Raw genomic sequence first — 57,671 nt, forward strand, 5'->3', positions numbered from 1 at the left:
GGTCCACCGAGGCCCGCAACGCACCCACCCGGGCTTCGAGGTCGGTGTACTGCATCGTCACGTCGTCGCGGGTGGTGCTCAGGCTGGTGACACGGCCGAGTGTGCGGATCTCGTCGACGACCTCGTCGAGCCGGTCGGCGGGCACCCGCACCGTGAGCACGCTGCTCGCCTCGGGTTGTTCGGTGAGCGAGTCGACGCGTCCACCGGCTTCCTCGACGACCGTCACGACCCGGCGGCCCGTCGCCACGGGATCGCCGGCATCCATCTCGAGGTAGCCGGTGACGACCTCCTTGCGGTCGGCCTCTTCGGGTTGCGACTCGCGGAGACCGCCGTCGACGATCGCCGGTGCCGAGATCGCAGGCGCGGACGCCGAGGAGCCCTCGCCTCCACCACCCTCGTCGCAGCCGGTGACGACCAGAGCGAACAGAGCCAACGAGACCGGCCACAGGCGTTTCACACTCGGCGATGTTAGCGAAAGTCGCGTGATCTGCTCGGCATTCGCAGATCCATGGCTTCGAGATGGTCGGCGAGGAGCGTGACCACGCCCTCGGCGTTCTGGAGCCGGCCGCGGACGAGCAGGGCGGGAGCCGTGTGGGCCACGGTCCGGTAGCGCGCCCACAGACCGACCGAGCACACCACGTTCACCATTCCGGTCTCGTCCTCGAGGTTGAGGAAGGTGACACCGGCGGCTGTTGCAGGTCGCTGCCGGTGTGTCACGGCCCCGCCGACGAGGATACGCGTCCCGTCGGGGACCTGCCACAACTCCGCGGCCGGGATCACCCCGAGTTCGTCGAGCCGCTCGCGCAGAAACTGCGTCGGATAGCTGTCGGGCGAGATTCCCGTGGCCCAGACGTCGGCGGCGGCGAGTTCGAGAGCGCTCATCCCCGGCAGGGCCGGAGTCGGCACCGTCCCGATCCCGGGGAGCCGCCCGGGGCGTTGTGCCGCGGCCGGGGCCGCACCCCAGAGGGCTTCGCAGCGGGTGACGCCGAACGAGGAGAAAGCTCCTGCGGTGGCCAGCGCCTCGACCTGCGTGGTGGTGAGACCGACGCGGGCGGCGAGGTCGGCGGGCGAGGTGTACGGGCCGTGGGCACTGCGTTCGGTCACGATGCGTTCGGCGAGGTCGTCGCCGATGTGCCGCACCGTGGCCAGGCCGAGCCGGACCTCCTTCCCTTCGTTCTCGAGGGTGGCGTGCGCGAGACTCGCCGCGATGTCGGGGCCGTGGACGACCACACCGTGACGGCGGGCATCGGCGACCAGCGATTGCGGCGAGTAGAAACCCATCGGCTGAGCACGCAGCAGGCCCGCACAGAACGCTGCGGGATGGTGCAGTTTGAACCATGCCGAATAGAACACCAGCGAGGCGAAGCTCTGCGAATGACTTTCGGGAAAACCGAAATTCGCGAAGGCGTAGAGCTTCTCGTAGATGCGGTCGGCGACGTCCCCCGTGATGCCGTGCAGGTCCCGCATGCCCTGATAGAGGCGTCCGCGCAGACGTTCCATCTTCTCCGTCGAGCGTTTCGATCCCATGGCGCGACGTAATCGATCGGCCTCCGCCGCGGTGAATCCCGCGGCGTCGACGGCCATCTGCATGAGCTGTTCCTGGAAGAGCGGAACGCCGAGGGTGCGTTCGAGGGCCTTCTCGAGGCACGGATGGTCGTAGGTGACGGGTTCGAGACCGTTGCGCCGCCGGATGTAGGGGTGCACCGAACCGCCCTGGATCGGGCCGGGCCGGATGATGGCCACCTCGATGACCAGATCGTAGAAGCAGCGCGGCTTCAACCGCGGCAGAGTGGCCATCTGCGCCCGCGACTCCACCTGGAAGACCCCCACCGAGTCGGCGCGGCACAACATCTCGTAGACCCCCGGCTCGGAGAGGTCGAGGTGCGCGAGATCGACTCGGATGCCTTCGTGTTCGTCGACGAGGTCGATCATGTAGTGCAGCGCGGAGAGCATGCCGAGGCCGAGCAGATCGAACTTCACGAGACCCGCTGCAGCACAGTCGTCCTTGTCCCACTGCAGAACGGTGCGTCCTTCCATTCGCGCCCATTCGACGGGGCACACGTCGGCGACGGGCCGGTCGCAGATCACCATGCCGCCCGAGTGGATGCCGAGATGCCGTGGGAGACCTTCGATCTGTTCGGCGAGATCGAGAACCGTCTCCGGGATCCGTTCGTCGGTCTCTACCCGCACCCCACCCCACCGGCCGATCAGCTTGCTCCACGCGTCCTGCTGTCCCTGCGAGTATCCGAGGGCACGGGCCATGTCGCGGACGGCGGAACGACCGCGGTAGGTGATGACGTTCGCGACCTGCGCCGCATTGATGCGGCCGTACTTGCGGTAGACGTACTGGATCGCCTCCTCGCGCCGGTCGGATTCGATGTCGAGGTCGATGTCGGGTGGGCCGTCGCGTTCGGGCGACAGGAAGCGTTCGAACAGCAGCTTGTTGCCGACGGGGTCGACGTTGGTGATGCCGATCGCGTAGCAGACCGCCGAGTTGGCGGCCGATCCTCGTCCCTGGCAGAGGATGTCGCTCCGCTTGCAGAAGTCGACGATGTCGTGGACGACGAGGAAGTATCCCGGGAATCCCAGCCGGCCGACGACGTCGAGTTCGTGTTCGATCTGCCGATAGGCGTCGGGGCGGCGCTCGACCGGACCGTAGCGGCGACGCGCCCCGTCGTAGGTGAGTTCGCGCAGCCAGGTGAACTCGGTGTGCCCGTCGGGAACATCGAAGGGCGGCAGTTTCGGGGCGACGAGACGCAGATCGAAGGCGCATTCACGACCGAGTTCGGCGGCATGGTGCACGACACCCGGAAAGGCCTCGAACAGCCGCGTCATCTCCTCCCCCGACCGCAGGTGCCCGCCTCCGGTCGGGGGGATCCGGCCGACGGCGTCGTCGAGGCTCTGCCGGTCGGAGATCGCCGCCACGGCCATCGCCAGACGTCGCCGATGGGGATGCGCGAAGTGCGCCGCCGTGCTCGCGATGCACGGAATGCCATGTCGCGCGGCAAGTTCGAAGAGGGCTGCGTTGCGTTCGTGGTCGTCGGGATATCCGTGACGGGTGAGTTCGACGGTCACGCGGTCGGCACCGAACCGGTCGACGAGATCGAGCAATGCTGCTTCGGCGGCGGGGATCCCGCCCGTGGTGAGCGCCTGTCGCAGGTGCCCCCGGCGACAACCGGTGAGGATCTGCCAGTGCCCACCGGCGGCGTCGGTGAGCGCGTCGTAGTCGTACCTCGGGTTGTTCTTCTCCCCTCCTGCGAGGTGGGCGTCGGCGATCTGCCGCGACAGGCGTCGATAGCCCTCCTGACCGCGGGCGAGGACGAGCAGGTGCGCATCGTCGAGGCCCAGCTCGGCTCCGAAGACGGTGCGGATGCCGAGTTCGCGTGCGGCTTCGGCGAATCGCACCGCTCCGTACAGTCCGTCGTGGTCGGTCACCGCGAGGGCCTCGAGTCCGAGTCGTGCCGCCTCCTCGGCGAGTTCCTCCGGCGTGGAGGCACCGTCGAGGAAGCTGAACGCGGAGTGGGCGTGCAGTTCGGCGTAGGGCACGACCGGTCCTTCCGGACGTCGGACCCGCGCCTCGTACTCGGTGCGGGTGCGCGACCACGCCGGGCTGTCGCTCCCGTCGCCGGGATGTTCGGCATCGCGGCGGGAAATGCCGGGTCGTCCCGAGAGCACACGTTCCATCTCCGACCAGGTCGGCGGACCGTTTCCCCATCCCACTCCGGCACCTCCTCGACCGATCCAGTATCGCACATGTGTTCGAACGAGACGTTCGAACACATGTGCAGTTCTCGTCGCGACACGCCGGGAGTCGGCGACGAGAACTGCACGATCGACTGCAACCAGGGGGTTGCATCATGGGCCAGCAAGTGCAACCCTGGAGTTGCATTCCCATCGGAGGAGACAGTCATGACCGACGAACTCGACCGCATCGAACGCGACATCACCATCGACGCCCCTGTGGACCGGGTATGGACACTCGTGGCCGAACCCGGCTGGTACATCAACGACAACGAGTGGACCGAGCACCGCATCGAACACGACGGAGATCTCACCACCGTGCACGATCCGGTCCACGGCGCCTTCGTCTTCCGCACCGTGACCCTCGACGAACCGCACTACGCCGCCTTCCGCTGGCTCGCCGACCACACCGATCCCGACGGCCCGTCCACCCTCGTCGAGTTCCGGCTCACCGCCCTCGACACCGGCACGACCGAATTACGCGTCACGGAAAGCGGATTCGACTCCCTGCCCGGCGACGCGAGCGAACGCCGCACCCGCTTCGAGGAGAACTCCCGCGGCTGGACGGCCGAACTGGAAATCGCCAAGCACCATCTCGAGAAGGACGGAAGCGTTGCCCGACGCTGAGTTCTCCGCCGATCTGCATCCCGTTTTCGCGGCCCTGGCCGACGACACCCGATGGCGCATCCTGCAGCGACTGGGCCGGTCTCCGGCGTCGGCGTCCGGACTCGCGGCCGAGTTCACGGTCTCCCGTCAGGCCATCGCCAAGCATCTGGCGGTGCTCGAACGGTGCGGTCTCGTGACCTCCGAGCGCGCCGGACGGGAGATCCGCTTCTCCGCCGTCGGATCGCGGCTGAGCGCGGTCGGGCGTGCGATCGACGCCGTGGGGACAGGCTGGGACCGTCGCCTGTCCGCGATCAAGAAGGCGGCCGAACGGCCTCAGTAACCCGCGTTCGGATCGACCCGGGCGATCAACTCCTCGCCCGCGACGAACCGGCGCACGTTCTCCTCGAGGGTCGGCGCGAACGTCTGCGTCAGCCGGCTGCGTGTATTGGCGATGTGCGGTGTGATCACGGCGTTGTCGAGATCCCACAGCGGATGACCCTCGGGCAACGGTTCGGGATCGGTCACGTCGAGAACCGCCCCGGCGATCGTACCGTCCCCGAGCGCCTTCACCAGCGCGTCGGTGTCGACGAGGTTGCCCCGCGCGACGTTCACGAGCCACGCCGACCCGGGCATCGCCGCGAGCGCGGCAGCGTCGACGAGATGATCGGTCTCGGCGGTCGCGGGTGCGGCGACGACGAAGTGATCGGCCATCGACCACACCTCCGGCGTGCGGTCGGCCGGCAGCGTGACCTTCGCGCCGTCGACGGGACGGCCCGAACGATTGACCGCGACGACGGACGCGCCGAGGGCGTGCAGGCGCGGGATCATCGCCCGGCCGATACCGCCGCATCCGACGATGGCCACGGTCGAGCCGTGGAGGGTCCGCACCCGCGGGTCGAGAACGTCCTTGGTCCACCGCTTCGCGGCAACCGAGGCGTGGAACTGCCGCAACCCCACGAGCAGCGCTCCCACCGCGTACTCGGCCACGTTGTCGGCGTACACACCGGACGCATTCGCCCACAGCCGCCGGTCGTCGATCACGCCCGCCCGGAAGAACGGTTCGATACCCGCGTAGGTGAGCTGCACCCAGCGGACTCGGTCGGGCAGATCCGGGAACTCCTCGGCGCTGCCGTCCCACACCAGGGCATCGGCCTCGTCCAGTTCGGAGAGGGTTCCACCGCCGGAGACGATCGCGGTGGCGAGGTGTTCGTCGTGGCCCGGTCCGAGATGAATACGCATGCCGCGACCCTAACCTCGAATCCCTCGCGGAGGGATGTCGAGAATCCGGAAGCGGCTCCGTCTCCTCCACGAACGCGGCCACAATGGGCCGTACCGCACGGAGGAGAACATCATGGCCAAGTACCTGCTGCTCAAGCATTACCGCGGCGCCCCGGCAGCGGTGAACGACGTACCCATGGATCAGTGGGAGCCGGACGAGGTGTCGGCCCACATCCGGTACATGCAGGATTTCGCCGCCCGTCTCGAGAGCACCGGCGAGTTCGTCGACGCGCAGGCGCTCTCCCCGGAGGGCACCTTCGTCCGTTACGACGGTGAGGGACGTCCCCCGGTCACCGACGGGCCGTTCCCGGAGACGAAGGATCTCATCGCCGGGTGGATGGTGATCGACGTCGACAGCTACGACCGGGCACTGGAGTTGGCCGCCGAACTGTCGGCCGCGCCGGGAGCCGGCGGGAAGCCGATCCACGAATGGCTCGAGGTGCGCCCGTTCATGTCCGAGCCGCCGACCGTCACGGAGTAGACGTGGACGAGGCTCTGCTGCGCACGCTCGTCCCCACCGTGATCGGCATCCTCGTCCGCCGCGGAGCGGATTTCGCAGCGGCCGAGGATGCCGTGCAGGACGCGCTCGTCGAAGCCCTGCGGGTGTGGCCGGAGGATCCGCCACGCGACCCGAAGGGCTGGCTGGTCGCGGTGGCGTGGCGCAGATTCCTCGACACCGTACGCGCCGACGCATCCCGCCGGCGCCGCGAGATCCTCGTCGACGCCGAGCCCCGGCCCGGTCCGGGCACACCGGTGGACGACACCCTCGCGTTGTACTTCCTGTGTGCCCACCCGTCGCTCACGCCCGGGTCGGCGGTCGCGCTGACCCTGCGGGCCGTCGGTGGGTTGACCACCCGGCAGATCGCGCAGGCCTATCTCGTCCCGGAAGCGACGATGGCCCAACGCATCAGCCGGGCCAAGCGCACGATCGCGGACGTCCGGCTGGATCGGCCGGGCGATGTCGCGACGGTGCTGCGGGTGCTCTATCTCGTGTTCAACGAGGGTTATTCAGGTGACGTCGACCTGGCCACCGAGGCCATCCGGCTCACGCGCCGGCTGGCAGCGGTGATCGACCACCCCGAGGTGTCGGATCTGCTCGCGTTGATGCTGCTCCACCACGCCCGGCGAGCGGCGCGCATCCGGCCGGACGGCAGTCTCGTCCCCCTCGCCGAACAGGACCGCAGCCTGTGGGACACGCGCATGATCGCGGAGGGCGTGGAGATCCTGCAGGCCGCACTCGCCCGCGACAGGCTCGGCGAGTTCCAGGCACAGGCCGCCGTCGCCGCCCTTCACGCCGACGCACGCACTGCGGAGGAGACCGACTGGGTGCAGATCGTCGAGTGGTACGACGAGCTCCTGCGGTTCACCGACAACCCGGTGGCCCGCCTCAACCGCGCCGTCGCGGTCGGTGAGGCGGACGGACCGCAGGCCGGTCTCGCGGCGCTGGCCGAACTCGACCCCGGCTTGCCTCGGTACACGGCGGCCGCGGCATATCTCCACGAACGCGCCGGCGACACGGCCACGGCGGCCCGGCTCTACACGGAGGCCGCACACCTGGCGACCAGCGTCCCCGAGCGGGACCATCTCGTGCGGCAGGCGGCGCGCCTGCACAGCGTTTCCTGAGGGTCGCTCAGGGTTCTCCCCCACCATGAAATCCGGTGCCACGCCGGATGTGCCGAGAGTGCGGGAGAACGAGCATGGATGTCGTGAAACTCCTGGTGCGTCTGCTCGCCATACCCTTCGTGCTCTTCCTCGCGTTCGTGGCGGTCATCGGTGGCCTGGCCGTCCACGCGTGGACCACGCGCGCGATCGACACCACCGGACGCGTCGACTTCGACACCGCCCTGCGCATCCCTCCCGTCGAGTCGGGCACCGTCGACGCCGACGGCACACGCGTGTTCGACCTGACCATGCAGCGCGGCACGACCGACCTCGGGCACGGCCCCGACACCCGGACGTGGGGAGTGAACGGCAGCTATCTCGGGCCCACCCTCCGCGCCGTGCGGGGTGAGAACGTGCGCGTGAACGTCACGAACGAACTCGACGAGACGAGCACGATGCACTGGCACGGCATGCACCTGCCCGCGGCGATGGACGGCGGACCGCACCAGCCGATCGAGCCGGGAACGACATGGTCGCCGTACTGGACCGTCGATCAGCCGGCCGCGACCCTCTGGTACCACCCGCACCTGCACGGTTCCACCGCCGCGCACGTGTACCGGGGTGTCGCGGGCATGTTCCTGATCGACGAACCCGGCACGTCGCCGCTCCCCCACGACTACGGGGTCGACGACATCCCCCTCATCGTCCAGGACCGGAAGTTCGAGGGCGATCAGCTCGACGACAGCAACGCGATCTTCGCCGACGTCGGGACGCTCGGCGACGAGATCCTCGTCAACGGCACACCGCGACCGTTCCTGGACGTCGGCACCGAGACGGTCCGGCTCCGGGTGCTCAACGCGTCGAACGCGCGCGTCTACAACTTCTCGTTCGACACCGGGATGCCGTTCCTCGTCGTCGGCAGCGACGGCGGTCTGCTCGAGGAACCGCAGGCCGTCCGCAGCCTCCAGCTGTCGCCGGGTGAGCGCGCCGAGATCGTCGTCCGGCCGGAAGCAGGTTCGAGCCACGTGCTGCGCAGCACCCCACCCGAGCTGAAGGCCGGCTTCTTCCAGGACCGCTTCTCCGGTGGTGACGATCGCCTGGACGTCCTCGAACTGCGGGCGGCACCCGTGCTCGGGTCGTCGGCCGCGATCCCGGAGAAGCTGACGACCCTCCCGGAGCTCGGGGAGCCGAGCAACACCCGCCGCATCGACCTGACGTCGTCGACGACCATCAACGATCGCGAGATGGACATGAGCCGGATCGACGAGGTGATCGTCGCCGGCACCACGGAACTGTGGGAGGTGACCAACGCCAGCGGCACGATCCACAACTTCCACATCCACGACGTGCAGTTCGAGATCCTCGGCATGACCGGGATGAGTCCCGACCATCCGTCCCTGGCGGGGCGCAAGGACACCGTCTTCATCCCGCCGGCGGCGACGGTGCGGCTGCTCGTTCCGTTCGGTAGCCACACCGATCCGGCGATGCCGTACATGTACCACTGTCACCTGCTCAAACACGAGGACGCCGGGATGATGGGGCAGTTCGTGGTGGTCGGCGCCGACGAGGTGCACGAGGTGACGCAGGTGGCCGGCACGGCCCACCATGCCCACGACGGCGGGTGAACCCGGTCACGTCCGGCAGGGCGGGGAATGGATCCCCGCCCACCCCTGTTGAGGAGTGTGGATCGGCGCGTCGCGTACGCCCCGGAGCCAATGAGAAACCGCCTTCGTGGAATACCGTCCGGCTGGAGCCACGTTGCGCACCGTGCCGTGAGGCATCCGGCGCGTCGGTCCACCTTCTTCCTCCCCTGATCTCGTGCCCGTTCCGGCCGAGCAGGGTAAAGCCCTCCCACTCCACGCCAGTACAGTTGCCGATCGTCACAATCGTCAGCGGAACCGGGAGTGGGCATGAGTCGCTGGGCCGAGATCGTCGTCACCAGGAGCCGATGGGTACTGGCGATCGTGCTGCTCGTCGTGCTCTTCGCCGGCGCCTGGGGCGTCGGGATCTTCGGCAAGCTGACCGGCACGGGCTACTACGACCCGAACAGCGAGGCCGTCGAGGTCGAGCAGATCATCTACGAGAACTTCGGGTCGCAGGCCGCGGACATCATCGCGCTCTACACCGCACCCGAGGGACGCACGGTCGACGACATCCGTCCCGACATCGAAAGAACCCTCGCCGAGTTCCAGGACGCCGTCCCCGCCGAGTCGATCCAGACCTACTGGACCGCTCCGCCGCCGATGAACCAACTGCTGCTGTCGACCGACCAACGCAGCGTGGCTGCCTCGATCACGCTCGGCGCGAACTCCGGGCTCACGGCCGCGAGCTTCCCCGAAGCCCTCGACCTGCTCGAGGTGCCCGGCGTGGAATCGCAGTTCGCCGGCAACACCGTGGTCGCGATCGAGTTCACCGACACCCTGGAGAGCGATCTCGTCCGGTCCGAGCTCATCGCGGTGCCCATCACGCTGGTGCTGCTGGTGTTCATCTTCGGCGGGGTGATCGCCGCCGCGGTCCCGGTCTTCGTGGGTGTGCTCGCGATCTTCTCGTCCCTCGCCACCCTGCGCCTGCTGTCGAATTTCACCGAGGTGTCGTCGTACGCGCTGAACATCACGTCGCTGATCGGTCTGGGCCTGGCGATCGACTACGGCCTGTTCATCGTCAGCCGCTACCGCGAGGAACTCGCGGCCGGTTCGGACGTCACCTCGGCGGTCAAGCGGACGATGTCCACCGCCGGTCACACCGTGATGTTCTCCGCTGCCCTGCTGATCTGCGCGTTCGCGGGCATGCTCGTCTTCCCGCAGACGGTGCTGCGGTCGCTCGGCCTCGGTGCCATGGCCGCCGTCCTCGGTGCCGCCGTCCTGTCGCTGACCGCGGTTCCCGCCCTGCTGACGATGCTCGGCCACCGCATCAACGCGTGGACCTGGGACCGTGAGACCTCCACCCGCGCCGAAGCGCGGGCACGTCGTTTCTGGGGTGGGGTCGTCCGCAAGGTCGTGCGCCGTCCCGCCCTGATCGCGGTGGTGATCACCGGCGGTCTCCTCGTACTCGCGTCGCCCCTGTTCGAAGCACGGTTCGGGGAGATCGAATACACCGCCCTGCCCGAGGACAGCCAGGCCCGCGCAGCCACCCAGACCTTGCTCGACGAGTTCCCGAGCACCGGCAACGGCGCCACGCTCGTCCTGCGTGGTGAGAACGGACAGGCCCCGGACAGCACTGCCGTGCGCACGGTGTCCACCGAGGTCGCCAAGGTCGACGGCATCTCGCAGACCGTCATCGTCGGGCAGGAGTCCGACGTGGTGGTCCTGCAAGGCCTCTACGCTCAGGGCGTGGACGGCACCGCACGGGCGAGCGAGATCACCGGCGAACTGCGCGCCCTGGACGTGCCGGACGGCACCGACCTGCTCGTCGGCGGCGGCCGGGCTCTCGTCGACGACGCCAACCAGGCCGTCTCGGATTCGCTCCCCTGGATGATCACGATCATGGTGCTCTCGACCCTGGTGCTGCTGTTCCTGGCATTCGGGTCGGTGGCACTGCCGATCAAGGCGGTGCTCATGGCGGCACTGAGTCTCGCCGCGACCTTCGGCGTGCTGACCTGGGTGTTCCAGCTGGGCCACGGTGCTTCGTGGCTGCACGTCGTTCCCGCGGCGATGGAGCCGACCTTCGTCGTCCTCATCCTCGCCGTGGTGTTCGGCCTGTCGACCGACTACGAGGTGTTCCTCATGTCGCGCATGATGGAGGCCCGCGCGGCCGGAGCGACGACGGTAGAAGCCGTCGAGTACGGCATTGCCCGCACCGGACGTGTCGTCACCGCCGCTGCACTGCTGCTGATCGTGGTCACCGGGGCCTTCACCATCTCCGGCCTGTCGATCATGCGGTTCCTCGGCGTCGGCATGATCGTCGCGCTGATCATCGACGCAACGATCGTGCGCATGCTGCTCGTGCCGTCACTGGTCAAGCTCATGGGCGAGGCCAACTGGTGGGCACCGGCGTGGATGAAGCGCGTGCACGCGAAGGTCGGACTGGGTCACTAGACCGCAGAGCGGCGGGATCACTGAACCGCAGAGCGGCCGGGTGGTCGGGGTGTCGCTACAGCGGCGTGATCGTCGTCGCGACGACGGGACGCGCCGGCTTGGCCGCGGCACCGCAGCTCGCCGGCCGGGCCGGTAGTTCCGAGGTCTCCACCCCGACCTGCCATGCCCGGCCGTCGCGATGACGCACGATCGGCTCGTCCCCGTCCTCGACCGTCACGGCGTCGATCGCGAACTCGTCGATCGCCTCGCGCACCGCGATCTCGGCGGCCTGCCCGGCCGCACCCCAGGTGCTGCGACCCCGCAGACCGGCCGCGTGGACCTTGCCCTTCCCGGCGTCGCGGACGGCGGCGAGACTGTCGTCCTCGTCGAGCCGCCCGTAGGTGTAACCGGTGGGCAGCATGATCATCGACGGCGCGAAACGGTGTCCGCCGGTGTGCGAGCACTCCCACACGTCCTGCCCGAACTCGGCGGTCAGAGCGGCCGCGATCGGGCGCCCCAGCACAGCGCAGCACCGGTCCCGCTTTCCGTGAGCGCACACCAGGGCGATCGGGTCCTGCACGGCCGTGCCGAAACCGGGGGCCGGACCTGCGACCACACGGGGGACGAAGTCGAGCAGCTCCGCCGGCTCGGTGATCTCGAGCCGCTCGCACCAGGTGTTCTCCGGTTCGGTGCGGGCCAGCAGGACGGTCCGGGTCTCCCGCACCACGTCGCGGCCGGGTCTCCGGATGAACAGGATCCGCACGTCCGCGACCTTCGCCCGGGCGGACAATTCGTCCGACAACTCGGCGCCGAGGGCGGTGCCGTCGAGCACGTCGCGGCCCCAGCCCGTCGGCACCTCGAGGCACACGTAGCCGGGCGCGGTGGCCGCCGTACCGGGCAGCGGCTCGTCGAGTGCGGACAGTGCGGAACAGGTGGGGGCGGAGATGGTGGTCACGCGGACATTGTGGCCCGGACACCCTCGTGACGGCCCGGCACCCCGCGGTGACCGGTCAGCCGCGGCGAAGAACCCGCTGTGCCGCACCGCCCCACATCCGCAGGAATCCCTGCGACAGGTACGCGAAACTGCCCAGCGCCAGCACCCACTTGGTGAGGCTGACGGTCGAGGCAGCCCGGACCGTCCGATCGTCGATCCGGGTGCGGTGATCCAGCAGGTACAGGCCGACGGCGTTCTCGACGTAGTCCCCCGCCGCGGCGACGACGGGCGCCGCCATCAGGATCCGACGCGTGCTCGGCAACAGCGGGCGGTGTTCGTCGAGCGATCGTGCACCGGCCCGCAATGCGATCGCGAAGGTCGCCGGATGGACCATGTCCCAGTAGTAGTGCTGCCGGTAGCGCTCGATCTCCTCAGGACCGAGATTGTCGAGGATCTTTCGGTACTTCGCGGCCGAGAAGGTGGTCTGGAGGGTGCCCACCGTCGGGGCCGTGGAGCCGAGAACCCGACCGATGTTCGCCTGGGACACGAGGAAGACTGCGGTAGCACCGATGAGGAAGCGGTCGGCCCGGGTGAGTGTCATGCTCGTGATGCTAGAGGCGGAGAATCCGCGACTCTACGGAAGGGAGACCCGTGCAGATCACCGGAGCAGTCCTGGAGGAGATCGGACGTCGACGGCGGTACGAGGAGTCCACCCCGCTCAGCGTGGACCTTCTCGAACTCGACCCACCGGGCCCGGGTGAGGCGCTGGTCGAGATCGAATGCGCCGGTGTGTGCCACTCCGATCTGTCCGTGGTCGACGGCAACCGGCCTCGTCCGGTTCCCATGCTGCTCGGGCACGAAGCGGCCGGACGCATCGTCGAACTCGGCGACGACACCACCGGATTCTCCGTCGGCGAGCGGGTCGTCATGACCTTCATGCCCCGCTGCGGTGAGTGCGAGGGCTGCGCGAGCAACGGCATCCGTCCCTGCATCCCGGGATCGGCCGCGAACGCGGCGGGAACCCTGCTGTCGGGCGCCCGGCGGCTGCACCGCGACGGGAACGACGTCCACCACCATCTGGGAGCATCGGCCTTCGCGACCCACGCCGTCGTCGACACGCGGTCGCTCGTCGGTGTCGGCGACGACGTCCCCGCCGAGGTCGCCGCGCTGATGGGTTGCGCCGTGCTGACCGGTGGCGGTGCGGTCGTCAATACTGCTCGTCCTCAGGCCGGGGACACGCTGGTCGTCATCGGTCTCGGCGGAGTGGGGATGGCCGCGCTGCTCGTGGCGCTGGCCCACGACGACGTCACCGTGATCGCCGTCGACACCTCCCCGGACAAGCGCGATACGGCCCGGTCGCTGGGAGCCGAACGCGTCCTCTCACCGGACGAGGCCGTCGAACAGGGCGTGAAGGCGCGGCTGGTCATCGAGGCCGCGGGGAGCGTGCCCGCGCTCGCCACGGCGGTCGCGCTCACCGGACCGGGAGGCACTACGATCACCGTCGGACTGCCCGCCCCCGACGCCCGGCTCGAGATCTCGCCCACCGCTCTCGTCGGCGAGGGCCGCTCACTGGTGGGCAGCTACCTCGGATCCGCCGTCCCGGCCCGCGACATCCCCCGCTTCGTGGACATGTGGCGCGAGGGGCGACTGCCGGTCGAGCGACTCGTCACCGACCGTCTGCCGCTGGGTCGGATCAACGAGGCGATGGACGCCCTGGCCGACGGAACCGCCCTCCGTCAGATCCTCACCATGGACTGACCACGAGCCCTACATATCAAGCTCAGACGTCGTAGTCCACGACAGTCACTCAGATGTCGTAGTCCACGACAGTCACTCAGATGTCGTAGTCCACGACGACCGGCGCGTGATCGCTGATCCTCCGGTCCGGCGCCGGATCGCGGTCGGTCCCTGCGGAGATCGCGGTCCGGGCCAGTCGCGGCGTGGCGAGGTGGTAGTCGATCCGCCACCCGGAATCGGAGGCGAACGACTCCCCCAGCCACGACCACCACGAGTAGGGACCGTCGACCTCGGGATGATGCCGGCGGACGACGTCGACGAGCGTGCGCGGCGACAACAGTGAATCGAACCAGGCGCGTTCCTCGGGCAGGAAGCCCTCGGCCTGCCCGCGACGCCGCCAGTTGCGCACGTCGTAGCGCGTGTGGGCGACGTTGAAATCACCCATGATCAGGAACTCCCGCCCCTGGGCGCGCGCCGCGAGTCGGCTACGGGTCAGCTGCCGGGCGAAGGCCGACAGGAACCGCATCTTGCGTTGGTAGCGCATCCCACCGTCCGGTTCGTCGCGCATGCGCCCGGGCTTCTGGAGGTGCGCCGGGAGCCCGCCCTTCGGCAGGTACAGCGACGCCACGGTGATCGGTGCGTCGGCGAGATCCACCTCGACGTACCGCCCCTCGTGGGCGAATTCGGACAGTCCGCGTGCCAGCGCTCCCCGATCGAACTCGATCCGGTCGACGTGTTCCTCACCGGGAAGTCGCAGCAGTGCGGTGCCGCTCCAGGTGCGCACGGCGGCAGGTTCGTGCAGGGTCAGGATTCCGACGCCGTTGCGGCCGGGAAGGGTGCCCTCGTCGTAGGCGAGGTGGTACTTGCCGAAGACTCCCTGCGGGATCGCAGCCGCCGGGGCGCGTACCTCCTGCAGGGCCACCACGTCGGGGTTGCGCTCACGCAACCAGTCCTCGAATCCGCGGCGCTGTGCGGCGCGGATTCCGTTGATGTTGAAGGTCGCGATGCGCACGATCGTCCAGTCTAGGCAACCGTTCGATCCGTGAGGAACGGGACGACGGCCGCTGCGAAATCGCGGGCACGGTCGCGGTGGATGCTGTGCCCGCAGCCGATCTCCCGCACTGAGGCCGAAGGCAGCGCGTCGACTGCCGCCGTCAACAGGCGCGGGTCGACCATGCTGCCGCGGCGCGCTCCGCGCAACAGCAGGGTCGGAGCGTCGAGGGACGGAAGATGCTTCCACCACACCGGATTCGGCGTGTGAAACTGGGCGACGACCGACGGCGTCATCGAGCGGTCGAAGGCGGTGACCGCGCGCGGGTTGAGCGCCATGCTGGTCGCGGCGTGCCATAACTCCGCGGGAGTCGGGCGGTGGGCCGGCACCTCCGGAACCGGATCCCCCTCCCGCAACGGCAGAGGTGTCTCCTCGAGGACAAGTCGCCGGACGAGGCCGGGATTCTGTTGCGCGACCAGCGATCCCACATGACCGCCGAGCGAGTGCCCGACGAGATCGACGGCCTCGACACCGAGGTGGGCGCACAGGCCGGCGACGTCGGCGGCGAGCTCGTCGAAACGGTACGAGGGGGCCCGGCCGCTGCGTCCGTGCCCGCGCAGGTCGACGGTGATCACCCGTCGGCCCGCCTTCACCAGGTTTCCGGCGAACCGGGTCCATGTGCGCCCGTCACCCCCCATCCCGTGCACCAGCAGTACGGGCACGGAACGGGCGGCGGACCCCGCGGATTCGCGGGACGCAGCGTATTCGCGATACGCCAGGGCGACCCCGTTCGGCGCGACGGTGAGGACCGGAGATCTCATGATGCTCGAGCCTACTCAGTCGTAGACGCCCTCCACCCGCCAGCCGTCGGCGCCGAAGAACACCAGCAGGGCCCGTGATTCCTCGAGCAGCACCTGCAGACGGGCGGCGCACCGGGCGGCGGCCGGATCCCACCAGTACTCGTCCACCGGCCACGGACCGGCCCATCCGATCACCGTCCAGCTGCGACTTCCCCATCGCAGCCGAGCAGGTGACCCGCTGAGCAGTCCGCGCTCGGTCACCGAGACCGGATTCCCCACGTCGTCGTCCAGCCGGATCGCGGGAGGTGTGTGCAACACCAGCGCGGGAGCCGGGGGCGGGAGCCGGCCCGGCCACGGTGCGTCCGGGTCGGAGTGCGGTATCGCCTCGTCGCCGACGGGCACGAGGACGATCCGTTCGGTGGGTCCCCGGCCGCCGCCGAGCACTCCGATCCGGACGGCGTCCCCACCGAGCAGGCCCTGCACTCGGACGAGCGCCCGACGTGCGCGTTCGTCCTCGTCGCCGACACCGCCCCAGAGCCCGAGCTGCAGCGCGCCGGCGGCCACGACCTCGACCGGTTCGAGACGTAGCAGCACGATTCCCGCCGTGGGCCGGTTCGTGTTGCGGCCGGTGAGCCATCCGTCGAGCTGCCATCGCACACGATCGGCCGTACCCTCGGGGGTGAGCGGCTCGGCGCAGCGCCAGGTGCGCGCGAGTTCCTCCCCGGCCCCGGTGCGTGCCGTCACGAGCAGTCGCGTGCATGCGACTCCCGCTGCCGCGAGCCTGGTGTGGAGCAGTTCGGCCAGTGCGCGACCGGCGAAGGCCGCGGCGTCGACCCGCTCCACCGGCGGGTCGCAGGGCTGCTCGACCGTCAGGTCCGGAGGGATCGGCCGCCCCGACGGGGGACGTTCCGGCAGGCCCCGTGCGCTCCGGTGCGCAGCGACGACGTCCGCGTCGAAGCGTGACGCAACATCGATAGGGGACAACGCGGCGAACGCTCCGATGGTGCGGATACCGAGACGGCGCAACAGATCCACCGTGTCGGCCCGCCGAGGAGCCGCCAGCGCCGGTTCCACCGCGAGATACGAGACCGGCAGCGGCGCCAGGAACTCGGCGCCCCTCCCCGTCGGGACCAGCGCGTTCCGGCGCGCGGCGAGGACCGCTGTGGACAACTCGTCGGCGACACCGACCTGGCATTCCACGCCGTTCGCCGCGACCGCGTCGATCAGGACCTCCGCGGCGGCCTCCTCCGAACCGAACCACCGGACTGCACCGCGCGCGGCGAGGACCACCAGACCCGGGCGCAGCACCTCCACGCCCGGGGCCACCGCATCGATTGCGGCCACCACCACCTCGAACGTCCGCGCTTCCAGGTCGGGATCCGAGCGGGCCACATGCAGTTCCGGGCAGCGTGCCTGCGCCTCACGTCGTCTCAGGCCGCGCCGGACACCCGCGGCCCGCGCCGAGGCCGAGCAGGCGACGACACGATTCGCCGAGACCACCGCCACCGGGACGGTCGCGGGCAACTCCGCGGCGGTGGCGGCGGCGACGGCGGGCCAGTCTGGGCACCAGAGGGCCACGACCCGCGCGGGCGCCCGTCGAGAGGACGAGTCGTTCACCGGACCGCTTTACGGAAATGCCCGTCCTCCAGCCGATTTCGCTCCTCACTCGCCCATTCGACGGCACTGCGGCCGGCGCACACCTCCACGCGGGTGGCGCGCGGAGGAAACGCACGCCCGTGCGCCTGGACCGACAAGCGGGTCGCGCACAGCCGGTCCCGGCCGGGACCGTCCACACCCCGATAACCGTCGACCCGCGCCTCCAGTCGCACGTGTGCACCCTCCCAGCGACCGTCCGTGACCACGAGGACGGACTGCTTGCTCCGCGCCCGGGCGGCGACCGCACGAGCGCGGGACGGCGGCACCGATGCCCCACCGAGCCCCAACACCACCAGGTCGATCCCGTCGAGCAGCACCGCGGCGATCTCCACGGGATCCGGTCCGGGATCGGGGATCACAGCCAACCGGTGCAGACGGGCTCCCATCTCCGCGGCGGCGAGCAGACCCAGCCGGCGCTGACCGATCACGGCGGCGTATCCGCCCGAGGCAGTCACGGACGCGAGCATCCCGAGGAGAAGGGAGGTGGCCCCCGAGACCGAGACGACGCTGCCACGCACCAATCCGCCCTGGGGCAACAGTTCCGCGAGCGGAGCCGGGACGGGCAGGATGCGGTCGGAGGGGGCCTCGACCCGGCCTCGCGCGACGGACTGGACCTCGCCCCGCGCCGGCACTGCCGCGATCCGACGTCGCAACGCTTCGATCCGCTCCGCGCGACCCGCTTCCTCGTCGTCCACCGGAAATTCGGCCACCTCGCCCACTGTCACCCCTGTCATCCGCCTGCCGCCTGACACACACGACCGGCCGACCACGGGGAAGTCGTGGCCCGGCTCGCACTCTATTCGAACATACTTTCGATCCCCATCAAGTAGAACCGACCCGAATCCTTCCCGTCAAGCCGGGAGCACCGCCCCCGACGGTGACTACAGTGCAGCTCACACGTTTTTCGGCCGGGGCGAACACCTCCGATCGACTACTCTCGATCGAGTGGCGGAGCAGGCATGGGCAGGACGGGCCGTAGGACCGGATCACTTGGTGGCCGGTCGATATCGGCTCGACTCCAAGCTCGGCGGTGGCGGCATGGGTGCCGTCTGGCTCGCCCGCGACAACCGTCTGGGCCGCGACGTCGCCGTCAAGCAGGTGATCTCCACCGCAGACCTCGATCCCGACGAGGCCGAGGATCTTCGCCGCCGCGCGCTCCGGGAGGGCCGGGCCGCCGCCCAACTCGCCCACGAGCACGCCATCTCGATGTACGACATGGCTCTGCACTACGGCGAACCGTGGCTCGTCATGGAGCACTTGCCGTCCCGCAGCCTGGCGCAGGTGATGAACGTCGTCGACACTCTCCCGCCGTACGTGGTGGCGCAGATCGGCGCGAACGTCGCCGACGCCCTCACCGCCGCGCACGCCGCCGGGATCGTCCACCGCGACGTCAAGCCCGGCAACATCCTCATCGCCGAACGCGGCCGCGACGCCGGCATCGTGAAGATCAGCGACTTCGGCATCGCTCGCGCGAAGGGCGACAACGACCCCGACGGCGTGATCATCGGCACCCCCGCCTATTTCGCACCCGAGGTCGCGCGCGGCAACGATCCCACCGAGGCCAGCGACGTCTTCTCGCTCGGCGCCACCCTCTACACCGCGGTGGAGGGGCAACCGCCCTTCGGCTTCGAGACCGACTCGATCGCGTTGCTGCACCGGGTCGCGCGGGCGGAGATCATCATGCCCACGCACACCGGTCCGCTCACCGAGCCCCTGCTCGAGATGCTCCAGCCCGATCCGGCGCGACGCCCGACGATGGCGCAGGCGCGCGATCTCCTCGCCCGCGTGGTCCTCGGACCGAGCGGATCGGCGGCGGCGCTGCGCGGCCGTCCCATCCAGAACGAGGACGGCACGATCCCGTCGTGGGCACAGCGTTCCGCGCACTTCGCCGAACCCGCACGCCCCCGTGGTTCCTTCGTCGACCGCCCCCTCGGTGCCGCGACGCAGGCCACCGGTGGTCCGAAGAAGTCGGCGAAGGGTTTCGCCCCGGCGGATCTGCTCGACCGCCTGCTCCCGAAGGGCCCCGTGCCCGACAACCCGCAGGACCGCATCGTCGCCTATGCACCCCTGGCGATGGCGGCGATGATCGCGGTGATCCTGGTGGCGTTGCTCGTCGCCGTCATCATCGCGCTGGTCGTCTGATCTGCGCCGGCTGCGCAGTCCTCGTCGATGATTTCGCTCGCGAGCGACGAGAACTGCACGCCGCCGGCATCGGCACGACGAGCACCGGTCACGCTCAGTCGATGCGGCGGCGGTGTGCCCAACGGGTCAGCGCGTTGCGGTTCGACTGCTGCGTCTTGCGCAACACGTTCGACGCGTGCGTCTCGACGGTCTTCACCGAGATCACGAGTTCCTCGGCGATCTCACGGTAGGTGTAGCCGCGAGCGAGCAGGCGCAGCACCTCGAGTTCCCGCGGCGTCAGCGAGTCGAGCTCGGGATCGAGGGGCGGTTCCGGCGCGGCCGACCGGCCGGTGAACGAGTCGAGCACGAAACCGGCCAGACGCGGACTGAACACGGCGTCTCCCCCTGCGACCCGCCGGACGGCGTCGGCCAGATCCGGACCGGAAATCGTCTTCGTCACGTACCCGCGGGCGCCGGCGCGGATGACGGCAATGACGTCCTCGGCTGCGTCGGACACGCTGAGCGCCAGGCAGACCGGCCCGTCCGGGATCCGCTGGAGGACGGCGACGCCGCCGCCGTCGGGCATGTGGACGTCGAGGAGCACGACATCCGGCTTGGTCGCCTCGATCCCGGCGACGGCCTCGGCGACTCCCCCGGCCTCGCCGACGATCTCCATGTCGGCCTCGCGCCCCAGTTCGGCGCGCACTCCGGAGCGGAAGACCGCATGGTCGTCCACCAGGAAGACACGATAGGGACGGTTGTTCTCGGTGGCATCGGACGATGTCGCCGGAATCGAAGTCACTGTGTCTGCTCCTCGGGGTGGGGGTCGTTCACCCCCCACTCTAAGGTCGACTCGGTGTCCTGTTCGCGTTCGGTCTCCGTCCGGCCGGCGCGCGGTGCATGGATGCGCACCTCGGTTCCCTTTCCGGGACTCGACTTCACGACCGTCCGGCCGCCGCGACGTTCGATGCGCGCCCGGATCGACTTGGCCAGACCCTGCCGATCGGCCGGCACCTCGTCGGGATCGAATCCGACGCCGCGATCGCGCACGAACACGCTCACCTGATGCGGTTCCACCTCCGCGAAGAGGTCGACGCTGTCCACCCCGGCGTGCTTGGCGGCGTTGACGAGAGCCTCGCGGGTCGCGCCGAGCACGGCGGTCGCGGCCTCGGGGGTCAGATCGCTGTCATCCGGCGCGACGTCACCGACGATGACGGGTTGAACGGACAGACCGTACTGGTCCTCCACCTCACCGGCGATGGTGCGCAGCGTCTCGGCGAGCGAGGTGCTCGGCGTCTCGTCCCCACCGAACAGCCAGCGGCGCAGTTCGCGTTCCTGGCTGCGCGCCAGTCGCACGACCTCTTGCTGGTCGCCGGCCTGCTTCTGGATGAGCGCGAGGGTCTGGAGTACCGAGTCGTGCAGGTGCGACGCGATCTCCTCGCGCTCCTCGTTGCGCACCCGGGCGGCACGCTCGGTCTCGAGGGCACGCCACATCCGGATCCACAGCGGCACCGACAGCAGGGCGGCACCAACCAGCGTGACCACCACGGCGACCAGCGACGAGCGCAGCGCCGCGACGTCGACCTGCGCGATGACCATCACTCCGAGTCCGGTGACGACGAGGGTCAGGCCGCCGAGTACGCGGGCCCATGTGAGGACCGTCGGATGTGCGGGCAGACCGAGTACCGATCGGGGGCCTTCGACGTCGAATTCACGCCATACGAGCGCCGCACCGACGACCACCACGACGATCGGCAGCACCACCCCGGCGGCACCACCACTGAACAGCCACGAAAGACCCACCGCCAGGCCGATACCCATGAAGGCGAGGCCGATGGCTCGGCGCCGTTCGGGGCCGGTGGGGCGATCGGTGTCGGAGCCCGGGGGCACGAACATCCACAGCAAGCCGTAGGCCGCGATCCCGAACCCGCCGAGGGCGGCGAGCACTGTGAACGCGACCCGCACCTTGGTGGCGTCGATGCCGAGATGGTCGGCGATACCGCCGGCCACACCGCCCACGATGCGACCGCCCACCCGTCGTTCGAGGCGGGGAACGGTCACGGGTAATCCAGGTACCGGTTGCACACCTCGATACTGGCACGGAGATCGCCGGCCCGGCATCGGGGACGAACCCTGATGTCCGGGTTCCGATCGGGCCCTCGGAAATCAGGGTTGGTCCCTGATGTGCCGCGCGCGGAAGCCCAGCAGGATGGGTGCCATGGACACGAGGAGCTTTCAGGACCAGGTGGCGGACATGTGGCGGACCCGCCCCGTGCGTCTGCCGAAGGAGGGGCACATCGCGGGTGTGTGCTCGGGTATCGGAGTGCGCTACGGCGTCGATCCCGTGCTGATCCGTGTCGTCTTCGTCGCGTCGGCGCTGTTCGGCGGTGGCGGTCTCGTCCTCTATCTGGCCGCCTGGCTGATGTTCCCCCGTCACGGCGACCAGGTATCCTCGCTCGAATCGCTCGTCGGGCGGGGTGCGAGCTCGGACTCGACCACCAAGGTCGTCGTACTCCTCGTGGCCCTGGCGATCGCGGCGGGTGCCATCGGTCCGGTGGGTGCGGGTTCGGGCGGTTCCGGATTCATCGGAACGCTCCTGCTGCTCGGCGGTTGGTGGCTGCTCTATCAGCGGCGTCCCGAACCGCCGGTGCTGCCGGCGCCCGAGGGAACCTCCTTCCCCACCCAGGCGGCCTTTCCTCAGCCTCCGGTGACGAACGCGTACTGCTCCCCGTGGGGCGCACACACCGGTGCATGGCACATGCAGGCGGGTCCGGCGGCCACGACGACACCGGGCGGAGAGGCAGCCGGCACAAAGACAACCAGCACAGCGGCAACCCCGCCTGCGCAGACCACCGACGCGACGGAGGTCCTGAGCACCACCGACGCCTCGGACACCCCTGCTTCGGGCACCGATTCCACAGCGCCCACCGAGACGACTGAGAGGAAGACGTCCCCGATGCCCGACCTACGCAAGGACACCGACCGCAAGGACACCGACCGCAAGGACACCGACCTTCCGCTCCCGGATGTCGACGCGCTCTCCCCCCACCGTTCGGCACCGCCGGCATGGGATCCCCTCGGGGTCGCCCCGTTCGCATGGGATCTGCCCGAACCGGCACCGAAGCACGAACCTGCGATCGTCACGAATCGACGCTCGCGCCTGACCACGACGGTTCTCGGACTGGCCGTGATCGCCGCTGCGGTGACCGGCGCGCTCGGTGCCGCCGCCGACCTGGCCTGGGTGACCCCCGCCCGGGTGGGTGCCGCGGCCCTCGCGGTCGTCGGTCTGGGCCTGCTGATCGGCGCGTTCCTGCACCGCGGGCACGGACTGCTCGTCGTCACCGGCCCCCTCCTCGGATTCGTCGTCCTCGCCTCGATCGCCGGCCCGGTCGACACCTCCAACTGGGGCGACCGGACCTGGGCTCCGACCAGTACCGATCAGCTCGAGTCCGAATACAGCTTCCAGTTCGGGGCGATGACCCTCGATCTGCGGGGACTCGAACTCACCGAGGACCGCACGGTGCAGGTCGACGGCCGGTTCGGCAGCGTCGAGGTGCTGTTGCCGGAGAACCTGGACGTCCGCGCCGACTGCACGGTCGGTCCCGGTGAGATCAGGGGATGCCCCGCCCCCGGCATCGACGGTGGTGCCGACGGAGTCGACGACGGGCCGGTCCTGGACCTGAACGCGAACATGGAATTCGGATCTCTGGAGGTGCGTCGTGGCTGATCACGAAACCGGAACACACACCGAGGATCGGACCGAGCGCACCCGCAAGGGACCGTCGCTCCTGCTCCTGCTCGCCGCACTGGCAGCGCTGGTCGTGAGCGGATGGGCCATGATCGGGCCGTTCTCCGTCGAGTTCCTCGCCGCCGTCGACCTCGGATGGGTCCTGGTGGGCGCGGCCCTGCTGATCGGAGCGGTGCTGGTCTTCCTCCCCAACCGCCGGAGATAACCACCCCCACCTACGCGACGTCCCCCGGACCTGACCGGTCCGGGGGACGTCGTCTCACCGCTTACGGCGAGCGGAAATCACTCCCACTCGATCGTTCCCGGGGGCTTGCTCGTCACGTCGAGCACCACTCGGTTGACCTCCGTCACCTCATTGGTGATACGAGTGGAGATCCGCTCGAGGGTCTCGTAGGGCAGGCGCGTCCAGTCGGCGGTCATCGCGTCCTCGCTGGAGACCGGACGCAGCACGATCGGGTGTCCGTAGGTGCGGCCGTCGCCCTGCACGCCCACGCTGCGGACGTCGGCGAGCAGCACGACCGGGCACTGCCAGATCTGTCCGTCGAGGCCGGCGGAGGTGAGTTCCTCGCGGGCGATCGAGTCGGCGCGGCGCAGGATCTCGAGGCGTTCGCGGGTGACCTCACCGATGATGCGGATGCCGAGGCCGGGGCCGGGGAACGGCTGGCGGCCGACGATCTCCTCGGGCAGACCGAGCTGACGTCCGACCGCGCGCACCTCGTCCTTGAACAGCAGGCGCAGCGGCTCGACGAGCTCGAACTCGAGGTCCTCGGGAAGTCCACCGACGTTGTGGTGGCTCTTGATGTTCGCGGTGCCGGAACCGCCGCCGGACTCCACGACGTCCGGGTACAGGGTGCCCTGCACGAGGAACTTCACGGTCTCGCCCTTGTCGGCACCCTCGCCGAGCACCTCGGAGACCGCGCCCTCGAAGGAACGGATGAACTCGCGGCCGATGATCTTGCGCTTGGTCTCGGGGTCGGTGACGCCGGCGAGCTCGCGCAGGAAGGTCTCGGACGCGTCGACGGTGACCAGACGGGCACCCGTCGCGGCGACGAAGTCCTTCTCGACCTGCTGCCGTTCGCCCTCGCGCATGAGGCCGTGGTCGACGAACACACAGGTCAGGCGGTCGCCGATGGCGCGCTGCACCAGCGCGGCCGCCACGGCGGAGTCGACGCCGCCGGACAGGCCGCAGATGGCACGACCGTCGCCGATCTGCTCGCGGACCTGCTCGACGAGCGCGTCGGCGATGTTCGCTGCAGTCCAGTCGCCCGGGATTCCGGCGATGTCGTGCAGGAACCGGCTCAGCACCTGCTGGCCGTGGGGCGAGTGCAGCACCTCGGGGTGGTACTGGACACCGGCGAGGCGACGGGCGCGGTCCTCGAACGCCGCGACCGGGGCACCGGCGCTGGTCGCCGTGACCTCGAAGCCCTCGGGGGCCTCGGTGACGCCGTCGCCGTGGCTCATCCAGACGGGCTGCGTCTCGGGCAGACCGTCGTGCAGCACACCTCCGGAGACCGACAGCTCGGTGCGGCCGTACTCGCGCGAGCCGGTGTGCGCGACCGTGCCGCCGAGCGCCTGCGCCATCGCCTGGAAGCCGTAGCAGATGCCGAAGACGGGGACGTCGAGATCGAACAGCGTGGGATCGAGACGCGGTGCGCCCTCCTCGTACACGCTGGCGGGGCCACCGGACAGCACCACCGCGCGCGGGTTCTTCGCCGCGATCTCCTCGACACCGGCCGTGTGGGGCACGACCTCCGAGTAGACGTTGGCCTCACGAACGCGCCGAGCGATCAGCTGCGCGTACTGAGCTCCGAAATCGACGACGACGACCGGTCTGGACTGCTGGCTTTGCGACGACACCCGAACAGTCTAAGCGGCCGCGCCGGGTGTTCCCGACGCGGCCGCTCATCCGATCACTTCCGGGTCGCTACGCGACGCCGCTGTGCTTGACCTCGACGACCGGCAGTCGCAACGCACCGGGTGCGTCGACGGGCACCACGGGGTTCTTCGGTTCGATCGGCGCGATACGACGGTAGGGCTGTCCCTGCTTGGGACGCTGGTCGTCCTCACCCTTGTTGGGCCACAACGACGCAGCGCGTTCAGCCTGCGCCGCGATGGTGAGCGAGGGGTTCACACCGAGGTTCGCGGAGACCGCGGCGCCGTCGACGACGCTCAGCGTCGGGTAGCCGTGGACGCGGTGGTACGGATCGATGACCCCGTGGTCGCGATCGGATCCGATCACGGCGCCACCGAGGAAGTGTGCGGTGAGCGGAATGTTGAAGATCTCACCCCACGTGCCGCCCGCGACACCGTCGATCTTCTCGGCGATGCGGCGCGTGGCCTCGTTGCCGGCCGGGATCCAGGTGGGATTCGGCTGCCCGTGGCCCTGTTTGCTCGTGACCCTGCGGCGGCCCAACACACCCTTGGTCGTGTAGGTGGTGATGGAGTTGTCGAGGTTCTGCATCACCAGCGCGATGATGGTGCGCTCGCTCCACCGGTGCACCGAGAGCATCCGCAGCATCTTCACGGGGTTCCGCACGACCTGCCCGAGGAACTTCACCCAGCGCGGGGTGCGTCCGTCGCCGTCGGTCATGAGGGTCTGCAGCAAGCCCATCGCGTTCGATCCCTTGCCGTACCGCACGGGTTCGATGTGCGTGTCGGGGGTGGGGTGGAACGACGACGTGATCGCGACGCCCTCGGTGAGCTTCAGACCGGGATCGATCCGCATCTTCCCGGCGCCGACGATCGATTCGGAGTTGGTGCGGGTCAGTTCGCCGACCTTGTCGGACAGTTCGGGCAGCGCACCGGTGTCCTTGAGGTGGTGCAGCAGGTGCTGCGTGCCCCACGTTCCGGCGGCAAGGACGACGTGCGCGGCCGTGTAGGTGCGCCGCCGCTTGCGGACCCACGCGCCGGTGCGTTCGGTGATCACGTCCCAGGTGCCGTCGGCGGCCTGACGGAGATCGGTGACGGTGGTCAGCGGGACGATCTCGGCTCCCGCCCGCTCGGCGAGACCCAGATAGTTCTTCACGAGGGTGTTCTTGGCACCGTGGCGGCATCCCGTCATGCACTCACCGCACTCGATGCAGCCGGTGCGGTCGGGACCCACGCCACCGAAGTAGGGATCGGCGACCGTGCGGCCGGGTTCGCCGAAGAACACGCCCACGGGCGTCTGGATGAAGGTCTCGCCGACGCCCATGTCGTCGGCCACCGACTTGATCACCTTGTCGGCGTCGGTCATCCGGCCGTACTGCACCACGCCGAGCATCCGCTTCGCCTGGTCGTAGTACGGGCTCAGTTCGTCCTGCCAGTCGGTGATGTGCGCCCACTGGCGGTCCTCGAAGAACGGCGCCGGAGGCTTGTACAGGGTGTTCGCGTAGTTCAGCGACCCGCCGCCCACGCCGGCACCGGCGAGGATCAGGCAGTCGCGCAGCAGGTGCACGCGCTGAATGCCGAAGCAGCCGAGCTTGGGCGCCCAGAGGAAGCGGCGCAGGTCCCAGCTGGTCTTCGCGAAGTCGGCGTCGGCGTAGCGGCGACCGGCCTCGAGAACGCCGACCTTGTAGCCCTTCTCCACGAGGCGCAACGCCGTGACGCTCCCACCGAAACCCGATCCGACGATCAGGACGTCGTAGTCCGTGACCCGTTGCTTACCCATGGAACCTCCAGCGGCGAGAGTTGTTACCGGCAAGTATGCACTTCGGCGGTGTGACTACAGGCACAGCCCCGACTCTACCCGTTACGTGGAGTTGCACGAAAACGAAGTGCGAGAAAAATCGATGGCCGGTCACCGCGTCCTGCGACGCTGTGACCGGCCATCGGGATGTACCGGGAAGATCCTTATCCGCGGACCGACAGACCGACCTTCTGGAATTCCTTCAGATCGGAGTATCCGGCCTTCGCCATCGATCGACGCAGGCCGCCCACAAGATTGAGCGAACCGGAGGGGTCATCGGACGGGCCGAACAGCACCCGACCGAGGCCCGGTCGCCCGTCCTCGGCGACCCGGACCGCAGCGCCGCGCGGCATCGACGGATGCCCGGCCACGGACGGCCAGTACCAGCCCTTACCCGCGGCCTCCTCGGCGAGAGCCAGGGGCGCGCCGAGCACCACCGCGTCGGCGCCGCACGCGATCGCCTTCGCGAGGTCGCCGGCGTTCTCGATGTCGCCGTCGGCGAGCACGTGGACGTAACGGCCCCCGGTCTCGTCGAGGTAGTCGCGCCGGGCCGCAGCGGCGTCGGCGATGGCCGTGGCCATCGGGATGCCGATACCGAGCGAGGAGGACGTGGTGGTCGCCTGCTTCGTGGAGCCGAAGCCGACGATGACACCGGCCGCACCCGTGCGCATCAGATGCAGCGCGGTGCGGTGGTCGCTGACACCGCCGGCGATGACCGGCACGTCGAGCTCCGAGATGAACGTCTTGAGGTTCAGCGGCTCGTCCTCACCGTGGGCCACATGCTCGGCCGAGATGATGGTGCCCTGGACGACGAGGAGATCGATGCCCGCCTTCACGAGCTCGGGCGTGAGAGCGCGCGCATTCTGCGGGCTGACGCGGACCGCGGTGGTCACCCCGGCATCCCGCACCTGTGCGACGGCCGCGGCCAGCAGATCGCCCTGCAGCGGAGCCGTGTGCAGTTCCTGCAGGTAACGGACGGCTGCGCGCGGATCCGTGCTCGCGATCTCCGCGAGACGGGTGACGACGGCGTCGACATCGGCATGACGACCCCACAGGCCCTCGCCGTTGATGACACCGAGACCGCCGGCCTTGCCCAGCTCGATCGCGAAGGCGGGCGACACCAGCGCGTCGGTGGGGTGCGCCAGCACCGGGATGTCGAAACGGTAGGCGTCGATCTGCCAGGCCGTCGACACCTCCTTCGACGACCGCGTCCGGCGCGACGGGACGATGTCGACGTCGCCCAGCTCGTACGTACGTCGGGCCGTGCGACCCATGCCGATTTCAACGAGGTCGCGCACGCGCGCCCCTTTCTCCTCTTGGACGATGCTCCCGTCCTAATCGGAACGGGACCCTGCTGCGAACGCGAAAACTACCGGACCACGTAGTTCGGCGCCTCGGCAGTGATCGTGATGTCGTGCGGGTGGCTCTCCTTGAGGCCGGCGGCAGTGATCTGCACGAACTGCGCCTCCTGCAGTTGCTCGATCGTCGTCGCGCCGGCGTAACCCATCGCTGCGCGCAGGCCACCGATGAGCTGGTGCGTGACCTGCTGCAGCGGGCCGCGGAACGGCACGCGTCCCTCGATGCCCTCGGGCACGAGCTTGTCCTCGGAGAGCACGTCGTCCTGGAAGTAGCGGTCCTTCGAGTACGACTTGGCCTCGCCGCGGCTCTGCATCGCGCCCAGCGAGCCCATGCCGCGGTAGCTCTTGAACTGCTTGCCGTTCACCAGGATCAGCTCACCCGGGGACTCCGTGGTGCCGGCGAGCAGCGAACCGAGCATCGCGGTGGACGCACCGGCTGCCAGAGCCTTGGCGACGTCGCCGGAGAACTGCATACCGCCGTCGGCGATGACCGGCACGCCGTGGGCGCGCGCCACCGTGGACGCCTCGAGGATCGCCGTGATCTGCGGCGCGCCGACACCCGCGACGACACGCGTGGTGCAGATCGAGCCGGGGCCGATACCGACCTTGACCGCGTCGACGCCGGCGTTGATGAGCGCCTCGGTGCCCTCGCGGGTCGCGACGTTGCCGCCGATGATCTGCACGCGGTCGCCGACCTCGCTCTTGAGCTTCGAGATCATCGACAGCACGTTGGCCGAGTGGCCGTGGGCGCTGTCGACGACGAGAACGTCGGCTCCGGCATCGACCAGCGTCATGGCGCGGGTCCAGGAGTCGTCGCCGACGCCCACGGCGGCACCGACGAGCAGACGGCCGTCGCGGTCCTTCGTGGCGTTGGGGTGCTGCTCGGTCTTGACGAAGTCCTTGACGGTGATCAGGCCGGTGAGCTTGCCCTGACCGTCGACGATCGGCAGCTTCTCGATCTTGTGGCGACGCAGGAGACCGAGCGCGGCCTCAGCGGTGACGCCTTCGCGGGCCGTGACCAGCGGAGCCTTTGTCATGACCTCGGCGACCGGGCGGTTCTGGTCGACCTCGAAGCGCATGTCGCGGTTGGTGATGATGCCGACGAGCTGACCCTCGTCGTCGGTGACCGGCAGACCCGAGATGCGGAATCGCGCGCACTTCGCGTCGACCTCGGCCAGCGTGTCGGTCGGCTTGCAGGTGACGGGATCGGTGACCATGCCGGCCTCCGACCGCTTGACGGTCTCGACCTGCGCGGCCTGCACCTCGGTGGGCATGTTGCGGTGCAGCACGCCCATACCACCGGCCCGGGCCATCGCGATGGCCATGCGGGACTCGGTGACGGTGTCCATCGCGGAGCTGACCAGCGGGATCCGCAGGCGGATCTCGCGGGTGAGCTGACTCGACGTGTCGACCTGACTCGGGACGACGTCGGAAGCCGCGGGAAGCAGCAGCACGTCGTCGAAGGTCAGACCCAGCATTGCGACCTTGTTCGGGTCGTCACCGCCGGTGTGCACGCGCCCTCCGGTACTACTCATGCGGTTCGGACCCTCCGTGACAGTCGATGGGAGCGGACGGCAGAACCGTCCGACAGCAGGAATGAATGAAGGCTGTGCGCGCTCGTCGCACCGACGGGCAGTTGGAGAGCGGCACGCACCCCTTCATGTTATCTGTTCGGGGAACAAGCTCGGCTCCCACCCTGTTCCCCGATGTTCGTCACATCACCCCGTGTGATTTCACGGCGTGTCCCCTGGCGACCGCTGGCGCAGACCCCCTCGGTCTGCGTACCGTGGAGTCGTGCGTGATCAGTTGCCTCCCGGACTCCCACCGGACCCGTTCGCAGGAGACCCCGACGATCCGTCCGCAGCACTGGACGCGATCGAGCCGGGCCAGCCCCTGGATCCTGCGGAGCGGCTCGCGGTGGAAGAGGACCTCGCAGACCTGGCCGTCTACGAGGCGCTGTTGGCTCCCCGCGGCGTCCGCGGACTCGTGGTGTGCTGCGAGGACTGCCACCAGGACCACTACCACGACTGGGACATGCTGCGGGCGAACCTGCTGCAGCTGCTCGTCGACGGCACCGTCAGACCGCACGAGCCGGCCTTCGATCCGTCCCCCGACGCCTACGTCACCTGGGACTACTGCCGCGGCTACGCGGACGCGTCCATGAACGAGGCTCTTCCCGTCGACCCCTACGGTCTGGATTCCTGACCGACCGTTCCCCACGCGGACCACGCATCACGTCACTTCCACGAACGACCCGGGCCCGACAGCACATGCTGCCGGGCCCGGGTCGTTCTGTACTTCTAGCCGCCTTCCGAAGTGGTCACGGACCCCGGAGCGAAATCTGCTCCCGGTCCGTCCTGCGTCGACCGCGGCGACGATGCCGTCGTCGTCGGAGCGGGAGTCGGGGAAGAAGCCGAGGTCGACGGAGGAGCCTCGCTGGGCACCGACGGACCCGGCGTGCTCGACGGGGGCGGTGGCGCGGTCTGCGACGGCGTCGTGGTGTTCGAAACCGGAGGCGGCGCTTGCAGGATGGTCGGATCCACCGTCGTGGAAGTGGGCGGCACGGTCGTGCCGGTTTCCGCACCGGTCGTCGGGGCAGGCTGCTGCCCATCCGTGCCGGGCGTCGTGACCGGCGGGGGCACGACGGCACCGGGAACCACCGGCACCTCGGGTGCCACCGGCGCTGCCGGCGGCGGAGGCACCTGCGGCACCAACCGGCCGAGTTCCTCGGCGAGGCGTTGCACCCAGTCGCCGAGCGCATCGCGCTCCTCCGCGTCCCGGACGTCGCCCGAACGGGACTCCGCGGACGTCAGCAACTCGCGTGCTTCCTCCGTGTTGCCCTCGGCGATGAGTTGTTCGGCACGCTCCAGGGTCGATGTGGTGTCGATCCGGGCCTCGGTGGATTGCGCCTGCTCACTGAACACGACCTGCTTGACGCCCCACAACGGGTCGCCGGGCTCGGCGCCGTAGGACACGGCGGTCGCGCTGCCGACGGCGATAGCGACGAGCGCTGCTGCACCTGCGAGCGGACGGAGCAACCGGAGTTGCCCCTTCGATCGCGGGCGCAGAGGGGTGACCTCCGGGGCCCGAGCGAGCGTTTCCCGTGTTCCCAGTTCCCGGTGGACGGCGGCGACCACTTCGTCGAGGTCGGGGCCGGCGGGCATCGGTTCGGCGAGGATCTCTGCACGCCAGTCGGCGAGCAGAGTGGCGAGTTCGTACTCCTCGTTGTCCTTCGTCTCGACGAGCCCGTTACCGGAGATCGCATCGATCAGCGCGTCGTCACGACGCACGGCGGCGAGGTCCACGGAGGTTTCGTCGTCGGGAAACTCGTCGTCGAAGCCGTCGCCCGAGAAACGCCCCCTACCCATTCCGCTCACCTGCTCTCGTGACTTCCTTCTTGAGTCTCGCGATGGCCCGGTGCTGGGCCACCCTGATCGCTCCTGCAGTACTACCCACTGCTGCGGCCGTCTCCTCGGCCGACAATCCCATGACGAGACGGAGGATGAGGATCTCGCGCTGCTTCTCCGGGAGGATGCCCAGCAGCTGCTTCATCTGCCGGCCCGCCTCGGAGTTGATCGCGTATTCCTCGGGGCTGTCGTCGAGCGACATCACCTCCGGCACATCCGCCACGGGTTCCGCGCGGTTGCGCGCCGCACTGCGGTGCGCGTCGGCGACCTTGTGAGCAGCGATCCCGTACACGAACGCCATGAAGGGGCGGCCTTGGTCCTGATATCTCGGCAAAGCGGTCATCACGGCCAGGCACACCTCCTGTGCAACGTCGTCTGCAGAGAGCTGGCCGCGCTCTGCAGATCCGACCCGTGCGCGGCAGTACCGCACGACGAGGGGCCGGACACTTGCAAGAACCTGAGCGAGAGCCGCCCGGTCGCCTTGCGCAGCCGCAGCAACCGCGGAGTCCAACTCCTCACCCATAACAGTCATCGATTGCGCAAGTCCTGGCGTTACAGACGGCACCACCCCCCCGGGCGGGCTTCCACCTGACCGTGGAACACCCCCAGAGTAACTACAACGACCGACCGGTCCGGTCACCCCCCGCGCGCGACTGGAACTCAGCAGGCAGACAAGGTCACGAAGCGACCCCCACGCCCCCTGATCACGGTCGCGCAGAAGTCACGGACGCGACCCGCATCGAGATCACGGACGCGACCCGCATCGAGATCACGGACGCGACCCGCGTCTCTCCCTGCCCCCAGCCCGTCGAGGAGCATCGCCGCGGCCCATTGCAACGGAATGAGTTCGTGTTCCTCCGCGCGCGCGAGGACGTCGGCGGCCAGATCCATAGCCGGACCATGGTCGGGCAGTCCGGTCAAAGAGGCCGACCGCACGAGGTCCGACTTCACGGAGTGCCGGATCGATCCGAAGCCGTCCGCGAGTTCCACCGCACGGTCCGCCCGGCTGCGCGCACGGGTGAAGTCGCCTGCCGCGAGAGCGGATTCGGCCCCGACCCATGCGAGACGGATCCGCTGTCGCACGAAGGCCTTCTCCCCCGCTTCCGATTCGGCAGCGTCGAGAGCGGCTGCGCATCGGTCGAGCAGCGACCCGCACACCGCGAGACGGCCCCGCCCGAGCGCATCGGCCGCCAACCCCGTGGCGGCGTCACACCATGCAGCGACAACATCGACGTCGCGCCGTGCGGCGACAGTGCCGACGTCGCGCCATGCAGCGACAGTGTTCCCGGAGCTGGTTCGCAGCGACCCCGCCTCCGCGAGAGCACGTCCGTCCAGGACGGCGGCCGCGCGATGTCCGCCCAACTGACGGAGAAGGGAGGCCTCGGTGCTCGCTCCGAACGACGACCACACTCCTCCGGTTCCACGCACTCGGGCCAGCTCGGCCCGCGCGGCGGCGTAACGTCCCTGCCCACCGAGCGCGACGGCCCGCAACCAGTTCTGTTCGGGTCCGTGCGCGGCAGGGAGCGGATGTGCCCCCGGGGACGAGCCGAAGGCCGCGGCGACCAGGATCGCGTGGCGGTCGGACGGTGTCGGTGCCGTGTGCCGGCGGGCGTCGGAATGTGCCATCGCGGAATCATCGCACCAGCGGATACCGACGATACGCGGGGCTCCGGGCCGACGCCGGGCATTTGTCGGAGAGAAATTATCACCGTGAGCGCAAATAGTCTCGATGATTGGAACGCAGGGACGCACAGAAGACATTTCCGAACATTTTGTTAAACATCGAGTTAAAACATGCGTGGTGCATGTATGGTGCCGCCCCGGACCTCCGAGGCCGCGTCGGAGCCCGCATCCGGCCGCCGAAAGGCCGGGTTACCAGCGAGTAAGGGACCTTTTGCCCACGTCGGGAGCATAAGATACCCCGGATCACCCCCGCCCGCAGCGCACAGGCACGACTCCTCACGAAAGTAAATATTTCCGCGGTTAAATCTTGGCTGTTCGGTTATGGACTATCCCACTCATCGAAAACATTGACGACGAATCGATACAGATCCTACGGTGAGTTTGTTTGATTCGGATCACAGCGGGAATCCCGATGTGTCCACGGTCCGCTCGCACCATTCACGCGAGCTTGCTGCAAAGGAGTGCCACATGCCCGCACCACACACACTGCCCGGCCCCAACGCGGACCTCTGGGATTGGCAGATGCACGGTAAGTGTCGTGGTGTGGACTCCTCGGTGTTCTTCCACCCCGACGGAGAGCGCGGTCGTGCCCGCGCCCAGCGGGAGAACCGCGCGAAGGAGTTGTGCCGCACCTGCCCCGTGCTGGCCCGTTGCCGCGACCACGCCCTCGCCGTCGCCGAGCCGTACGGCATCTGGGGCGGCATGTCGGAGACCGAGCGGGAGATGTACACGAGGCAACAACGGCGGAAGGTCGCTGTGTGAGGCGGTCACCCGCCCCGTGACGACACCGTCACGGTCGTGACCATGTCAACACCGTCACGGTCGTGATCATGTCGACACGACCGTGACGGTACGACCGGGAGGCCGGTTGGAGGAGTTGCGTCGATACGACGAAGGCCCCGCAGGGAATGCGAACATTCCTTGCGGGGCCTCGCTGTATTCGTGCCGTCCGGAACGACTTTCACGTCCGGCTCGACCTACGGACCCGCCGGGCGGCGGGTCCGCGGCCCTGACCGGTCGCTCAGTGCGCGTGACCGTGGCCGTGCCCGGCCTCGGTCTCTTCCTCCGGCTTGTCGACGACGGCGCTCTCGGTGGTGAGCACCATGCGTGCGACCGAGGCGGCGTTGACGACGGCGGAACGCGTCACCTTCACCGGGTCGACGACGCCCTCGGCGACGAGGTCGCCGTAGGAGAGGGTCGCGGCGTTGAAGCCCTTACCCGTCTCCTCGACCTTGCTCACGACCACCGCACCGTCGATGCCGGCGTTCGTGGCGATCCAGTACAGCGGCGCGGTGAGCGCGGTGCGCAGCGCGGCGACGCCCGTGGCGGCGTCGCCGGAGAGGGACGCCTGGAGCTCTTCGAGCGAGCGTGCGGCCTGTACGAGAGCCGACCCGCCACCGGGGACGATGCCCTCCTCGATGGCCGCCTTCGCGGCGTTGACTGCGTCCTCGACGCGGAACTTGCGCTCCTTGAGGTCCGTTTCGGTCGCCGCACCCACACGGATGACGGCGACGCCACCGGCGAGCTTCGCGAGGCGCTCTTCGAGCTTTTCGCGGTCCCAGTCGGACTCGGTGGCCTCGATCTCACGACGCAGCTGAGCGGCGCGCGCCTCGATGTCCTCGGCGGTACCGGCACCGTCGACGATCGTGGTGCTGTCCTTCGTGACGACGACGCGGCGGGCCGAGCCGAGCAGGTCGAGTCCGGCCTCCTTGAGGGACAGACCCAGATCGGAGTTGATGACCGTACCCGCGGTGACAACGGCGAGGTCTTCGAGGAAGGCCTTCCGGCGATCACCGAAGTACGGAGCCTTGACGGCAACGGCCTTGAGGGTCTTGCGGATCGCGTTGACCACCAGGGTCGACAGCGGCTCGCCCTCGATGTCCTCGGCGATGATCAGGACCGGCTTGCCGGACTCTGCGATCTTCTCGAGGAGCGGGAGGAAGTCGGGAAGCGAGCTGATCTTCTCGCGGTACAGCAGGACGAGCGCGTCCTCGAGGACGGCTTCCTGCGCGTCGATGTCCGTGATGAAGTAGGGCGACAGGAAGCCCTTGTCGAACTGCACGCCCTCGGTGACGACCAGTTCGGTGCTCAGGGTGGAGGATTCCTCGACGGTGACGACACCGTTCTTCCCGACGCGGGTCAGCGCCTCGCCGACCATCTCACCGATCTCCTCGTCGCGCGAGGACACGGTGGCGACCTGCGCGATGGCGGTCTTGCCCTCGACGGGAGTGGCGGCAGCGAGCAGAGCCTCGCTCACCTTGTCCGCACCCTGGGCGATACCGGCACCGAGCGCGATCGGATTGGCGCCTGCGGCAACGTTCTTCAGGCCGGCCTTGACGAGCGCCTGGGCGAGAACGGTCGCGGTGGTGGTGCCGTCACCCGCGACATCGTTGGTCTTGGTCGCGACACTCTTGACGAGCTGGGCGCCGAGGTTCTCGAACGGATCCTCCAGCTCGATCTCACGGGCGATGCTCACACCGTCGTTCGTGACGGTGGGACCACCGAAGGCCTTGGCGAGCACGACGTGCCGGCCACGCGGGCCGAGCGTCACCTTGACGGCGTCGGCCAGCTGGTCGACACCGCGCTCGAGAGCCCGCCGCGCGGTCTCGTTGAACTCGATTTGCTTGGACATGTTCTGCGACTACTCCTGGACTCGGATGTTCCCCAACGTATTCCGCCCCGGGTCCGAAACGGGACACCGGGGCGGAATGCAAGCGGCCTACTTGGCGACGACAGCCAGGACGTCGCGCGCAGACAGGATCAGGTACTCCTCGCCGGCGTACTTGATCTCGGTTCCGCCGTACTTGCTGTAGATGACGACGTCGCCTTCCTTGACGTCCAGCGGGATGCGCTTGTCGCCATCTTCGTCCCAGCGGCCGGGGCCGACGGCGACGACGGTGCCCTCCTGGGGCTTCTCCTTCGCCGTGTCCGGGATGACCAGGCCGGAGGCAGTCGTCGTCTCGGCCTCGTTGGCCTGGACGAGGATCTTGTCCTCGAGCGGCTTGATGTTCACGCTCGCCACGATGAGCCCTCCACTTTCAGGGGTAATGGGGTCCGAGAACCGGTGTTCTCGGACACGGGTGTGTTCAGTCATCACGGTGACTCCGCACGCGTCCCGTCGTCGCGGGTGCCGGGCCGGCGCTCGGTGTCACTAGCACTCTATACACGAGAGTGCCAGCGCTCAAGGGCAACGGGTGCAAACACGCCGACCTGCGTGGAACCCGACGTCATGTTACGGTTGAATAACGGAAACCCATGAGCGTGATCGTTCGGTGACCTCAGCCGAGGTAGGCCCTGGACGCCTGGTCGTCGATCACGCACGGAAGGTGAACAATGCCCACGTCGCTCGGCATCTCCGTCGGCGCCTCCGGCGCCGGCTCGGCCCTGCGCGTCGATGCTGCACACGCGCCCACAACGGAATTCCGCAGACTCGCCTCCGAGTCGCAGCCCGGGCGCGATCTCGGAGATCTCGTCTTCGACGCCGTCTCGCTCACGTCTCCTCGCGGAACCGCCCGCGGAGCCGACAGTCCCGCCATCATCACGGTCGCATACCGCACCGAGGAACAGGCGCACGAGATCCGCACGGCCGCCGAGCGGACGGGCCACATGGTCCGCCTCGTTCCGGAGACCACCGCCGCCCTCGAGTATCTCTACACAGTGGGGGTCCGTCGCGAACCCGGCGCGATCGCGCTCGTGGACATCGGAGCCACCGGCACGACCGTCTCCGTCCTCGACCGCGAGACCGGCACCCTGCTGCGGTCCGCACGTACCGAGACCGTCGGCGGCGACGCCCTGACCGCACGTGTGCTCGATCATGTCCGCAACGCCACCGAGCGGATGCGCACCCGGAGGCAGATCGACCCCGGCCTGCTGGCGGCCCGGTGCCAGGGCGCCCAGGAGGCACTCTCCTCGGCGACGACGACCCGCATCGACATCGCCGAGGCCGGTCCCGACGCGACGGTCACCCTCACCCGAGCGCAACTGGACGAACTGACGACCGATCTCGCCGACGAAGCGGCGGCGTTCACGCGGCGCATCTGCTCGAGCACCGATCCGGTCCCCGATACCATGGCCCTCATCGGGGGCGCGGCCGCGTCCCCCGTCCTCGCCGCGGCGATCTCGGCGGAGTTCGACGGCGAGATCGTCACCGTCCCCGAACCGGGAGCGGCTGCCGCGATCGGTGCGGCACTGTCGGCCGATTCCCCGTCCTCGGTCGGATACACCGTGGTCGGCGCCCTGTCGCGCACCGGCAACCGGTCCTCGGGTCGTGTCTCCGGGGCGGTCGCCGGGCTCCTGGTGCTCAGTGCGATCATGGCCGGCTTCGCCACCCAGCACTTCACCGAACGCGACAGCAGCGACGCCCAGGTGTCGCCGCGTTTCACGAGCGGCGACGTCCCCACGCAGGAGGCCGGTCCCGGCGAGTCGGCCGTCCCGTCCCACGACCCGCCGCCCGAACCCGTGACGTCCCGGAGCACCCGGGACGCACCCGCGCCGACGACGGTTCCCTGGCCGTTGCCGACCGTCGAGCACACCGTTCCGTCGACCCAAGATCCGTGGCCCACTGTGCCCGAGTCGTCGAGCACCACCGTGACGCCCACGCCGATCGATCAGGTGCCGACCCCCGGGTCGACAGCGGAGGAAGAGTCCGACCCGGACCGACCGTTCACGTCGCCGGATTCCGAGACCGCACCGAGGCCCGATCCCGACTCCACGGCTCCGGACTCCACGGCTCCGGACACGACCGCTCCGGACACCACGGCTCCCGACACGACGGCTCCCGACACCACCGAGCCGACCACACCGCCGGAGACGACGAGCCCTGCGCCCACCGATCCGGAGACGACCGAACCGAGCACCGGTGTGAGCCCGACACCCCCGTCGACCACCTCGCCGACCGAGACGCCGTCCGCGTCGTCCACCGGCGCATATCCGACCGACCTGTCCTCCACGATCGCGTCCGTCACGGAGGAGGGCACGACCGTGCCGTCCACCGGACAGACCACGACGGGGGAAACGACCACCGGATCCGGGACCTCGGAGATCGCCCCCACCTAGGCAGCGCGCCCTCCTCGGGTGGGGGTCGGTCGGGAAAGGTCAGGCCACGACCTGCGACACCGACACCGACAGGCCCGGATCCGTCGCAGCGCCCAGCGAGGACGGCTGCGCCCCCGCGGCGATGAGATGCGCGCCCAGCGACGCGATCATGACGCCGTTGTCGGTGCACAACTTCGGCCGCGGCACGCGCAGGGTAATACCCGCAGCAGTGCACCGTTCCTCGGCGAGTGCGCGCAACCGGCTGTTGGCGGTCGCTCCACCACCGAGGACGAGCGTGTCGACACCGAGATCCTGGGCGGCCCGCACAGCTTTCATGGTGAGCACGTCCGCCACCGCCTCCTGGAAGCCCGCGGCGACATCGGCGACCGGCACCGGCTCGCCCTCACGTTCCTTCGCTTCGACGAAGCGGGCCACCGCGGTCTTGAGACCGGAGAACGAGAAGTCGTGACGCGCGTCGCGCGGACCGGTCATACCCCGCGGAAAGACGACCGCGGAGGGGTCGCCCTGGCGGGCCAGCCTGTCGACCTCGGGACCGCCCGGATAACCGAGCCCCAGCAGTCGCGCGACCTTGTCGAAGGCCTCCCCGGCGGCGTCGTCGACGGTGGTGCCGAGTTCGACGATGGGTTTGCCGAGATGTTCGACGTGCAGCAGGTGGGTGTGACCACCGGAGACGAGCAGCGCCACGCAGGGCGGCATCGGTCCGTGCTCGAGGGTGTCGACCGCGACGTGGCCCGCGAGGTGGTTGATCGCGAAGAACGGCACGTTCCACGCTGCCGCGTAGGCCTTGGCAGCGGCGACACCGACGAGAAGTGCTCCCGCGAGACCCGGCCCGATGGTTACGCACACCGCGTCCGGCTTCTCGATCCCGGCCTCGTCGAGGGCGCGCCGCATCGTCGGCACCATGGCTTCGAGGTGGGCGCGGGATGCGATCTCCGGCACCACACCACCGAAGCGGGCGTGCTCGTCCACGCTCGACGCCACGGCGTCGGCCATCAGCTCGAGGGTGCCGTCACCCACCCAGCGGACGATGCCGACACCGGTCTCGTCGCACGAACTCTCGATGCCCATCACGACGGGGCGCTCGGGCAGCTCGAATCGGGGGCTGGTGGTGCTCACGCCGGTGACTCCTCTCGCGGATCCGGACGACGCATCGTGTACGCGTCCGCGCCGCTCGGCTGGTAGTAACGCTTCCTGGTTCCGACGATCTCGAAGCCCTCGCGCCGGTACAGGGCGATCGCCGCGTCGTTGTCGGTGCGCACCTCGAGGAAGACCGGCCCTCCCCAGCGGTCGGCGACGGCCAGCAACTCCCCCAGGAGGGCTCCGCCGATCCCCCGGCGGCGCGCCACGGGGTCCACACCGATGGTGTGCACCTCGGATTCGGGTTCGATGGCCGTACCGAGTCGCGCGAGTCCCGCGTAACCGATCAGCCGGCCCTGCGGGTCGCGGGCCGCGAAGTAGCGGTTGTGGGGCGAGGCCAGCTCCGAACGGAAGGCGTCGGCGCTCCACGGGTCGTCGCCGGGGAACAGGATCTGTTCGAGTTCGGCGCAGCGGGGTGCATCCTCGGGGCGCAGTGCGTCGATGACGACCGCGTTCTCTGCGGCCGTATTCTCCTCGGGTGTGGCGTTCATGCTCGGCGATTCGCGGTCTCCACCGCGTCGGGGCGGCGCAGGTACAGGGGCACGAGCGGCTCCGGTTCGGCGCCCGCGCGCAGGGCGTCGGCCGCGACTGTCACCAGGCCCGCCGGGGACGGCGTCTGCACGTCCACCGCCGGAAGGTCGAACAGCGCGACGTGCGACGACGAGCCCGCCACCCGCACCGACGGCTCGGCGGGCACGTCGGCGGGCTTGCGCACCTCGGGTCCTTCGACGCGGCGGCCGCCGGAATAGCGTGCCCAGTAGATCTCGCGACGACGGGCGTCGGTGACGACGAGCAGATCGTCGTCCGTACCGTGTTCCCGGTGGACGTCCGCGGCGATCGCGTCGAGGCTGCACACACCGTGCACGGGGATGCCGAGCGCATCACCGAAGGCCGCAGCAGTGGCCATGCCGACGCGGAGACCCGTGAACGGGCCGGGTCCGATGCCGACGACGATCGCGTCGAGATCGATGGGGGCAGCGCCGGCCTCGGCGAGGCATTCGAGGATCTGCGGAGTGAGGACTTCGGCGTGCGCTCGCGGATTGTCGAGCACGCGCGCAGCGACCGTCTCGGGTCGGGCATCGTCCCGACCGCGGTCGAGACGGACGACTCCCGAGGTCACGGCGGGGGTGGCGGTATCGACAGCGAGCACGAGCACGATGTACCAGCTTACCCCGCGCGACCTGCCCGGTCGGTGTGCAGTGACGGAAGCCACCGGCATGCGGACTGCCGGTGGCTCAGCCGATCCATTCCCACGAGGCACGGCGGACATCGGTGCCCGGGTCGCGCCGGAGCCGGACCCTCAGATGCCGTTCGGCGAGCTGTTCGACCAAGCCACCGCCCCATTCGACCACCACGACGGTGTCGGTCAGGTCGGTGTCGAGGTCGAGCGCGTCGAGTTCGTCGAGGGCGTTCGGTCCGTCGCCGAGACGGTAGGCGTCGACGTGGACGAGCCCGACCGGTTCGCGTCCCTCCGGACTACCGGGACGGTGTTCGCGGGCGATGACGAAGGTCGGGGAGGTCACGCGTCCCTCCACCCCGAGGCCGGCGGCGATTCCGCGGGTCAGTGCCGTCTTTCCCGCGCCGAGCGGCCCGTCGAGCACGACGAGGTCCCCGGCCCGCAGCTCGGCTGCAAGCCTGCGCCCGAACGCCTCGGTGTCCTCCACGGTCGGCAGTTCGATGGTCTGCTCCCCCACCTGCGGCCCACTCGATTGCGAATCACCCAATTGCGATCTGCCTTCCGTTCACTCCCTGCGTGAAACTCCGCTGGATCAGACGATCGAGGGCACGGTCGACCACCTCGGGGAACTCCAGCTGCACGAGGTGCCCGGCACCACGTACCCGCTTGAGTTCGACATCGGGCAGTTGCTCCGCCAGCGCCTCGGAACTCGCGTACGGGATGACCATGTCGGCGTCGCCGGACAGCACCAGCACGGGCACGGTGCCCAGGACCGGAAGCGCCGCGGACTCGTCGTGCAGTTCGAGGGTGCGGAGGAAGTTGACGATGGTGAGCACCGACGTCTCGTCGAGCATCCGGTCGGACAACTTCACCAGGCGGGGGCTCACGACCGTGCCGTAGGACGCCGCACGCAGGATCGGCGTCACGACGGCACGGGCCGCGCCGCGCGCGAACTGCACGAATCCCGGTGCGGTACGCGCCGCGTACCGGAACGCGTCGATCACCGGGTTCTCGAGATTGCGTCCGATACCGGTCTTGCTGAGCCCTGCCGCGGTGGTCGCCAGCAGACCGACGCCCACGATGCGTTCACCGAACAGGTCGGGCCGCTGGGAGGCGAGCGCGATCGCGGTCATGCCGCCCATCGAGTGGCCCACCACCACCACCGGACCGGTGGGCGCGACTTCGTCGATCACCCGGCCCAGGTCGCGGCCGAGCTGCGCGATGGTGCACGTCGCGGCACCGGAGAAACCGGATTCGCCGTGACCACGCTGGTCGTAGAAGACGGCACGCACGTCACGCCCCCACTGTTCGCGCAGGTGGCGGTACTGCATATGCCAGGCCTGCATGCGCAGGCAGTAGCCGTGGACGAACACGACGGTGAGCCGAGCCAGGGCCGAGCCGCTCTCGCGGACCACGAGCGGGACACCGTCCTCGGTGGTCACGATGCGGCGCGGGAGCCGGAGGATCTCGTCGAAGTCCTCGTTCTGATAGATCTCATGGGCGGGCGCGCCCGCGGTCTTGACCGCGTACAGTCCCGCCGACGATGCGAGCGTCGCAAGGCTCGCACCGAGGAGTCCCATCCTGTTCACGAGTGACATGACGTCACGCTCCCTTCGCTCCGACATAGGTCCGGACGGTCCGTCCGCCGATGCCGGTCACGATCTCGTAGTTGATCGTGCCCAGCTTGTCCGCCCAGTCCTGGGCGTTCGGCTCTCCGTGACGCCCGTCACCGAAGAACAACACCTCGTCGCCCTCGCTTACTCCTGCCCCATCGGGGCCGAGGTCGACGACGACCTGATCCATGCACACGCGCCCGATCTGCGGGCACCGGCGCCCGCCGAGCTGCACCTCGATGCGCCCGCTGAGATTGCGGCGGATCCCGTCCGCATATCCCATGGGCAGCAGCGCCACCGTCGTATCCGCGGGAGCAGTCCAGGTGTGCCCGTAGGACACCCCGTCTCCCGCCTTCACCTTCTTCACCAGCACCACCCTCGCCCGCACGGTCATCACCGGCCGGAAGCCCAGGTCGCCGAGTTCCGGGATCGGTGTCAACCCGTACATCGCAATTCCGGGCCGAACCATGTCGAATCGCAGGTCGGGACGGGTGACGGTGGCCGCGGAATTCGACAGGTGCACCACTTCGGGAGCCAGATGGTGCCGCCGCAGATCCGCGACGGCCTCGCTCAGCCGGTCGCGCTGCTCGGCGTTGCCCGGATGCTCGGGTTCGTCGCCGTGGGCGAGGTGCGAAAAGGCTCCACGCAGCCGCACGACACCTTCGGCCTGTGCCCGGCCCAGGTCGCGCACCATGTCGTCCCACTCGTCGACGGCGACACCGTTGCGGTTGAGGCCGGTGTCGACCTTGACCGTGACGGTCGCGGTGACCCCGACCTGCCGCGCCGCCTCGACGACGGCCGCTAGATGCCGCGGCGAGGACACGCCCAGTTCGATCCCGGCCTCGACGGCGGGAGCGAAATCGGAGTCGGCGGTGTGCAGCCACGACAGGATCGGAGCCTCGATACCCGCGGCGCGGAGTTCGAGGGCCTCGCCGAGCGTCGTCACACCCAGTTCGCGGGCGCCTGCGGCGAGCGCGGCACGCGCGACCGGCACGGCCCCGTGGTTGTAGGCGTCGGCTTTGACGACGGCCATGACCGCAGCGGGACCCGCGTACTCCCGGAGCGCTCGTACGTTCTCCGACACGGCATCGAGATCGATGAGGGCTTCGGCTTGGGGAAGGACGGTACGTGCAGGTCGCGGGGTGCGTTGGGTCGTGGTCACGTCTGTCGATCCTGCCACTGCGCCGTCGGACGCCGACGTCGTGTCCCCGTGTACCACGTCACGATTCGGCAATGTGGGTGCGCAACAGACGAATCGAGTCGCCGAGTCGCGAGAGGATCGCGCTCGCCGAGGTCGGCGCCGCTCCAGGGGACTCGGGGTCCTGCGCGGCCAGGTTCGCGGCGAGGGCGTGGGCCCGAGCACCGGCCGCCGCGGCCAGGTCCACCGGCATGCCCGACGAGAGCAACGACCCGATGACACCGGCCAACACGTCCCCGGCACCCGCGGTCGACGCCCACGAACCGCCCGCATCGTTGACGAAGACGTGCCCGTCGGGCCGTGCCACGAGCGTCGCGCGCCCCTTGAGCAGCACGTGCACTCCCCAGTCGGCGGCGAGGGAACGTACCGCCGCGACCCGGTCCGGTTCGGGGCGGTTCCCGGTCAGGCGGGCGAACTCGCCGGCGTGCGGGGTGAGCAGGGTGTGCGCGGACCGGCCCCGCACGAGACCGGGTTCGCGGGCGAGGAGCGTGAGTCCGTCGGCGTCGACGAGCACCGGCAGGTCGGTGGCGAGGATGTCGCGCAGGTTCGCGCAGGCCTCATCGTCGGTACCGGCACCCGGCCCCACGACCCAGGCCTGCACCCGCCCGGTCTCGGCCACCGAGGGCGACACGACGACCTCGGGGAACCGCGCGAGCACCTCGGAGGCACCCGACCCGGCGTAGCGCACCATGCCGGAGGTCGCGGCGACGGCCGCTCCCGTGCACAGCACACCCGCCCCCGGATACCGGGCGCTGCCGGCACGGACACCCACCACACCCTGGGAGTACTTGTCGTCCTCGGCGCCGGGCACCGGCCAGATCGCGCCGATCTCGGACGGTTCCGCCGCGACCAGCCCGGCCTCCGGGAGTGTGAGTCCGATGTCGACGAGTTCGACGCGACCGCAGCGCGTGGCGCCGAGTGCATGGACCGGCTTGTAGGCGCCGAAGGTGACGGTCACCGCGGCCGTGATCGCCGGTCCGTCGACGGCACCGGTATCGGGGTCGACACCGCTCGGGATGTCGACGGCGATGATCGGCGCGGTGATCTCGTCCACGAGCGCGGCCGCCGCCGGTCGCAGCGGGCCGCGCCCGGAGATGCCGACGATGCCGTCGAGCACGAGGTCCGGGTCGCCGAGGTGCTCTGGAGTCGCCGGGACGATCCGCCCGCCGGCCTTCCGCAGTGCCCGCAGACCCGCGGGGTGCGCCCGGTCGGGGTCGAGCAGCAGTGCAGTGACGGACACGCCCCGCCGGCGCAGGAAGGTTCCCGCCCACAGCGCGTCGCCGCCGTTGTCGCCGGACCCGACGAGCAGGCTCACCCGCCGACCGGCGATCCCACCGGTGCGTTCACGCAGTTCGGAAGCCACGACCCGCGCGAGTCCGTAGGCCGCGCGCCGCATGAGGGTTCCCTCGGGGAGAGACTCCAGCAGCGGCGCCTCCGCCGCGCGGACCACGTCGGACGGGTGAAAACTGCGCATCGTCCCTCCTGCACCGGCGGGTGGGTCGCTATTCGACGGTGACCGACTTGGCGAGGTTGCGGGGCTTGTCGACGTCGTAACCACGGGCCTGCGCGACCTCCGCGGCGAAGACCTGCAACGGCACCGTCGACAACAACGGCTGCAGCAGCGACGCCGACGACGGGATCTCGACGAGGTGATCGGCGAACGGCCGGACCGTCTCGTCGCCCTCCTCGGCGATGACGACGGTGACGGCCCCGCGGGCCTGGATCTCGCGGATGTTGCTGAGCAGCTTGCTGTGCAGCACGGCGCGGCCCTTCGGCGACGGCATGACGACGATGACGGGCAGCCCGTCCTCGATCAGCGCGATCGGGCCGTGCTTGAGCTCACCGGCCGCAAAACCCTCGGCGTGCATGTACGCCAGCTCCTTGAGCTTGAGCGCACCCTCGAGCGCGACCGGGTAGCCCACGTGCCGACCGAGGAACAGCACGGCCGGCGAGGCCGACAGCTCCCGCGCCAGCGCCCGCACCGGCTCCATGCCGGTCAGCAGCTCGGCGATCTTCTCCGGCATCGCCGCCAGGTCCTGGTACTCGCGGGCCACCTCGTCGGGATACTTCGTGCCGCGCGCCTGCGCCAGCGCCAGACCCACGAGGTAGTTCGCGGCCATCTGCGCCAGGAACGCCTTCGTCGAGGCCACACCGATCTCCGGGCCGGTGCGGGTGTAGAGCACCGCGTCGGCCTCCCGCGGGATCTGCGCGCCGTTGGTGTTGCACACCGCCAGCACCCGCGCCTTCTGATCCTTGGCGTGCCGGACCGCTTCGAGGGTGTCGGCGGTCTCCCCGGACTGCGAGATCGCCACGACCAGCGTGGACCGGTCGAGCACCGGATCGCGGTAGCGGAACTCCGAGGCCAGCTCGACCTCGACGGGCAGGCGGGTCCAGTGCTCGATCGCGTACTTGGCGACCAGGCCCGAGTGGTACGAGCTGCCGCAGGCGACGACGAACACCTTGTCGATGTCGCGCAGTTCCTGATCGGACAGGCGCTGCTCGTCGAGCACGATGCACCCGTCGACGAAGTGACCGCGCAGGGTGTCGGCGACCGCGGCCGGCTGCTCCTCGATCTCCTTGAGCATGAAGTAGTCGTGGCCGCCCTTCTCGGCGGCGGCGAGATCCCAGTCGATGGTGAACGGACGCGTCGCCACGTCGGTGTTGCCGTCGAAGTCGGTGACCTCGTAGGAGTTGTTCGTGATCACCACGACCTGGTCCTGACCGAGCTCGACCGCCTCCCGGGTGAACTCGATGAACGCCGCGACGTCCGAGGCGATGAACATCTCACCGTCGCCGACCCCGACGACCAGCGGCGTCGACCGGCGCGCCGCGACGATCGTGCCCGGATGATCGGCGTGGGCGAAGACCAGTGTGAACGCACCCTGCAGGCGGCGCAGCACACTGCGGGCGCTGTCGACGAAGTTGCCCGCCGTCGGACCCTCGGCGTAGGCGCGGGCCACCAGATGCACCGCGACCTCGGTGTCGGTGTCGCTGGCCAGCTCCACACCCGACTTCTCGAGCTCCTCACGCAGCGGCGCGAAGTTCTCGATGATGCCGTTGTGCACCACCGCGACCTTGCCGGTCGCGTCGCGATGCGGATGCGCATTGCGGTCGGTGGGACGACCGTGGGTGGCCCACCGGGTATGCCCCATCCCCGCGGTACCGGCGAAGTGCTCCTCGCCGATCTCGGCGAGCTCGGCCTCCAGATTGACCAGCCGCCCCGCCTTCCGCTCGACGGCCAGACCACCCTTGCCGTCGAGGATGGCGATTCCCGCCGAGTCGTAACCCCGGTACTCCATCCGCCGCAGCGCTTCCACCACGACGTCGAGAGCACGACGGTGCCCGACATAGCCCACGATTCCGCACATGCCTAGCAGGGTACTGGTCGACCCCCGCCCGGGAACAACACACCGGTGAGCCCGTACACCTGCATCGGGGCACGCCGTCCGGTACGCACCGACCCCGGCGGGCAGCGCCATCCGCTAACGTTCAGGCCGTGGCGGCGAACCCCAAGAAACTGGCTCAGGAACTCTCCCGGCGCGGCCCGCACTCGGTGCTGCGCGGCGACCTGGCGCTCGCCGGTCAGCCGGGTGTCGTGTACACCCCAGCGGAAGGCTTCGACCTGCCCGCGATCGCGTTCGGGCACGGCTGGCTCACCGGGGTCACGAAGTACACGAAGCTCTTCGAGCACCTCGCGTCCTGGGGAATCGTGGTGGGCGCACCCAACACCGAACGCGGACCGGTGCCGTCGACGATCGGCTTGTCGACCGACCTGCTCACCACCCTCGACATCTGCACCGGCGTGCGTCTCGGTACCGGGCGGATCAGTGTCCATCCGTCGAAGCTCGCGCTGGTGGGCCACGGCTCGGGTGCCGGGGCGGCGGTGCTCGCCGCTGCGAGGCGTGAGGTCGCGGCCGTCGCCGCGCTCTACCCCTCGCCCGTCTCCCCCGCTGCCTCCGAAGCCGCGGGCCGCGTGCGGGCACCGGGCCTCGTCCTCGTCGGCGAGAAGAGCATCGGGTCGATGACCAGCGACGCCGTCGCGGTCGCCCGGGGCTGGGGCAGCGACGACGTGCAGCTGCGGGTCGTCGAGAAGGCGAACGACGAAGGACTCGTCGAGGGGCGCCGCCTGCTCGGAGCGCTCGGCGTCGGTGGTGCCGAGCGTCGCACCCAGGAACGCACTCGTGCGCTGCTCACCGGCTTCCTGCTGCACCGTCTCACGGGCGACAAGACGTACGCGATCTTCTCCGACCTCACCACGGAGCTGCCCGGCTCCACGGTGATCTCCGACCCCGACGTCGTCGATCGCGATCTCGGCACGCAGGTCAACCTGCTCCTCGGGCGCTGACGTTCCGTCGTTCGCGTCACAGCGGTCCGGCTTCCGCGAGCACGACTCCTGCACCGCCCTCGTCGTTCTCGTCCTGCCGGCGGTCGGCCTCGACCGGTCCTGGGGTGTGTTCGCGTCTGCGTTCGCCCGGGCGGATCCCGGGAACCGTCAGCAGTGCACCTTGATTCGGCGGGTCGCTCGGTCCGTGCTGCGTCGACCCGTCGTCGACGACGGGAGCCACCGTCCCGGCACCGGATACGCCCGCGGCCGCCGCCCCGGCATCATCGGCGACGCGTTCGGTGGTCGTCGCCAGGTCGGTGACGCTGCCGGCGATCCGGCGGACGGCCTCCTCACATGCCCCGAGCACCACGTCGACGGCGTCCCGGACCGCCGGGACCAGACGTTCCTCCATCCATCTCCGGCACTCGGCGGCAGGGTCGGACACGTCGCCACGCGGCGGGTCGCCCAGGTTGCCACCGGGCGGGTCGCCCAGGTTGCCACCGGGCGGGTCGCCCACGTCGCCACCGGGCGGGTTGCCGAACCAGCGGGCATGCTCCTCCGGGCTCGGTCCGTGCGGGCCACCGCTCGCTCCGGCGACGATCGTGTCGATCTCGTCCCTCGTGCGACCGTCGACGGTGCCTTCCGCGAGTTCCCCGACGACGCGGGCCTTCTCACGCAACGCTGCGGCGATCGCGGTGGCCGCCGATTCCAGCGCGACCGCGAGATCGGTCAGCGACGCACACAGCGCCACTCCGGAACGGACGGTGGCCGTCAGCTCGGCGCGAGCCCGGTCGGCGGCGGATCCGTCCCACGACTCGTCGAGTTGCTGCAGGAGGCGACGCTGTTCGTCGGTCCGACGACCGAGCGAGGTCGCGAGCGAGCGCGTCGTGGCGGCGTCGTCGGCGAGGGCGGGCAACGAGAGGGTTCGTTCCTCGTCGTAGCGTGCCCGGACGTCCGCGACGCAACAGCCGGACTCGAGCCCGAGAGTGTGCAGGGACTGCACGAGGTCGGTCAGACGGGCCAGGCCGGGCGCTCCCGCGTCGAGGATGTCGCCTGCGCTCTCGGGAGGGGTCCTCACGGCTGCCGGGTCCCTGCGTCGCCGAACCCGACGCTGTCGAGTACGGCACCGGTCACAGCGGTGAGGGCGATGCCGGTCGCGTCGTCCTGGTGCCGGTATCTGTCTGCCGCCGCGCGCAATGCGTCGGCCTGCGCCTGCACTGTCGCCGCCCAGCTCTCACACGTCGCACGCATCCTGCGATATCCGGTCTCGACGCGAACGCCGGCCGACCGGTGCGTCGATCCGGCACCGGAGCCGTCGAAGACGAGACCGCCGAAGCCACGACGGATCTCGTCGTCGGCGTCCTCGGCGACCTCCGCGAGTCGTGCCGCGACGGCTCGCACCGCGTCGCCGTCGACCTGGATCGTGCTGTGCTGTGTGTCCATGTCCGCCCTTCACCCACCGAACCCTCTCGAAGGGTTAGGACGCAGCGCAGGACGATCCGGTTCCACCGCAGCGTGACTGCGAGCGGAAACCGGCAGCGAAGGGCAGGGACCGCGCAGGTCAGACGGCGGCGACGACTCCCGCGAGACGGTCGGCGACCGCCCGGGCGTGATCGTCGTCGGCGGCTTCGACCATGACGCGTACGAGCTGCTCGGTGCCCGACGGACGCAGCAGCACCCGGCCGGTCTCACCGAGTTCGCGCTCGGCCTCCGCGACCGCGTCCGCCACCGCAGGATCGCTCGCGACGGCGACCTTGTCGTGGACCCGCACGTTCACGAGGACCTGCGGAAGCGATGTCATCACCGAGGCGAGCTTCGCGAGCGGCAGACCCGTCGTGGCGATCCGCTCCATCAGGCGCAGGCCCGTGAGCACGCCGTCGCCGGTCGTACCGTGCGCGGGCAGGACGATGTGGCCGGACTGCTCACCGCCGAGGCCGTAGCCACCGCGGCGGAGCTCCTCGAGCACGTAGCGGTCGCCCACGCCGACGGTGCGCACCTGGATCCCCGCCGCGCGCATCGCGAGATGCAGACCGAGATTGCTCATCACCGTGGCGACGAGGGTGTCGTCGGGAAGTTCACCGGCTTCGTGCATGCCGAGAGCGAGGATCGCCATGATCGCGTCACCGTCGACCACCGTGCCGGTCGCATCGACGGCGAGGCAGCGGTCGGCGTCGCCGTCGTGCGCGAGACCGAGGTCGGCGCCGTGCTCGAGCACGGCCTGCTGCAGCACGGACAGGTGCGTGGATCCGCAGCCGTCGTTGATGTTCAGTCCGTCGGGTTCGGCGTTGATCGCGATGACCGTGGCACCTGCGGCCGCGTAGGCGGCCGGGCCGGCCTGCGAGGCGGCGCCGTGCGCGCAGTCGACCACTACGGTCGTACCGGTGAGCGGCTTGTGCACGGCCGTCGCGAGATGCGCGAGATAACGGTCGAGGGCGTCGGACACGACGCGCACCCGGCCGATACCGGAGCCGGTGGGGCGTGCGGCGCTCTCGGCGTCGCCGTGCAGCACCGCTTCGATCCGGTCCTCGACCTCGTCGTCGAGCTTGTGCCCGCCGGCTGCGAAGATCTTGATGCCGTTGTCGGGCATCGGATTGTGCGACGCGGAGATCATCACGCCGAGGTCGGCGCCGTAGTCACCCGTGAGGTACGCGACCGCTGGGGTGGGCAGTACGCCCACCGACACCACGTCGACTCCGGCTGCGGTGAGTCCGGCCGTGACGGCCGCCTCGAGCATCTCCCCGCTCGCGCGTGGATCTCGACCCACGACCGCGACCGGTCGCCGCTCGGCACCCTGCGGGGCCAGGACCGCTGCCGCAGCGCCTGCCAGGCGTACTGCCAGCTCCAATGTGAGCTCGGCGTTGGCCAAGCCCCGGACTCCGTCGGTGCCGAACAACCGACCCATGTACACAGCCTCCCAGTCGTGTGCGGCCCCCGCCGCGGGTGTCGATAGAGGACAGAATGCACGAAAGCAGGCGCCGGTAGGAGATGTCTACCGACGCCTGCTCTCGTGATGGAACAGGTGCCGACTCTGACGAAATCAGCGTCGGCGGCACATCAGCGCTTGGAGTACTGCGATGCCTTACGGGCCTTCTTCAGGCCGTACTTCTTGCGCTCGACGGCACGCGGGTCACGCGTGAGGAAGCCGGCACGCTTGAGCGCGGGGCGATCCTCGGGGGTGACCTCGGTGAGTGCACGCGCGATGGCGAGACGCAGCGCGCCGGCCTGGCCGGACGGACCGCCGCCGTGCAGGCGTGCGTGGATGTCGAACGACTCGGTGCGCTCGACCGTCACCAGGGGCGACTTCACGAGCTGCTGGTGCACCTTGTTCGGGAAGTAGTCCTCGATGGTGCGGCCGTTGAGGGTGAAGTTGCCGGTGCCGGGCACGAGGCGGACGCGGACGACAGCCTCCTTACGGCGACCGACGGTCTGGACCGGACGGTCGAACACGATCGGGGCAGCAGGTGCCTCGACGACGTCCTCGACGTACTCGTCTGCAGCGACCTCGACGTTCTCGACGTACTCTTCGGGGTTCACGTTCTGTTCCTCGGGCGTCGTCACTGTGCCACCTGCTTGATCTCGAACGGCACCGGCTGCTGCGCGGCGTGGGGGTGGTTCGGGCCCGCGTAGACCTTCAGCTTCTTCGCGATGGCGCGACCGAGCTTGTTCTTCGGGAGCATGCCGGTGACGGCCTTCTCCACGAGGCGGTCGGGGTTCTTCTCGAGAACCTCGCCGACGGAACGAGCCCGCAGACCGCCCGGGTGACCGGAGTGGCTGTAGAGGAACTTGTCGGTCCGCTTGTTGCCGGAGACGGCAACCTTGTCGGCGTTGATGATGACGACGAAGTCACCACCGTCGACGTGCGGCGCGAATGTGGGCTTGTGCTTGCCGCGGAGCAGGTTTGCCGCCTGCACCGCGAGGCGGCCGAGCACCACGTCGGTGGCGTCGATGACGTGCCACTGATGGGTCACGTCGCCGGCCTTCGGTGTGTACGTAGACACAGATCTTCCTCGTCTATCGTTTCGCTGCTGGCCTGCATGCCGACGGTTGCCACGCCCGGCGGCCAGTTGGGACCCGGGAGAGGTGTTCGTCGCACCACAGGGCACGACGACGTGCGACACGCCGAGGGGACACTCTACCGGGCGGACGCCGGGCCGGTCAAAGCACCGCAGCAGCCCTGCCCTTGCGCACCCTCCGCTGGAGCACCCCGGAAGCAGCAGCACGTCCCGGCGGCCTCTCCACCACCGGGACGTGACAGCGCCGGATCGGTCCGGATCCGGCAGACCCGGATCAGCCCGGGAAGCGCTGCTGGTTCAGTCGCTCGACCTCCTGCATGTTGTCGTTACCGGTCGAGACCACCCGACCGATGTCGTGCAGCACCTGGATGAGGCCGGCCTCGGCCTCGTTCCAGCGCGCCTGCGTGGCGGCGTAGCGCTCCTGCGCCCCACTGTCCCAGGTGGCGATGAGGGGCGCCACCTGCCCCTCGATGCGGTCGAGCGTCGCCTCGATCGCCTTCTGACCGGACACGAGCTGGGCGTGCAGGTCGGCGACGCCGGCGAAGTTCTGATAGATCTCGGACACGGATCGTTCTCCTTGTTCTCGAATGTGTGCCGGAGGGCTGTGTGCCGGAGCGACCGGCGATCAGTTGAACGACCCGTTGAGCACCGAACCGCCATCGGGGTCGATCGCCGACAAGGACTGGGCCTGCTGGTCCTCGGCAGCGGCGTACGACCGTCCACTGGTGCGCACGGCTTCTGCCAGTTCGTCCAGGGCGTTCGACAGCTTGGTGTGGTTGACGTTCCAGCGCTCCATGATTCCGGCGAACTGTTCCGCCGAGCGGCTCCGCCAGACCGACGGCGCGGACTGCACCACGCCCGTCAGACGACCGAGGATCGCGTCGAGTTCGGCGCGGGAGTCCTGGAGTTGTCCCGCGACGACCTCCATGTTCGCTACATCGGTGGTGAGGTGATTCGAATTGCCGGTCGGTTGGGTCAACGGCGTACTCCTTCGCTCGTGCGTGGATCATCCGGCTCGGTGTCGAGCCGGTCCTGGCTCCTACATCTGGTTGGACGCACCCGATCCGGTATCGGTTCCGCGCCTTCCGAAATTCGTGGACCTACTTTTCTCACCCGCCCCGGAGGGTGTGGACGGCCTGCTCGCATTCACTCCGGATACGGGTCCATTCCCCCTCGAGGTACTGGCATCCCACGGAGACCTGAAGTCCGGGGAAGACCAGGACCGACCACCGCACCACCGAGTAGTCGTCGGGAACTTCGGTGTACGCCACGACCTTGCGGTCGGCGAAGGTCGTGTCGGTGTCGAGGTCGCGGATGACAGGTGCACGTTCGGCGGCCCGCTCCGCCAACGCGGAGGCGACCGAGCGCTCGTCGATCCCGTCGGGAAGATCGCGGTACACGACCAGGATCCGGCGATCGGTTCCGCCGACCGGTATCAGTTCCGCGCGCCCCTCGGGCACGGTCGCGGGGTCGCGGACGCGCCAGCCCTCCGGCAGGTCGAGGTGCAGCGGACCGGCGTCGATCCGCGTCGACGGGGAGGGACCGGCGTCGGCGGCCGACTCGGGCTCACGAGCGTCGGTCGGCGGCTCCTCTGCAGCAACGACTTCCGGCGGAGCCGGGACCTCCGCGTCTCCACCTTCTCCGGTGAGAAGCGGCCACAGGAAGATCGTAGCGGCGAGCAGGAACGGAATCACCGCCCCGGCGACGACCAGCGCGGGCACCGTGCCGGCCCGCCCGCCACGAGGGGGATCCGGGCGTGCGCACACCTCGCTGAGCCACGGCAGTGTCCTGTCGGGTCCGTCGGTCGTCGGAGCGATGGCCGGGGCTCTCGCGGTCCCTCCGGTTCCTGCCGGTGGCGCCGGAGGGCCGGTCACGGCGCTGAGCATCTCCGAGGCCGCGACGGGCAGCACCCGCCGACCCGAACCCACGAGATCAACTGCGAGAGAGAAGGATTCGACACCGGACGGTTCGCCCGGGCCGCCGGTCACCACCACGACCTCCGGCCCAGCCCCGCCGCACACCGAGGTCAGCAGGTTCTCGAGTCGCATCGCGGCGTCCGGGGAGTGCACCGACAGACCCGGATCGCGTGCGAGTCGTTCGACGGTCGGCCCGTCGGGTCCCGGCGGAGCGATGCTCACGGCGGTGACTCCCCCGGCGGCGAATTCGAGCACCGCACACCGCTCGTGCGGCGCAGGATCGGCGGCGCGCGCGGCGGCCACCGCGGCCGGAAGCAGGATCGTATCGCCTGCGACCTGCCGCACGGCGGTCCGGAAGAGATCGCGGCGCCGCTCGTTCCACCAGGTCGGGTGTATCGCGCACGCCACCCCGCCGATGTCCGGTGCACCCACGGTCGCTGCGGCGTAGGAGACGAGCCCGCTCAGCAGTTCTCCGAGTTCGGTTTCCCCTTCGACCGCGGCCGCATCCACGAGTTCCGTGACATCCATGAGTCCTGCGACGCCGGCCGGCTCCGACGGTTCCTCCGCTGCCGCTCCGTAGACCCGTCGGTCGCCGAGATCCGCGGCGAGAGCGGGCACGCTGCGCGTGGTTCCGGGCCATCCGATGTGGACGGATCCGGGTGTCAGCGTGAACGCGACCGCGACGACCGTCTCGTCCCGGAGCGCCATCACACCTCCGGCGCCCACGCGGTCTGGACGAGCGCCGTGCCGTCGCGTCGTACGAGTGTGCCGCGGCCCGGCGGCACCGGCGACGGACGGACCGCGCCGACGAGCGCTCCCTCGTCGCGGCTACCGCTCATGATCAGACCCGGAGTCGACAACTCCCGCAGACGCCCGAGGATCGGTTCGTACATCGCGCGTCCGGCACCACCCGAGCGACGCGCGACCACCAGGTGCAGGCCGATGTCGCGTCCCTGCGGGAGATAGTCGAGCAACGGCAGCAGCGGATTCTGGCCAGAGGTGGCGACCATGTCGTAGTCGTCGATCACCACGAACACTTCGGGTCCCGTCCACCACGATCGATCGCGCAGCTGTTGTTGCGTCGTGCCGGGGCCCGGCAGCCGGCGCTCGAAGATGCCGGCGAGTTCGCGGACCATGGCTGCGAGGACCGTTGCCGACGCAGCGTATCCCCCGAGATGGTCGCCGCCCATGACACCGAGCAGCGTGCGGCGGTAGTCGCCGACGATGATCCTGGTCTGCGCACCGCTGCCGGCTTCGACCAGTCCGCGGCACAGCCCTCGCAGCAGATTGGTCTTGCCGCACTCCGAGTCGCCGAAGATCAGCAGGTGCGGATGGTCGGTGAAATCCACCGATACGGGCGCGAGTTCGGATTCGTCGATGCCGATCGGGACGGAGAGCCGGGCCGCCGGGGACGCGTCGGCCGGTGGCGGCCACCCTGAGGGCAGAGCTGTGAGAAGGTCGGGCCGGTCGATGCGTTCGGGCAGCATGCGCACCGGTGGCGCCGAACGCCCCGGCGTGGCAGCACGGACGGCCTCGACCGCCGCTGCGACGCCGACCGCGAGATCGGCCGGATCGGAGCTTCCGTCCACCCGCGGCAGCGCCCCCAGGATGTGCAGGCCATCGCGGTCGATACCGCGTCCCGGCCGCCCTTCCGGCACCATCGCCGCTCTCTTTCGGCCGTACTCGGAGTCGGACGGGTCGCCGAGGCGGAGTTCGAGCCGCGTACCCAGCAGGTCGCGCATGGCGGGCCTCACGTCACCCCAGCGTGGGGCGCTGAGCACCACGTGGATGCCGTAGGACAGACCCTGGGCGGCGAGGATCCCGATCGTCTGTTCCAGTGCCTCGAAGTCCTGCCGGATGCTCGGCCAACCGTCGACGACGAGAAAGACGTCGCCGAACGGATCGTCGGTGGCCGGTGCGACCGCGTCGGCGCGCATCCGCCGCAGCTGAGCTATGGACTCGATGCCGTTCTCGGCGAAGGACCGTTCGCGACGACGCAGCAGCGACATCATCTCCGCGACCGTGCGGCGCACCCGGTCGGTGTCGTGCCGCCCCGCGACGGAACCGACGTGCGGCAGGCCGGCCAGACCGGACAACGTGCCACCACCGAAATCGAGACCGTAGAACTGCACCTGCTCGGCGTTGTGCGTGAGGGCCATCGACAGGACGAGGCTGCGCAGCAGTGTGGACTTCCCGGACTGCGGGCCGCCGACCACCACGACGTTGCCGGCCGACCCGGACAGGTCGACCACCAGCGGGTCGCGGCGTTGCTCGAACGGCCGGTCGACGACACCGACGACGGTGCGCAAGGTTGCGTGACGCGGCACGTCGCCGGTGAGCACCGACCTGGGCAGCAGCATGTCGAGCGACGGGGAGTCGTCGAGCGGAGGAAGCCACACCTCGTGCGCCGGTGTTCCGTGCCCCCGCATCCGGTCGACGACCACCTCGAGCACGCTCCGGCCGTCGCCCGTGGGAAGAACCGGGAGCGGCTCCGTGACCGGGGCGGGCGGACCGGCGTCGACCGGCACCGCCCGCGCGGTGAAGAGCCGGGGCCGGGACGTGCCGGCCGGCACCGCCGATCGGGTGCGCCGGGTGGGGCGGCCGGGCTCGTACGGCCCCGAGACGTACGCCGCGGAGAACCGCTGGATGTCGGCGGAATCGGTCCGCAGATATCCGGCGCCGGGTGTCGACGGCAGGTGGTAGGCGTCGGGAACGCCGAGAACGCTCCGCGATTCGTTTGCGGAGAAGGTCTTCAGGCCGATGCGGTACGACAAGTGGCTGTCGAGACCGCGGAGGCGACCCTCGTCGAGTCGTTGGCTGGCGAGCAGCAGGTGCATGTGCAGCGACCGGCCCAGGCGTCCGATCGCCGCGAAGAGGTCGGCGAATTCGGGCTGTTGAGAGAGCAGTTCGGAGAACTCGTCGACCACGATGAACAGCGCGGGCAGCGGGTCGAGCGGTGCACCTGCCGCCCTGGCCTTCTCGTAGTCGCCGACGTTGGCGAAGTTGCCTGCGGTCCGGAGCAGTTCCTGGCGGCGGTTCATCTCGCCTTCGAGGGCGTCCTTCATGCGGTCGACCATCGCGATCTCGTCGGCGAGGTTGGTGATCACCGCCGCGACGTGCGAGATCCGGTCCAGACCGAGGAAGGTCGCGCCGCCCTTGAAGTCCACGAGGACCAGGTTGAGTGCCTCCGGCGGGTGCGTCGCCACGAGACCGAGGACCAGCGTCCGCAGGAACTCGCTCTTTCCCGATCCGGTTGCGCCGATGCACAGTCCGTGCGGTCCCATCCCGTTCTCGGCGGCCTCCTTGAGGTCGAGTTCGACAGGCGCACCGTCGATGCCGACACCGATCGGTACCCGCAGGCGGTCGCGCCCGCGGCGTGGCACCCATACCTGCGCGGGGTCGAAGCGGGCCACGTCCCCGAGGCCCAGCAGCTCCTGCCAGCTCGACGGCCGGTCGTCGCCGGCGCTCTCGTCCACCGCTCCGCTCGTCACCCGGTACGGCGCGAGCAGTCTGGCCAACGTCTGTGCCTGCGGAGTCCCGATGCCGTCGGCATCGGCGAAGATGTCGACGTCGGTGCCGGTGGCGACCCCGACCCGTCCTTCCTCGACCACCAGGCGCAGGCCGCGCGTCGCGCTGAGCCGCGTGGCGTAGCCGGAGAGGTCGAGCACGGTCACTGCGTCGAGACCGTCGTCGAGCACCCCCGAACCCGATCCCGTGACCCCGCCGTCGACGACCACGACGAGGTGCACGGCACCCTCGGTGGCCGGGGCGTTCCGGACGAATCTGCTGCGACCGGCGAGGACCGCCGCGAGATCGGTCTCGAGTTCGAACAGCGAACCGAACACCGTGCGTGCACTGCCCGCACCGTCGCGCAGGACCGGGTTCTGCGCATGCGG

General features: G+C 69.6%; 51 protein-coding genes (2 of these 51 running past the window's edge). 14 read left to right on the top strand and 37 right to left on the bottom strand.

The annotated features are described in order from the left end of the window. Both KXC42_RS16945 and KXC42_RS16950 read right to left on the bottom strand, forming a co-directional pair. Positions 1 to 457, bottom strand: partial view of a DUF4349 domain-containing protein gene (locus KXC42_RS16945; protein WP_006550104.1) — the 5' portion only. The gene continues 398 nt to the left of window position 1, outside the view; 457 of the gene's 855 nt are visible here — the first part of the coding sequence; the start codon lies at positions 455 to 457; its stop codon lies off the left edge, out of view. A gap of 11 nt (positions 458 to 468) precedes the next feature. Continuing rightward, the gene (locus KXC42_RS16950) at positions 469 to 3,720 is read right to left on the bottom strand and encodes an error-prone DNA polymerase (RefSeq protein ID WP_219129309.1); all 3,252 of its coding nucleotides are present in this window, start codon (positions 3,718 to 3,720) and stop codon (positions 469 to 471) included. A 189-nt stretch (positions 3,721 to 3,909) separates the two neighbouring features. Between KXC42_RS16950 and KXC42_RS16955 the strand changes: the two genes are divergently transcribed. Together KXC42_RS16955 and KXC42_RS16960 are read left to right on the top strand one after the other, a co-directional pair. Then, positions 3,910 to 4,368, top strand: coding sequence for an SRPBCC domain-containing protein (locus tag KXC42_RS16955; protein WP_219129310.1), 459 nt, complete (start codon positions 3,910 to 3,912; stop codon positions 4,366 to 4,368). Continuing rightward, positions 4,355 to 4,687, top strand: coding sequence for a helix-turn-helix transcriptional regulator (locus KXC42_RS16960; protein WP_024101573.1), 333 nt, complete (start codon positions 4,355 to 4,357; stop codon positions 4,685 to 4,687). The genes KXC42_RS16955 and KXC42_RS16960 overlap by 14 nt, the downstream gene beginning before the upstream one ends. Here KXC42_RS16960 and KXC42_RS16965 read toward each other — a convergent pair. Next, the gene (locus KXC42_RS16965) at positions 4,681 to 5,586 is read right to left on the bottom strand and encodes a D-isomer specific 2-hydroxyacid dehydrogenase family protein (RefSeq protein WP_219129311.1); all 906 of its coding nucleotides are present in this window, start codon (positions 5,584 to 5,586) and stop codon (positions 4,681 to 4,683) included. The genes KXC42_RS16960 and KXC42_RS16965 overlap by 7 nt on opposite strands. 112 nt (positions 5,587 to 5,698) lie before the next feature. Here KXC42_RS16965 and KXC42_RS16970 point away from each other — a divergent pair, with 112 nt between their 5' ends. The 4 genes from KXC42_RS16970 to KXC42_RS16985 all read left to right on the top strand — a co-directional run bounded on the left by KXC42_RS16970 (position 5,699) and on the right by KXC42_RS16985 (position 11,261). Continuing rightward, positions 5,699 to 6,106, top strand: a complete 408-nt coding sequence (locus tag KXC42_RS16970) for a YciI family protein (RefSeq protein WP_006550097.1) — start codon at positions 5,699 to 5,701, stop codon at positions 6,104 to 6,106. A 2-nt stretch (positions 6,107 to 6,108) separates the two neighbouring features. Then, positions 6,109 to 7,248, top strand: a complete 1,140-nt coding sequence (locus KXC42_RS16975; protein ID WP_219129312.1) for an RNA polymerase sigma factor — start codon at positions 6,109 to 6,111, stop codon at positions 7,246 to 7,248. Positions 7,249 to 7,322: 74 nt separating this feature from the next. Beyond that, on the top strand, positions 7,323 to 8,852 hold the full coding sequence (locus KXC42_RS16980) for a multicopper oxidase family protein (protein WP_085470037.1): 1,530 nt from the start codon (positions 7,323 to 7,325) through the stop codon (positions 8,850 to 8,852). A gap of 285 nt (positions 8,853 to 9,137) precedes the next feature. After that, positions 9,138 to 11,261: an MMPL family transporter gene (locus KXC42_RS16985; protein WP_006550094.1), complete on the top strand. Its 2,124-nt coding sequence runs from the start codon at positions 9,138 to 9,140 to the stop codon at positions 11,259 to 11,261. A gap of 55 nt (positions 11,262 to 11,316) precedes the next feature. On the opposite strand, the gene KXC42_RS16990 is transcribed toward KXC42_RS16985, so the two are convergent. Together KXC42_RS16990 and KXC42_RS16995 are read right to left on the bottom strand one after the other, a co-directional pair. Beyond that, entirely contained in the window at positions 11,317 to 12,195 is an 879-nt protein-coding gene (locus KXC42_RS16990) for a sucrase ferredoxin (RefSeq protein WP_219129313.1), read from the bottom strand. 55 nt (positions 12,196 to 12,250) lie between these two features. Continuing rightward, positions 12,251 to 12,775 (bottom strand): hypothetical protein, encoded by a 525-nt coding sequence (locus KXC42_RS16995; protein WP_039584858.1) that lies wholly within the window; start codon positions 12,773 to 12,775, stop codon positions 12,251 to 12,253. Between the two features lie 50 nt (positions 12,776 to 12,825). Here KXC42_RS16995 and KXC42_RS17000 point away from each other — a divergent pair, with 50 nt between their 5' ends. After that, positions 12,826 to 13,932 carry an alcohol dehydrogenase catalytic domain-containing protein gene (locus KXC42_RS17000; protein WP_219129314.1) on the top strand — a complete coding sequence of 369 codons (1,107 nt, stop codon included), beginning with the start codon at positions 12,826 to 12,828 and terminating at the stop codon, positions 13,930 to 13,932. Positions 13,933 to 14,008: 76 nt separating this feature from the next. On the opposite strand, the gene KXC42_RS17005 is transcribed toward KXC42_RS17000, so the two are convergent. The 4 genes from KXC42_RS17005 to KXC42_RS17020 are packed head-to-tail and all read right to left on the bottom strand — an operon-like array spanning position 14,009 to position 18,077. After that, positions 14,009 to 14,923: an exodeoxyribonuclease III gene (locus KXC42_RS17005; protein ID WP_006550090.1), complete on the bottom strand. Its 915-nt coding sequence runs from the start codon at positions 14,921 to 14,923 to the stop codon at positions 14,009 to 14,011. 11 nt (positions 14,924 to 14,934) lie between these two features. Further along, a complete protein-coding gene (locus KXC42_RS17010; protein ID WP_219129315.1) occupies positions 14,935 to 15,723 on the bottom strand; it encodes an alpha/beta fold hydrolase in 789 nt (262 codons plus the stop codon). Positions 15,724 to 15,738: 15 nt separating this feature from the next. Then, positions 15,739 to 17,319: a DNA polymerase Y family protein gene (locus tag KXC42_RS17015; RefSeq protein ID WP_037216093.1), complete on the bottom strand. Its 1,581-nt coding sequence runs from the start codon at positions 17,317 to 17,319 to the stop codon at positions 15,739 to 15,741. Further along, positions 17,316 to 18,077 (bottom strand): hypothetical protein, encoded by a 762-nt coding sequence (locus tag KXC42_RS17020; protein WP_219130502.1) that lies wholly within the window; start codon positions 18,075 to 18,077, stop codon positions 17,316 to 17,318. The genes KXC42_RS17015 and KXC42_RS17020 overlap by 4 nt, the downstream gene beginning before the upstream one ends. A 274-nt stretch (positions 18,078 to 18,351) precedes the next feature. On the opposite strand from KXC42_RS17020, the gene KXC42_RS17025 reads away from it, so the two are divergent. Continuing rightward, positions 18,352 to 19,500, top strand: coding sequence for a serine/threonine-protein kinase (locus KXC42_RS17025; RefSeq protein ID WP_019288573.1), 1,149 nt, complete (start codon positions 18,352 to 18,354; stop codon positions 19,498 to 19,500). A 94-nt stretch (positions 19,501 to 19,594) separates the two neighbouring features. On the opposite strand, the gene KXC42_RS17030 is transcribed toward KXC42_RS17025, so the two are convergent. After that, complete coding sequence (locus tag KXC42_RS17030; protein WP_006550085.1) at positions 19,595 to 20,281, bottom strand: response regulator transcription factor; 687 nt, start codon at positions 20,279 to 20,281, stop codon at positions 19,595 to 19,597. Further along, positions 20,278 to 21,600 (bottom strand): ATP-binding protein, encoded by a 1,323-nt coding sequence (locus KXC42_RS17035; protein WP_051121489.1) that lies wholly within the window; start codon positions 21,598 to 21,600, stop codon positions 20,278 to 20,280. The genes KXC42_RS17030 and KXC42_RS17035 overlap by 4 nt, the downstream gene beginning before the upstream one ends. Before the next feature lie 97 nt (positions 21,601 to 21,697). Here KXC42_RS17035 and KXC42_RS17040 point away from each other — a divergent pair, with 97 nt between their 5' ends. Together KXC42_RS17040 and KXC42_RS17045 are read left to right on the top strand one after the other, a co-directional pair. After that, positions 21,698 to 23,206, top strand: coding sequence for a PspC domain-containing protein (locus KXC42_RS17040; RefSeq protein WP_052227246.1), 1,509 nt, complete (start codon positions 21,698 to 21,700; stop codon positions 23,204 to 23,206). Further along, the gene (locus KXC42_RS17045; RefSeq protein WP_006550082.1) at positions 23,199 to 23,432 is read left to right on the top strand and encodes a hypothetical protein; all 234 of its coding nucleotides are present in this window, start codon (positions 23,199 to 23,201) and stop codon (positions 23,430 to 23,432) included. Before KXC42_RS17040 ends, KXC42_RS17045 begins: the two co-directional genes overlap by 8 nt. A 77-nt stretch (positions 23,433 to 23,509) precedes the next feature. Here the strand turns inward: KXC42_RS17045 and guaA are convergent, their stop codons facing one another. From guaA to guaB, 4 genes are all read right to left on the bottom strand, one after another. Further along, positions 23,510 to 25,084, bottom strand: coding sequence for a glutamine-hydrolyzing GMP synthase (guaA, locus tag KXC42_RS17050; protein WP_039584863.1), 1,575 nt, complete (start codon positions 25,082 to 25,084; stop codon positions 23,510 to 23,512). A 67-nt stretch (positions 25,085 to 25,151) separates the two neighbouring features. Next, complete coding sequence (locus KXC42_RS17055) at positions 25,152 to 26,876, bottom strand: GMC oxidoreductase (protein WP_219129316.1); 1,725 nt, start codon at positions 26,874 to 26,876, stop codon at positions 25,152 to 25,154. Positions 26,877 to 27,058: 182 nt separating this feature from the next. Next, a complete protein-coding gene (locus KXC42_RS17060; RefSeq protein WP_033097051.1) occupies positions 27,059 to 28,192 on the bottom strand; it encodes a GuaB3 family IMP dehydrogenase-related protein in 1,134 nt (377 codons plus the stop codon). Positions 28,193 to 28,263: 71 nt separating this feature from the next. Beyond that, on the bottom strand, positions 28,264 to 29,787 hold the full coding sequence (gene guaB / locus KXC42_RS17065) for an IMP dehydrogenase (RefSeq protein WP_033097050.1): 1,524 nt from the start codon (positions 29,785 to 29,787) through the stop codon (positions 28,264 to 28,266). 259 nt (positions 29,788 to 30,046) lie between these two features. Between guaB and KXC42_RS17070 the strand changes: the two genes are divergently transcribed. Then, the gene (locus tag KXC42_RS17070; protein ID WP_006550077.1) at positions 30,047 to 30,457 is read left to right on the top strand and encodes a DUF5319 domain-containing protein; all 411 of its coding nucleotides are present in this window, start codon (positions 30,047 to 30,049) and stop codon (positions 30,455 to 30,457) included. A gap of 95 nt (positions 30,458 to 30,552) precedes the next feature. On the opposite strand, the gene KXC42_RS17075 is transcribed toward KXC42_RS17070, so the two are convergent. The 3 genes from KXC42_RS17075 to KXC42_RS17085 form a co-directional block, all read right to left on the bottom strand. Further along, complete coding sequence (locus KXC42_RS17075; protein ID WP_033097049.1) at positions 30,553 to 31,620, bottom strand: anti-sigma-D factor RsdA; 1,068 nt, start codon at positions 31,618 to 31,620, stop codon at positions 30,553 to 30,555. Continuing rightward, positions 31,613 to 32,191, bottom strand: coding sequence for a sigma-70 family RNA polymerase sigma factor (locus KXC42_RS17080; protein WP_019288580.1), 579 nt, complete (start codon positions 32,189 to 32,191; stop codon positions 31,613 to 31,615). The genes KXC42_RS17075 and KXC42_RS17080 overlap by 8 nt, the downstream gene beginning before the upstream one ends. 128 nt (positions 32,192 to 32,319) lie before the next feature. Further along, on the bottom strand, positions 32,320 to 33,285 hold the full coding sequence (locus tag KXC42_RS17085) for a hypothetical protein (RefSeq protein ID WP_019288581.1): 966 nt from the start codon (positions 33,283 to 33,285) through the stop codon (positions 32,320 to 32,322). Positions 33,286 to 33,810: 525 nt separating this feature from the next. Between KXC42_RS17085 and KXC42_RS17090 the strand changes: the two genes are divergently transcribed. Further along, the gene (locus tag KXC42_RS17090) at positions 33,811 to 34,104 is read left to right on the top strand and encodes a WhiB family transcriptional regulator (RefSeq protein WP_039584868.1); all 294 of its coding nucleotides are present in this window, start codon (positions 33,811 to 33,813) and stop codon (positions 34,102 to 34,104) included. Positions 34,105 to 34,363: 259 nt separating this feature from the next. On the opposite strand, the gene groL is transcribed toward KXC42_RS17090, so the two are convergent. Next, positions 34,364 to 35,974, bottom strand: a complete 1,611-nt coding sequence (gene groL, locus KXC42_RS17095) for a chaperonin GroEL (protein WP_219129317.1) — start codon at positions 35,972 to 35,974, stop codon at positions 34,364 to 34,366. Positions 35,975 to 36,061: 87 nt separating this feature from the next. Next, complete coding sequence (groES, locus tag KXC42_RS17100; protein WP_006550071.1) at positions 36,062 to 36,364, bottom strand: co-chaperone GroES; 303 nt, start codon at positions 36,362 to 36,364, stop codon at positions 36,062 to 36,064. Positions 36,365 to 36,675: 311 nt separating this feature from the next. On the opposite strand from groES, the gene KXC42_RS17105 reads away from it, so the two are divergent. Next, on the top strand, positions 36,676 to 38,397 hold the full coding sequence (locus tag KXC42_RS17105; protein ID WP_219129318.1) for an Hsp70 family protein: 1,722 nt from the start codon (positions 36,676 to 36,678) through the stop codon (positions 38,395 to 38,397). Between the two features lie 39 nt (positions 38,398 to 38,436). Here the strand turns inward: KXC42_RS17105 and tsaD are convergent, their stop codons facing one another. The 8 genes from tsaD to glmS all read right to left on the bottom strand — a co-directional run bounded on the left by tsaD (position 38,437) and on the right by glmS (position 46,890). Then, positions 38,437 to 39,465, bottom strand: coding sequence for a tRNA (adenosine(37)-N6)-threonylcarbamoyltransferase complex transferase subunit TsaD (tsaD, locus tag KXC42_RS17110; protein ID WP_033097166.1), 1,029 nt, complete (start codon positions 39,463 to 39,465; stop codon positions 38,437 to 38,439). Between the two features lie 44 nt (positions 39,466 to 39,509). Continuing rightward, positions 39,510 to 40,025, bottom strand: coding sequence for a ribosomal protein S18-alanine N-acetyltransferase (gene rimI / locus KXC42_RS17115; RefSeq protein WP_006550067.1), 516 nt, complete (start codon positions 40,023 to 40,025; stop codon positions 39,510 to 39,512). After that, positions 40,022 to 40,690: a tRNA (adenosine(37)-N6)-threonylcarbamoyltransferase complex dimerization subunit type 1 TsaB gene (tsaB, locus tag KXC42_RS17120; RefSeq protein WP_064060917.1), complete on the bottom strand. Its 669-nt coding sequence runs from the start codon at positions 40,688 to 40,690 to the stop codon at positions 40,022 to 40,024. The genes rimI and tsaB overlap by 4 nt, the downstream gene beginning before the upstream one ends. 79 nt (positions 40,691 to 40,769) lie before the next feature. After that, positions 40,770 to 41,228, bottom strand: coding sequence for a tRNA (adenosine(37)-N6)-threonylcarbamoyltransferase complex ATPase subunit type 1 TsaE (gene tsaE / locus KXC42_RS17125; RefSeq protein ID WP_033097002.1), 459 nt, complete (start codon positions 41,226 to 41,228; stop codon positions 40,770 to 40,772). A gap of 22 nt (positions 41,229 to 41,250) precedes the next feature. After that, positions 41,251 to 42,309 (bottom strand): alpha/beta fold hydrolase, encoded by a 1,059-nt coding sequence (locus KXC42_RS17130; protein ID WP_006550064.1) that lies wholly within the window; start codon positions 42,307 to 42,309, stop codon positions 41,251 to 41,253. A gap of 4 nt (positions 42,310 to 42,313) precedes the next feature. Further along, positions 42,314 to 43,486, bottom strand: a complete 1,173-nt coding sequence (gene alr, locus KXC42_RS17135; protein ID WP_019288585.1) for an alanine racemase — start codon at positions 43,484 to 43,486, stop codon at positions 42,314 to 42,316. A gap of 58 nt (positions 43,487 to 43,544) precedes the next feature. Then, positions 43,545 to 44,996, bottom strand: a complete 1,452-nt coding sequence (locus tag KXC42_RS17140; RefSeq protein WP_006550062.1) for a bifunctional ADP-dependent NAD(P)H-hydrate dehydratase/NAD(P)H-hydrate epimerase — start codon at positions 44,994 to 44,996, stop codon at positions 43,545 to 43,547. Positions 44,997 to 45,024: 28 nt separating this feature from the next. After that, positions 45,025 to 46,890, bottom strand: a complete 1,866-nt coding sequence (gene glmS, locus KXC42_RS17145) for a glutamine--fructose-6-phosphate transaminase (isomerizing) (RefSeq protein ID WP_006550061.1) — start codon at positions 46,888 to 46,890, stop codon at positions 45,025 to 45,027. A 128-nt stretch (positions 46,891 to 47,018) separates the two neighbouring features. On the opposite strand from glmS, the gene KXC42_RS17150 reads away from it, so the two are divergent. Then, positions 47,019 to 47,867, top strand: a complete 849-nt coding sequence (locus tag KXC42_RS17150) for a hypothetical protein (protein WP_019288586.1) — start codon at positions 47,019 to 47,021, stop codon at positions 47,865 to 47,867. Positions 47,868 to 47,883: 16 nt separating this feature from the next. Here KXC42_RS17150 and KXC42_RS17155 read toward each other — a convergent pair whose 3' ends face one another. The 9 genes from KXC42_RS17155 to KXC42_RS17195 all read right to left on the bottom strand — a co-directional run. Next, entirely contained in the window at positions 47,884 to 48,924 is a 1,041-nt protein-coding gene (locus tag KXC42_RS17155; protein WP_219129319.1) for a WXG100 family type VII secretion target, read from the bottom strand. Next, positions 48,921 to 49,289 (bottom strand): hypothetical protein, encoded by a 369-nt coding sequence (locus KXC42_RS17160; RefSeq protein WP_219129320.1) that lies wholly within the window; start codon positions 49,287 to 49,289, stop codon positions 48,921 to 48,923. The genes KXC42_RS17155 and KXC42_RS17160 overlap by 4 nt, the downstream gene beginning before the upstream one ends. Before the next feature lie 118 nt (positions 49,290 to 49,407). Then, positions 49,408 to 50,748 (bottom strand): phosphoglucosamine mutase, encoded by a 1,341-nt coding sequence (gene glmM / locus KXC42_RS17165; RefSeq protein WP_006550057.1) that lies wholly within the window; start codon positions 50,746 to 50,748, stop codon positions 49,408 to 49,410. A gap of 152 nt (positions 50,749 to 50,900) precedes the next feature. Then, positions 50,901 to 51,404 (bottom strand): 30S ribosomal protein S9, encoded by a 504-nt coding sequence (rpsI, locus tag KXC42_RS17170; protein ID WP_006550056.1) that lies wholly within the window; start codon positions 51,402 to 51,404, stop codon positions 50,901 to 50,903. Continuing rightward, positions 51,401 to 51,844 (bottom strand): 50S ribosomal protein L13, encoded by a 444-nt coding sequence (rplM, locus tag KXC42_RS17175; RefSeq protein ID WP_006550055.1) that lies wholly within the window; start codon positions 51,842 to 51,844, stop codon positions 51,401 to 51,403. Before rplM ends, rpsI begins: the two co-directional genes overlap by 4 nt. A 289-nt stretch (positions 51,845 to 52,133) precedes the next feature. After that, positions 52,134 to 52,424: a WXG100 family type VII secretion target gene (locus KXC42_RS17180; protein WP_016690931.1), complete on the bottom strand. Its 291-nt coding sequence runs from the start codon at positions 52,422 to 52,424 to the stop codon at positions 52,134 to 52,136. Between the two features lie 60 nt (positions 52,425 to 52,484). Continuing rightward, the gene (locus KXC42_RS17185; RefSeq protein ID WP_257605836.1) at positions 52,485 to 52,838 is read right to left on the bottom strand and encodes a WXG100 family type VII secretion target; all 354 of its coding nucleotides are present in this window, start codon (positions 52,836 to 52,838) and stop codon (positions 52,485 to 52,487) included. Between the two features lie 130 nt (positions 52,839 to 52,968). Beyond that, positions 52,969 to 54,483: a type VII secretion-associated protein gene (locus KXC42_RS17190; protein WP_231911948.1), complete on the bottom strand. Its 1,515-nt coding sequence runs from the start codon at positions 54,481 to 54,483 to the stop codon at positions 52,969 to 52,971. Further along, on the bottom strand, positions 54,483 to 57,671 hold the 3' portion of the coding sequence (locus tag KXC42_RS17195; RefSeq protein WP_033097164.1) for a type VII secretion protein EccC. The gene runs 795 nt beyond the window's last position; only the last 3,189 of its 3,984 coding nucleotides appear in the window; the start codon falls outside the window, past its right edge; its stop codon occupies positions 54,483 to 54,485. Before KXC42_RS17195 ends, KXC42_RS17190 begins: the two co-directional genes overlap by 1 nt.

Origin of the sequence: Rhodococcus sp. LW-XY12 (assembly GCF_019317345.1) — a bacterium.
Lineage (GTDB): Bacteria > Actinomycetota > Actinomycetes > Mycobacteriales > Mycobacteriaceae > Rhodococcus > Rhodococcus pyridinivorans.

Bases quoted from the DNA above. Each gene is read 5' to 3' on its own strand.
- KXC42_RS17010 (WP_219129315.1), bottom strand. From the start codon at position 15,723: ATGAGATCTCCGGTCCTCACCGTCGCGCCGAACGGGGTCGCCCTGGCG.
- KXC42_RS17140 (WP_006550062.1), bottom strand. From the start codon at position 44,996: ATGCGCAGTTTTCACCCGTCCGACGTGGTCCGCGCGGCGGAGGCGCCG.
- KXC42_RS17075 (WP_033097049.1), bottom strand. From the start codon at position 31,620: ATGGGTAGGGGGCGTTTCTCGGGCGACGGCTTCGACGACGAGTTTCCC.
- KXC42_RS17160 (WP_219129320.1), bottom strand. From the start codon at position 49,289: ATGGACACACAGCACAGCACGATCCAGGTCGACGGCGACGCGGTGCGA.
- KXC42_RS17090 (WP_039584868.1), top strand. From the start codon at position 33,811: ATGCCCGCACCACACACACTGCCCGGCCCCAACGCGGACCTCTGGGAT.
- KXC42_RS16980 (WP_085470037.1), top strand. From the start codon at position 7,323: ATGGATGTCGTGAAACTCCTGGTGCGTCTGCTCGCCATACCCTTCGTG.
- KXC42_RS17190 (WP_231911948.1), bottom strand. From the start codon at position 54,483: ATGGCGCTCCGGGACGAGACGGTCGTCGCGGTCGCGTTCACGCTGACA.
- KXC42_RS16995 (WP_039584858.1), bottom strand. From the start codon at position 12,775: ATGACACTCACCCGGGCCGACCGCTTCCTCATCGGTGCTACCGCAGTC.
- groL (WP_219129317.1), bottom strand. From the start codon at position 35,974: ATGTCCAAGCAAATCGAGTTCAACGAGACCGCGCGGCGGGCTCTCGAG.
- glmM (WP_006550057.1), bottom strand. From the start codon at position 50,748: ATGGGTCGGTTGTTCGGCACCGACGGAGTCCGGGGCTTGGCCAACGCC.
- rimI (WP_006550067.1), bottom strand. From the start codon at position 40,025: ATGAACGCCACACCCGAGGAGAATACGGCCGCAGAGAACGCGGTCGTC.
- KXC42_RS16955 (WP_219129310.1), top strand. From the start codon at position 3,910: ATGACCGACGAACTCGACCGCATCGAACGCGACATCACCATCGACGCC.
- KXC42_RS17105 (WP_219129318.1), top strand. From the start codon at position 36,676: ATGCCCACGTCGCTCGGCATCTCCGTCGGCGCCTCCGGCGCCGGCTCG.
- KXC42_RS17080 (WP_019288580.1), bottom strand. From the start codon at position 32,191: ATGACTGTTATGGGTGAGGAGTTGGACTCCGCGGTTGCTGCGGCTGCG.
- glmS (WP_006550061.1), bottom strand. From the start codon at position 46,890: ATGTGCGGAATCGTGGGCTATGTCGGGCACCGTCGTGCTCTCGACGTC.
- KXC42_RS16985 (WP_006550094.1), top strand. From the start codon at position 9,138: ATGAGTCGCTGGGCCGAGATCGTCGTCACCAGGAGCCGATGGGTACTG.
- KXC42_RS17055 (WP_219129316.1), bottom strand. From the start codon at position 26,876: ATGGGTAAGCAACGGGTCACGGACTACGACGTCCTGATCGTCGGATCG.
- KXC42_RS17040 (WP_052227246.1), top strand. From the start codon at position 21,698: ATGGACACGAGGAGCTTTCAGGACCAGGTGGCGGACATGTGGCGGACC.
- KXC42_RS17130 (WP_006550064.1), bottom strand. From the start codon at position 42,309: ATGTCACTCGTGAACAGGATGGGACTCCTCGGTGCGAGCCTTGCGACG.
- guaB (WP_033097050.1), bottom strand. From the start codon at position 29,787: ATGAGTAGTACCGGAGGGCGCGTGCACACCGGCGGTGACGACCCGAAC.
- KXC42_RS16970 (WP_006550097.1), top strand. From the start codon at position 5,699: ATGGCCAAGTACCTGCTGCTCAAGCATTACCGCGGCGCCCCGGCAGCG.
- KXC42_RS17035 (WP_051121489.1), bottom strand. From the start codon at position 21,600: ATGCCGGGCCGGCGATCTCCGTGCCAGTATCGAGGTGTGCAACCGGTA.
- KXC42_RS16965 (WP_219129311.1), bottom strand. From the start codon at position 5,586: ATGCGTATTCATCTCGGACCGGGCCACGACGAACACCTCGCCACCGCG.
- tsaD (WP_033097166.1), bottom strand. From the start codon at position 39,465: ATGGGCATCGAGAGTTCGTGCGACGAGACCGGTGTCGGCATCGTCCGC.
- KXC42_RS17085 (WP_019288581.1), bottom strand. From the start codon at position 33,285: ATGGCACATTCCGACGCCCGCCGGCACACGGCACCGACACCGTCCGAC.